Here is a 56492-nt window from a genome sequence, read left to right as displayed (position 1 = left end):
CCAGTACCGCCACCGAGCCCGCGGCACCCATCCGTAACAACTGACGCCGAGACAAGCTCATACGTAACGGTAGGAATGCTCACCGGGCAGAGCCGTGAACACCGGCCCCGCCGAAAGGGAACATTCGGTGACATGTCGGATCGTAATCGGCTGGTGGCCGGGTGTTCACCTGGTGGTCGCCGGGAAACGGGCGGCGAATGCCTGCCGGTTTGCCGACACCGCCGAACGATCCCACACCGCGAACACCGCCCGCTCGAAGGCCGCCCCGTAATGCGCCAGCGCGTGGTCGAACGCCTCGGCCACCTCCGTGGGGTCGTTGCGGAACACGCCGCAGCCCCACGCGCCCAGCACCAGCTCGCGCACGCCGTGCCGGGCCGCGATGGCGAGCACGCGATCGGCGCGTTCGGCGAGCACCTCGCGCACCGAGACCGGTTCGCTCGACCGGAGCGCCAGCTGTCCGGCATTGGGTGCGGGCGAGGTCAGGAACGACACCGGGAACGGCTCGGCGAGCAACTCGTAGCGTTCGTTCCGGATGACCGGGACATCGGGGGAGAAGATCACCCGGTGGCTGTACCGCAGATCGCTCGACTCCCGGTGCGCCGCATAGTAATCCGGTGCCCGCAGCAGGCACCGGTAGAGCAGCGCGCTGCGGCACAGATCCTCCTCCTGCGCCCGCGCACCGCGCAGATACCCGCCGCCGGGATTGCGCGCGGACGCGAAATTCAGGACGGCGACGGCCTTTCCACCGTCGTCGTGCAGCCGCCGGGCCGCCGCGATACTGCCTTCGCCGGTCACCTCGGCCGCGCGTCGCAGCGGGCCGGTCGGCGCGATCGACACCGCGTCGCCGGGCGCGTAGGACACGGTCCCGCGCACCGCGGCGGCCAGCGCCGCCTCGAGGGCGACGTGGTCGCCGCCGGGTGTCGTATAGCCGCCCGCATCCGCGATCCGCTCGTTCTCCGCGGCGATAGTCTTTCCGCTACTTGTCATTTCAGCGACCCTACGGCGCGGCGCGTTCCCGGTCACCCTATTTTAGTCTCATCTACTAAATCGAGTATCGGTCCTGTCGCGTCCGGTGATCGCCGCCGTGCGAATAGCATTGCGCCATGGCCGGCAGTCAGCGTGTGCGCATCGTCCCCTCGCAGTTCGTGGTGGAGCATCTGCCGAATTCCACCTTCCCGGAGGACGACGAGTGGGTCGCCCTGGTGCGCGCGCCCGAAGGGCTCACCGTCGTGCGCGAGGCCCCGCCCTGGGGTGACGGCGAGCGGTGGAAGGGTTTCTACGGCGACGGATCGCACGGCCTGGACACGCCCGGCATGCTGGCCGCCCTCGTCGGGCCGCTGGCCGAGGCCGCCATCCCGGTCTTCGTCGCCTCCACCTATCACGCGGATCTGGTGCTGGTGCCCGATCATCGGGTGGAGGAGGCGTCCGGCGTGCTGCGCGAGGCCGGGCACCGCGTCGCGGAGTAGGGTCGTACGGCCCGGTGGCGAGATCGTTCGCCCCGGTTGCGGTCCCGGCCGCAGGGGCGCACTATTACTGCCTACGTACGTAGAGCGTACGATATGAGACGTCCGTGAGTTTTGAGGGAGACGACATGGGTGCGCGTGGCTTCGGCGACCTCGAAGCGGTCGTCATCGAGCGAATCTGGGACCGTGACGAGAAGACCACGGTCCGCGAGGTGTACGACGAACTCGCCGGTGAACGCGAGATCGCCTACACCACAGTCATGTCCACCATGGACAATCTGCACCGCAAGGGCTGGCTCGAGCGTGAGCGCGTCGGCAAGGCGTACCGCTACTGGCCCACCCTGACCCGTGAGGAGTACAGCGCGCGGCTCATGCGCGAGGCACTGGGCAGCGGAGGCCGCTCGGATCTGGTGCTCGCGCATTTCGTCGAGCAGATGAGCGCGGAGGAGTCCGAGGGCCTGCGCGCGGCGCTGCGCAAATTCACTCGCGGAAAGCGGGATTGAGACGCCGTCGCTGATTTCCTCGCCTGTCGGCCGTGACATCTACGTAGTTCGACAGTAGATTATTCGGCGTGAAGCTGATGGAGCGGCTGTGGCGCGTCGGTCCGGCGCCTGCCTTGCTCGCGCTTCTGGTGCTGCTCGCCCCGCTGGCAGGATGCGTGCACGATGCCTCCGAGCACGCGCCGAATCCGGTGCGCGCGTGGGTCGATGCGAGCGGTGTCCTGGTGGACGCGCCCGTCGACGCGCTCGGCACCTCCACCGGCGGTGCGGACGAGCACTGCATGCGGTTCTGTGCCCCGGATACGCCCGATCGCCTGCACTCGGCCACCCCGCACCTGGCTACCACCCCGCCGCCCCCGCAGCCGATGCTGCTGGTGGCGATTCTGGTCCTGCTCCTGGTCGCCGCACCGCGCGCACCGGCACGCCGGCGCCGCGGTCCGCCACCGCTCTCCGTCGTCAGCGGCCGAATGCTGTTGACGCGCCTCTGTATCGCCCGACGCTGATCGGTCAGCGCCAGGCCGGCGTGCTGTGCCCGCCGGCCGGTGACCGCTGCCCGCACACGTCTCACCACCCCGTCGCGTGGGTGGTTTCGATGCAGAAAGCGAACTGCCATGGACAAATTCGTGCTGGACCACCTCGCCGCCGGAGAACTGCTGGTGGCCGCGCCCGGGGCGGCCCGCGAACCGCGCGCCCTGGTCGGCAATACACCGGTGCTGTGGGTCGGTGAGCCGCTCGCCCCGGCCGGTCGCGGATTCTGGGCCAAACTCGAGGGATTCAATCCCGGCGGGATGAAGGACCGGCCCGCCCTGCACATGGTGCGCCGCGCCGAACAACGCGGTGACCTCGCACCCGGTGCCAGAATCATCGAATCAACCAGCGGCACACTGGGATTGGGTCTGGCCCTGGCCGGGCTGGTCTACCGCCATCCGGTGACGGTGGTGACCGATCCCGGACTAGAGCCCCTCGTGGCCCGCATGCTCACCGCCTACGGCGCACGCGTCGATCTGGTCGCACAACCGCATCCGGTGGGCGGCTGGCAGCAGGCCCGTCGCGATCGCGTCGCCGAACTGCTTGCCGCGGAACCGGATTCGTGGTGCCCGGACCAGTACACCAATCCCGACAATGTGGATGGCTACGAATCACTGGCGCTCGAACTCGTCGATCAGCTCGGCGGCGTGGACATCCTGGTGTGCGCGGTCGGCACCGGCGGCCACTCCGCCGGAGTGGCCCGCGTGCTGCGCCGCGTCAATCCGGATCTGCGGCTCATCGGCGTGGATACGGTGGCCTCCACCATCTTCGGGCAGGCCGCCGGGCCACGCCTCATGCGCGGCCTCGGCTCGAGCATCCACCCACGCAATGTCGACTACCCGGCGTTCGCCGAAATCCACTGGGTCGCACCGGCCGAAGCGGTCTGGGCCTGCCGCACCCTGGCCGCCACCCATCACGCCAGCGGCGGCTGGAGCGTCGGAGCGGTGGCCCTGGTGGCGGGCTGGGCCGCGCGCACGCACGCACCCGGCACCCGCATCGCGGCTGTCTTCCCCGACGGCCCGCACCGCTACTTCGATACCGTCTACAACGACTCCTACTGCGAGGAACACGGTGTGCTCGGCACCGCGCCGCCCATCGATCCCGAGACGATCACCCACCCGGCGGAGCGCCAGGTGCGCACCTGGACCCGCTGCGCCACCGTCGTGGACCCCACCATCGGAAGGGCGGGTGACCCGGCATGACGGTCCTCGCGAAGTTCCGCGGCTTCGACCGCGCCGCCCAACTGCTCATGATCAACCAGTTCGGCATCAACCTCGGCTTCTACATGCTGATGCCCTATCTGGCCGGATACCTCGCGGGCCCACTGGGATTGGCCGCCTGGGCGGTCGGCCTGGTCCTGGGCGTGCGCAACTTCTCCCAGCAGGGCATGTTCCTGGTGGGCGGCACCCTCGCCGACCGGCTCGGCTACAAACCCCTCATCGTCGCCGGATGTCTTTTGCGCACCGGCGGTTTCGCACTGCTGGTCTTCGCATCGTCGCTGCCCGGCCTGCTGATCGCCTCGGCCGCAACGGGATTCGCCGGAGCCCTGTTCAATCCCGCGGTTCGCGCCTACCTCGCCGCCGAGGCGGGTGAACGCCGCGTGGAGGCCTTCGCGGTCTTCAACATCTTCTATCAGGCCGGAATCCTCGCCGGCCCGCTCGTCGGACTCGCCCTGATGGCCTTGGACTTCCGCGTCACCGCGGGCGCGGCGGCGGTGGTCTTCGCCGTGCTCACCATCGCCCAGCTGTTCGCCCTGCCCACCCGCCGTGCGGCCGAACGCGCGGAACCCGCCTCGGTACTCGAGGATTGGCGCACCATCGTCACCAATCGGCGCTTCGTGGCGTTCGCGGTCGCCATGATCGGCTCCTACGTCCTGTCCTTCCAGGTCTACCTCGCGCTGCCCCTGCAGGCGGAATACGTTGCGGGCGAACACTCCCGCACGGTCACCTCGGCGATCTTCGTGGTGTCGGGCGTGGTCGCGGTACTCGGTCAGCTCCGCATCACCCGCTGGTTCCGGGCGCGTTGGGGCACCGGCCGCAGCCTCGTGGTGGGTATGGCGGTGCTCGCGGCGTCCTTCCTGCCGATCGCGCTGATTCCCACGCCCGCACTGTTCGGATCGGGTGCGGCGGTCGGCGCACTGCTGCTCGCGGCCGGGCTGCTGGCGGTGGGCACGGCAGCGGTGTTCCCCTTCGAAATGGATACCGTCGTGGCCCTGTCGGGCAACCGTCTCGTCGCCACCCACTACGGTTTCTACAACACGGTGGTCGGAATCGGCATCCTCGCCGGCAACCTGGCTACCGGCGCGGTCCTGGGTGCGGCCCATGCCGTGAATCTGGATTGGCTGGTGTGGCTGGGCCTCGTGCTGATCGGCGTGGCCGCCGCCGTGGCCCTGTCCCGTGTGGACACCGGCGACCGGCCGACCACCCCGTCCGAGCCGCGCGACGCCGATACCGATCGCATTCCTGTTGTCCCGCCGCCGGATCCGGGAGACCTCGTGACCGACCGCCTGCCCGTGTCCTGTGCGCCCGCGCGCGACCACGATCGGCGCGAGCACGGAATCCGCTCGCGCTGACCGGCTTCGGCCGCAGCGGACGGTCGCTACGTCCTCACGCGGAAACAGAAGCGCACAGGGCGATTCCCGCCGCCGCGGCGGCCACCGAGGACAGGGGGACCAGGGTGGCCGCCGCGGCGAGGGCGGCTTGGACGCGGGTGCGGGCCGCGGTGGTGGCGGGTGCGGTCAGGCGTTCGATGCGGGCGGTCAGACCGACCTGGGCCGCGCCGAGGGTGCCGACCGGGCCGGTGGTGGGGTCGGTGGTGATGCCGCCGAGGGCAAGCAGGGCCGCGACGACGGTGTCGCGGCCGTGAATTCGGGCGGCGGAGTCGTCGGCGACCATTTCGAGCAGGAGGGCCACTTCGCGTGCGCCGAGGGTGAAGAGGGTGACGCGGGGAAGGGCGGTGGCCAGGGCGCGGGTCACCGCGAGGATGAGGTGGTGGCGGCCGGACAGGTGGGCGCGCTCGTGCGCGAGCACCGCCGCGAGATGCCGCTCGTCCAGCGCGTCCAGGACGCTGCGGCTCACCACGACCGTATCCGGTTTGCCCGCAACGCAATACGCGGCCGGTTCATCGACGTCCAGGACCACCGCGTCGAGTCCGCGATGGTGGCGGCCCGCGAGGCGGGCCATGCGCGCGTGCTCGAAGGTGGTGCGGCGGGCCTGCAGCAGGGAGCTGCCGATCCGGGTGATCAGCACGACCGCCGCGGCGGTGGTGAGACCGGACAGCAGCAGCAGGCCGATCTGCGCCGGTGCGCCGTAGCGGCCGACGGCGGCATCGTGGAAATGGGTGACGCAGGTGTCCAGGAACCGCTGCGGAGTGTCGGACCAGCGATGGGTGATCAGGTCGACCAGCAGCAGCACCACCGCGACGAGCCAGCCCGCCACCGTCGAGGCGATCGCGGTCATCCAGCTGACCAGCGCCAATCGCGGAGCCGCCCCCTGATATCCGATGCGCACCAGCATGCGGGGCGCCAGCACCGCGACCGCGAACCCGTACAGCAGCAGACAGACCGCGACGCTCACCGCACCACCCGCCCCGGTGCGAATCGTGCCGCGTGCAATTCTCGCCCGTCGCCGTCCCGCATGAAAACCGCTGGTGCGTGCGGTCGCATCAGTGTTCCTCCCGTTGGTCGGGCTCGAGTGTAGGGGCGGAACCTGAGCGCGAGATTAGCCGCGCGCTACCGGCGGCACGCAGCCGCTGCGCGAGTTCGCGGCTGCGCGCCCGGAACTGGGCGGGCTCGTCGATGACGAAGTCGACATCGAGGAAGGCGAGGGTGAGCACCAGCCATTCGAACGAATCCACCCAGACGGTCACCCGGCATCGTGCGGGGCCGAGCGATTCGATATCGCAGTCCTGGAACTTCAGCCGGTCGGCGACCTCGGAGGCGGGGGCGGCGACCGTCACCACCGCGCGATACCGGCCCGCTGTGATGCCCGCCCGCAGGTAGTCGGCGGCCGATCGCGCGGGCAGCGGACGCGGGGTGAACGGAACCGCGGTCGTGGTGAGGTCGCGGACCCGGTCGAGCCGGAAGGTGCGCCAGTCCGCGCGCTCGGTGTCCCAGGCCAGCAGATACCACCGCAGGTGCAGGTGAACCTGCCGATACGGCTCGACCCGGCGATGCGAATCACGACCCCCGCGACCGGTGTAATCGAAGGTGACCAGCTCGTGCCGGGAGGCCGCCAGCCCCAGCGTGGTCAGCGCCTCGGGGTCGACGGCCGGGGCCGTCTGCGGCGCGGCCTCCACCGTCGCCCGCAGCGCGGTTGCCCTGGGCCGCAGGCGTTTCGGCAGGAACTGATCGATCTTGCCGAAGGCGCGTGCGGCGGCCGCACCGATTCCGGCCCGCTCGTCGGGGTCCGGCGACGAGGTCGACCCGAGCAGGGCCAGTCCGACCAGCGTCGCGATGGCTTCGTCGTCGTCGAGTACCAGCGGCGGCAGCGTGCGCCCGGCCGCCAGCTGATAGAACCCGCTCGGCCCGGGCTGTGTGCTCACCGGGTAGCCGTAGTCGCGCAGCCGCTCCACATCCCGGCGCAGTGTGCGGGGGCTGACGGCGAGCCGCCCCGCCAGCTCCTGACCGGTGAAGCGGCGGCCGGTCTGCAATTGCGTGAGCAGTAAGAGCATCCGGCGCGTCACATCGGGCATGCCATCCATGATGGCCCGAATCGCGGTCAGGATCCGGCCGCATCTGTACCTACCGTCGAGATATGACCACAGCCCGGGAGAAGACAACAGCCCGCGAGACGACCACCGCACCTCCCGCGAACGGACACCGGCAGCGTGCGATCACGATCCGCGCGGCCCGCACCAACAATCTGCGCGGAATCGATATCGACGTACCGCGCAACAGCCTGGTGGTGTTCGCCGGGGTATCGGGTTCGGGCAAATCCTCACTCGTGTTCGACACCATCGCCGCCGAGGCGGGCTACCAGGTGAACGAGACCTACCCGCCGTTCGTGCGCAACCGGCTGCCGCGCTGGAGCCGCCCGGAGGTGGACGCCATCGACGGCCTGTCCCCGGTCGTGGTGATCGATCAGAAACGCCTCGGCGGCAATGCCCGCTCCACGGTCGGCACCATCACCGACACCTACAGCTATCTGCGGCTGCTCTTCTCCCGCGTCTCGGAACCGTATGTCGGTGAGTCCAACCACTTCTCGTTCAACGACCCGGCCGGAATGTGCCAGACCTGCTCGGGTCTGGGGGAGCGGGTGACCACCGACGTGAATACCTTCCTGGACCTGGACAAGTCGCTGGAGCAGGGCGCGATCCTGTTGCCCGGCTTCGGAAACGGCCAGTACTGGTATCGGCAGTACGCCGATATCGGCGCCTTCGACGCGCAGACGCCACTGCGCGAGTGGACGCCCGCGCAGCGGGACGCCCTGCTGTACGGCGGCGAGGCCGCCGCGCGGCTGGGTCGCAAGCTGCCCAGGGACTACCAGGGTGTGGTGCAGCGGTTCGAACGTATCTACCTGCTCACCTCCGACAACCCCTCCGAACGCAAACAGGAGGTGCTGCAGCGGTTCACGCATGCGCAGACCTGCCCGGACTGCGGCGGGGAACGATTGAAGGAGCAGGCGCGCACGGCTCGCGTACTGGGCCGCACGATCGTCGAGATGAGCCGGATGGAGATCGAGGATCTCGTCGAACTCGTTGCGGGCGTGCGGGAACCGAAGGTCGCGCCGGTGGTGGCCGCATTGCGGGAGCGGCTCACCGCCCTCACCGACATCGGGCTCGGTTATCTGTCGCTGGCGCGTCCGACCACCACCGTGTCGGGCGGAGAATCCCAGCGCATCAAGACGATCCGGCATCTGGGCAGCAGCCTGACCGAGATGCTGTACGTATTCGACGAACCGACCGTGGGCCTGCACCCCCATGATGTGCGATCCATGACCGCCCTGCTGAAACGCCTGCGGGACAAGGGGAATACGGTGCTGGTCGTCGAACACGACCCCGATGTCCTGTGCATCGCCGACGAGATCGTCGAAATCGGCCCGGGTGCGGGCGCATCCGGTGGCCGGGTGGTGTTCCAGGGTGGCTTCGCCGAGCTGCGCAAGGCCGACACCCCGACCGGGCATGCCCTGCGCCGCCGTCGGCGCTCGCATACTCCCCGGCGGGCCACCGGAAAGCTGCGGATCGAGAACGCCTCCCGCAACAACCTCGACGGTGTCGGCGTCGATATCCCGGCCGGTGTGCTGACCGTGCTCACCGGTGTCGCGGGCGCGGGTAAATCCAGCCTGGTCGCCGAACTGGCCGACCAGCATCCGGCCACCATCGTCGACCAGCGGCCCGTCGCGGCCAATCGCCGCTCCACCCCGATCACCTACACCGGTATCGCGACCGCCGTGCGCAAGCTCTTCGCCGCCGAGAACGGCGTCAGCCCAGCGCTTTTCAGCGCCAACTCGGCGGGGGCCTGCCCCACGTGCAAGGGGATCGGCGCCGTGTACACCGATCTCGCGTTCATGGACGGCCAGGAGGTGCTGTGCGAGACCTGTGGCGGCCGTCGGTTCACCCCGGAGGTGCTGGGCTACACGGTCGGCGGTCTGTCCATCGCCGACATCGACGACCTCACCATCGACGAAGCCGCCCAGCGACTTCGGATTCCGGGTGTGACCCGCCCGCTGCGTCACGTCGCGGAGGTCGGGCTGGGTTATCTGCGCCTCGGGCAGCCGCTGAGCACGCTGTCGGGCGGTGAATGTCAGCGTCTGCGCATCGCCCGGGAACTGGCCGGGCACGGCGGGCATACGCTCTACATTCTCGACGAGCCCACCACGGGACTGCACCTCTCCGATATCGACACCCTGCTCGAGGTGCTCGGCACGCTGGTCGAGACCGGCAATACGGTGGTGGTCATCGAGCACAATGTCGATGTCATCCGGCGTGCGGACTGGGTGATCGATCTCGGCCCGGGGCCGGGCCGCCACGGCGGCCACATCCTCTTCGAGGGAACGCCCGCGGATCTCGCCGTGCGCACCGATTCGAAAACCGCTCTGGCGCTGCGTGGTTGATTCGGGCTTGCGCGGGAGCGCGCCCATCCGGTAATACTATCTACGTACGTAATACGTAGATAGCTTGTGCCGCCCCCTCATCGGCACGAGGACGCCGACCGGACCGGCGTCGATGACGAGCAGGAATGGGTGAGGCCCCTCACCGCGCCCATTCCTGCTCCATATCAATGGTTTTCGATTCCTCAGGGCGCCGCAAGCAATTTTCCGGCCGCCGCCTCGATGCGGTCCTCGTCCAGCAGCACGGTCGCCGCGGCCGGACCCAGCGGAACGAAACTGTCCTCGCTGGTCACGCGAGCGATGCGGCCCTCGAACCCGGCATCCAGCAGCGCCGCGCACACCGCCTCGGACACCCCGCCGCTGCGCCGCGTCTCGTCGGCGATGAGCACCCGCCCGGTGGCGCGGGCGTTGTCGAGCAGATCCTCCACCGGCAGCGGCGACAGCCAGCGCAGGTCGAGCACCCGCGCATGCACGCCGCGCGCGGCGAGCCTCCTGGCCACCCGCAGACTCATCGGCACGCCGTTGGCGAAGCTCACGATGGTGAGATGCGTGCCCGTGCCGTGCACCCGCGCGCGGCCGATATCCGCATGGCGCACATCGGAAATCGGGGCGAGCCAGCCGCCGTCGCCGGGGCGGTGCAGATCCCGGGTGTGATACAGCGCGATGGGCTCCAGAAAGACGCACACCCGGCCGTCCATGCGCGCGGCCGAGACACAGGTGCGCAGCAGCGCGGCCGCGTCATCGGCCCGCGCGGGCACGGCGATCACCACGCCGGGGATATCCCGCAGCGCCGCAATGGAATTGTCGTTGTGGAAATGCCCGCCGAACCCCTTCTGATAGGCCAGCCCCGCGATCCGCACGACCAGGGGATTGCGGTACTGGGCATCGGAGAAGAACGACAGCGTGGACGCTTCGCCGCGGAGCTGATCCTCGGCATTGTGCACATAGGCCAGGTACTGGATCTCCGGAATCGGGACGAAACCGGCCAGCGCCGCACCGAGTGCGGTACCCAGGACACTCTGCTCGTCCAGCAGCGTGTCGAAGACCCGGCGCACCCCGAAGCTCTGCTGCAGCCCCTTGGTGACGCCGTACACGCCGCCCTTGCGTCCCACGTCCTCACCGAAGACCAGCACATCCGGATCGCGGGTGAGCAGCTGTGCCAGCGTGCGATTCACGGCCTGCGCCAACGTCATTCGCTCACCGTCTTCGGCCGTCAGCGCCGGGGGAGTGGTCCCCGCGCGGTCGGTGGTGCGCAGGGCATCGGTGCGCACCACGGTGGGCCGGTTGGCCGCCAGTGACCGCATGACGGCGGGCGCGGACGTCAATTTCGCTTCGTCCCTGACGGATTCGGCGGTCGCGGTGACCCGTGCGCCCAGATCGTCGTAGCGGCGCAGGAGTTCGCCGGGTGTCGCGATACCCGAGGAGATGAGCAGTCGCGCGGTGCGGCTGACCGGATCGCGGCGCAGATCGGCGGCGATCTCGGCGGGGCGGCGGTACGCGGACTCCACATCGGAGCCCGCATGCCCGAGCAGTCGCACCGTTCGCAGCCGCAGGAATGCCGGTTTGCGTTGTGCCCGAACCCATTCCGCCGCCTGCTCGGCGGCGGAGTACGCCTCGAGCAGATCCGCGCCGTCGGCGTCGAAGTAGCGCAGGCTGGGTCGGGAACCGTAGGCGTGCTCGATCCAGGTGCGCGGGGTGGGCACGCTGATCCCGAGACCGTTGTCCTCGCAGACGAACAGCACCGGCATGGGCACACCCAGGTGGGTGGTGTGCACGGCGGTGTTGATCGCCCCCGCCGCCGTCGAATGATTGGCCGAGGCGTCCCCGAAACTGCACACCACCACCGCGTCGGCGGGCCACTCGCACGGCACGCCCAGCTGGGCGGCGCGCTCGAGGGCGAAGGCCAGCCCGACCGCCCGGGGCAGATGTGAGGCGATGGTGGACGTCTGCGGAATCACATGCGCCGCTTTACTTCCGAACACCTTGTGCCGGCCGCCGGAGATGGGATCGGCCGCCGCCGCGACCACGCCGAGCAGTACGTCCCGGATCGGATCCAGTCCGGGCACCCGGCGGGCTCGCTGGACGAAGAATCCGGCGGAGCGGTAGTGCAGCAGCGCGGGATCGTTCACGCGCAGCGCGCCCGCCACGGCCGCATTGCCCTCATGACCGGAGGAGCCGATGCTGTAGTAGCCGTGCCCCTCCCGGCCGAGGCGGCGGGCGGCGAAGTCCAGGTGGCGGGCGATGGCCTGGGCGTCGAAGAGGTCCAGGCACTGGGCGCCGGTCAGTGGGTGGCCGGGGGTGAGTGGTTCGTGTTGTGCGCGTGCGGCCCCGGGTGTCGTCGCGGCCACCTCCGCGCGAAACCACTGGTCGAGCTCGGCTTCCCGGTCGTTGATGACGTCCTCCCATATGTCCCATATGTCGCGTACGCCGGGCTATCAGAGTAGAGGTGGGCGCGCCGTCTCCGGCGCAACTTCACATCTCTCGGCTAGTCGCCTGGCCAGGCACTCCGCTTCATCATGTCGGCCACGAGCGCCGCGATGTTCCAGGCGTCGTCGCCGCCACGATGATGGGTGCCCTCCAACGGCAATCCTGTCATCGCCAGGGCCCCCGCCATGCCGAATCTGCGATGGGTGCCGCGCGCGTTCGAGAACGCGACCTTGGCATTGGTGTGCCGGGAACCGAACGGATACCGCACCCCGGTCGCCGCGCACTGCCGTTCGAACTGTTTGCGGTCGTAATCGCCCCAGCTCGCCCACGGTCGCGAATCAGCGTGGAACTCGGTGCGCAGCAGGGCGCACGCCTCCGCGAAGGAGATCCCGGTCGCCACCTGCCCGGCGGTGAGAGTGGTCAGCCGGGTGCAGAATTCACTGACCGTGGAGCGGTCGGGCCGCACCAGGATGCTGTGCTTCTCCACCCGCTCCAGCGTGCGGGTGTTCAGCACGCACAGCCCGATCTCGATGATCTCGCTGGGCATTCCGGGCGGTGCGGCCTTCTCCCAGCAGGTGGCCTCCACATCCACCACATTCAGCAACTGCTCGTTCATGCCGCCGCACGCTACCGGCCCGAACACCCCCGGCGACAACGAATTTCGGCGCTCGCGCGACCGGATGTCAGCGCTGCCGCGCCTGTGCCACCCGCTCTGCGAACTCTGCCGTCCCCATGGATGCCAGCTGGCGTTCGATCTCCACCTCCACCGCGGCGGCATGCTGATCCAGCCGCTCGGTGATGCGCAGGGTGTCCTTGGTCGTCATGGCCAGCGACCGCGGCGCGAGGTCCGCCCCGGCCGCGAAACCCACCGCCTGCTCGATCAGCGCGTCGTGATCGCCCGGCACGACGCGGTGCGCCAGCCCCGCCGCGAGCGCGGCATCGGCGTCGAGTACCTCACTGAACAGCGTCATCGCCGCCGCACGCTGGGCCCCGACGGCCCGCTGCAGCATCCACGTCATACCGCCGCCCGGATGCGTTCCCAGGCGCAGGAATCGGGCGTCGAAGCGCGCCTGCGGTCCGGCGATGCGCACATCCGCGGCCAGTGCGAGATTCAACCCCGCGCCCACGGCCGCACCGCCCACGGCCGCGACCGTCGGCAGCGCGCAGCGGACCACCGCCAGAAAACCCGAGTAGATCGCGCGCAGGTCGTCCTCGCGAACCTCTTGCAGCGCCCGCAGATCGGCGCCCGCGCAGAAGGCGGGCGGTGTTCCGGTCACCACGAGGGCATGGACGCCGGAATCTCGCTCGAGCTCACCGACCGCGGTCGCGAGCTCCGCCGACAATTCCGGGGTGAGCGCGTTGCGCCGCTCCGGATTGTGCACGGTGACCACCGCGACCCTGTCGATTCGCTGAACCAGAATCTCAGCCATACACCCATCCTCATATCAGGTCGGTCTGGAATCGTCGTGCGCCGCAACGATAGTGTGCGGGGGCGCGGGGTGCGTCGACTGGCGTCAGGCTTTCGACAGCTATTCCGCACGCAGCTCCAGGCCGGTGCCGGTGGTCTCGTTGCGGATGGTGAGCTGACTGGAATCGATTGTGGTGATGGTCTTTCCGTTGAGCACCGCCAGCACCTGACTCTCGACCTCCATGACGTCGGGGGCGCAGGCCATCTTGGTGGTGCCGATCTGGAAGGTCACGTAGCTGCCCGCGATCTCCGCCTTGCCGATCATGGAGTTGCACCCGGCATTGCCGGAGACATTGCCGTCGGGAGCGATGGTGAGCGTCGGGCGGACCTCGTCCAGGGTCTGCGAGCGCACATGCGCGTCCTTGGTGAGCAGCGCCGAGACGATCCAGGCGGTGCCGGTCAGCGGCTTGTCCGGGGCCGCCACCTTGCGGTCGAGCAGGGTGACGGTGATGCCGTCGCCATTGCCGGTGAGGGTCAGCGTCGGGCCGTCGAGTTTCCAGGTGGGGGAGGACTTCAGCAGACTGTCCACCCAGCCGTCCGCGCCCGCGGTCTCGCCCGGACAGCCCATCATGGTGGTGGCCATCTCGCCGATGGTGAGGGTACCGCCGTCGAGGGTGACCGGGCCGGTGGCGGTATTGCAGCCGGCGTTCGCGGTGAGCCGGTCGTCGGCGAAGGTCAGGGTCAGCGGGCCGCCGCCCGGGATCGGCGTCCCCGTGACCTCGGTGGAGATGTACGCCTTGCCCATCGGAGTTTCGGCCGGCTGCTTGGGCTCGTCGTCGCCGGACGAGCAACCGGCCAGCGCACCGGCCGTCAGGGCGAGCAGCGCACACCACCGTCGAGTTGCTGACATGTCGCCGATCGTACGGAGATCAGACCGGCATGCCCAGCGCCGACGCGAGTGTCAGACCGATCGCGTTCACGAAGGCCTGCAGCGCACCCGGGTCGAGGATGGTGCTGAGCACATCCCGATTGCGGCAGCCCTCCGGCGCGGGGATGCCGTTGAGCCGGTCGTTGAGCCACATGACCGAGCTGCCCGCGCCCGACACCGCGGCGATGCCGTGTTCACTCAGCAGATCCCGGGTGTAGAAGACGCGCGCGCTCGGATCCGAGCAGTACGTGTCGTACAGATTGTTCACCGCGTTGATCGGCATGGCCTCGTCGAACGGCGACTCGTAGATGAACATCGGCGAGGAGGGCGTGCCGCGCTTGCCCATGGTCAGTTCGTCGAGCATGGGCTGCAGTTCCGGGGCCAGCATCGGATCGCCGCCCGGGTAGTCGAACAGACCCTTCAGGTTGACGAATGGGAATCCGGCGAATTGCAGTGCCACGCACTGGTTCTCGTGGAGCACCCGCAGGCCCTTGCCGAGCGGGTTCATGTACCGGTCGATGAACTGGTTCAGCTCCGGGTACTCGCGGGCCACACCGAACAGCCCGCCCAGCACCGCGCCCGCGAAGCTGGAGGTGCTGTTGTTGTAGTCCAGCGCCATGCGCAGATCGGCCATGAGCCCGCCCACGGCCGTGCCGACGAGGTTGATCTCCGGGGCGTAGGTCGGCTGGAGTTCGGCGGCGTGCCCGGTCGGGATCGCGCCGCCGGAGTAGCCCCACAGCGTGACCCGGGTATCGGCGCCCGGCAGCGCGGCGGGTGCGAAGTTCTGCGCGGCGCGGATGCCGTCGAGGGTGATGCGGCCGCCCAGCGGGCCGGTGGCATAGGCGGCGTTCGGGCCCTGGTGATCGGGGATGACCACGGCGTGGCCGAGCTGCAGCATGGCCTGCGCTTCGATGAATTCCGCGGGGATGACCGGGTTCAGCGGATTCGGCAGGGTGCCCATCTGCAGGGCGTAGGACGGCGCGCAGTTGATCGACAGCGAATCCTCGGCCATCTGGAAGGAGACCAGACCGCGCTGCCCGGTCGGGGCCGCGCGATGCGGCACGATGACCGTCGCCACCGACGCGATCGCCTCGCCGCGGGTGTTGGTACTGCGATACGACAGCTGCCAGGCGTTCACATTCAAGGGAATCAGCCAGAGGTTGGCCAGATTCACCTGCCGCGCCGCCAGGATCTCGCCGGGTGCGGCCGCGGCGACGCGGGCCGGATCCGGTTGGTAGAAGGCCGTATCCAGATACGGCGGGGCGGGCGGCACCGGGAAGGGGAGTGCCGGTTGCACCGGAACCTCCTGGGCGGCGGCGGTATTCGCCACCATGGGGCAGGCGGCCACCACCACGCCCGCCGCAACGGCCAGGGCGGCCTGCGTGATCGCCCTGCGGGTCCCCGCTGTCATATCGAACTCCTCCGTGCCGCGTCGGCGGCCCACACCCGCTCGCTAAGATAGAGAGCGCTTGGTTTCTAAATGGCGTCCCAGACAATAAGGCGGCTTTGTGCACTGTGTCAACGGTCACCCCGGACCACGCTGCGACCCGGCTCGCACGACCCGGCAGGATGATGCGTCGTGACCGACGAATCCCGCCCCCGGCGCACCCAGGAACAGCGCCGGGCAGCCACCGTGGGCAAACTTGTCGACGCCACCATCGCGGCCATCAGCGAGGTCGGCTACCAGCGCACCACCGTGCAGGAGATCTGCGGCCGCGCCGGCCTGTCCGCCGGGGCCATGTTCCGCCAGTTCGGCACCCGCCTCGACCTGATCGTGCGCACCGCCTCCGACATCATGGAACGCCAGCTCGACGGCTACCGCCTCACCATGGAACACCTCGGCGCCCAGGACAACCCGCTCGACACCGCCCTGCGCTTCCTGCGGCAGGCCCAGCAGTCCACCCTCACCCACGCCCTGCGCGAGATCTACCTCGCCGCCCGCTCCGACGCCGACCTGCGCGCCCGCATCGCCCCCATCGCCGAGACCTACTACGCCGACATCGTCGCCGCCCTCGACGACACCCGCGTCCTCAACGCCTTCCCGCCCGAGAAGCGCGAACCCCTCTTCTTCATGCTGCTCTACCTCTTCTCCGGGGAAGCCGTGGTCCGCGGCGTCTACCCCCGCCCCGACTTCGACGCCACCCTCCTCACCCTCCTCGAGGACATCCTCGCCGTCTACGCGGCGCACACCGAGGTTCAGACCCGGCCATAGCGTCACCGGCCCGAGCCGTTGCCAGGCTGCGGAGCCGCCGGAACCCGCTGTGACGCCGCCCGGCCTGTGGTCGGCTGCGCTGCCACGGTCGAGCCGGGGTGCTACTCGGCTGCGGAGCCGCACGGCCGCAACGGAATTCGACTGCGCGGCGACCGGACGGGCGGCGTGGTGGGTTGCGATCGGGCCGGGGTGTCCGGGCGGGGCGGCGTGGGGCGCATAAGCTCTCAGCGGTGACTGCTGTACGTTCCGAGCCTGTCGATACCTCGGCCTGGGCGCCCTTCGCCTCCAAGGTCTACCGGGCGCTGTGGATCGCGCAGCTGGTCTCCAACCTCGGCACCTGGATGCAGACCGTGGGCGCGCAGTGGCTGCTGGTCGACGAACCCAATGCCGCGCTGCTGGTGTCGCTGGTGCAGGTGGCGACCACCCTGCCGGTGATGCTGCTGGTGATTCCGGCGGGCGTGCTGGCCGATCTGGTGGATCGGCGCAGGCTGCTGCTGGTCGCGCAGTCGGCCATGGCGCTGACCGCCACGGCGCTGGCGGTGACCACCGCGCTCGGCCACACCTCCCCGGGCGTGCTGCTGGGGCTGCTGTTCGTACTGGGCTGCGGTTCCGCCCTGACCATGCCGAACTGGCAGGCCATCCAGCCGGAACTGGTTGCGCGCGAGCAGATTCCGGCGGCGTCGGCCTTGAACGGCTTGTCGGTCAACGGCGCTCGCGCGGTCGGCCCCGCCATCGCCGGTGTACTCGTTTCACTGGCCGGTCCGACATTCGTATTCGCTTTGAACGCCGTCTCTTTCATCGGTGTGGTCGCGGTGCTGCTGTGGTGGCGGCGGCCGGTGCGCGAGCAATCACTGCCGCACGAGCGACCTTTCGCCGCGCTGGCCGCCGGATTCCGGTTCGTCCGCTCCGGACCCGCCATCCGGCGGATCCTGTTGCGGGCCATCCTGTTCATCGTCCCGGCGAGCGCGTTGTGGGCGCTGCTGCCGGTGGTGGCGCGCGACCGTCTGGGTCTGTCGTCCTCCGGCTACGGCCTCATGCTCGGCGCGCTCGGTCTCGGCGCGGTCGCGGGCGGACTGTCCTTCGCGGCCCTGCGCACCCGCCTCACCGCGACCCGCATGCTGCTGCTGTCGGCCGTCCTGTTCGGCGGAGCCACCCTGGTCTCGACCCTCGTGGATCAGCTACCGCTCGTCCTGCTCGCACTCCTGGTCGCCGGTGTCGGCTGGCCGCTGGCGATGTCCACCTTGAATTCGACCATGCTGCTCATGCTTCCGGCCTGGGTGCGCGCACGCGGCATGTCGGTGTACACCCTGGTCTTCATGGGCGGCCAAGCGATCGGTGCCCTGCTGTGGGGCGCAGTAGCCAACGCGCTCGGCGTAGTGGACGCCCTCACCATCGCCGCCGCCCTACTGGCACTGTGCGCGGTCAGCATCCTGTGGTGGCCCGTCCGCCAGGACGCGTCCGGCTTCGACCTCACCCCCGCTGCCTTCTGGCCCGAACCCGTCCTGGTCACCGAACCCGACCCCGCCGACGGCCCCGTCCTGGTCCTGCGCCGCTACCGCGTCCCCGAGGAAGTCCTCGACGATTTCCTGGCAGCCATGTCCCGGGTAGGCCGCTCCCGCCAGCGCACCGGCGCCATGGAATGGCGCCTCTACCGCGACGTCGGAGCCGCCGACCAATATGTCGAGGCCTTCGTGGTCCGCTCCTGGGACGAACACATGCGCCAGCATCTGGTCCGCCTCACCACCCAGGACGAACGCAACGAACAGGCCGCCCTCCAATACACCATCGGCGAAGACGAGATCACCCACCTCATCGCCGTCGAGGGCCCCGGCCGCTAGCCACTCGCTCTCGCGCGGCTCATCCCGCTTCAGCGCGCGGCGGGCCGCCGCGAGAGCCGGCAGCAGCATTCACCTCGAGACGAGGGAGGTGCGATTCGCTCGCTTTGCGTACGACCGCATACACTGTCCAGCTATGCGGATGTTCCTGGATATCCTCCTGATCATCACCAGCGTGTTGCTGGTGCTGCTGGTGCTGTTGCACCGCGCCAAGGGCGGAGGTTTGTCCAGCCTGTTCGGTGGCGGTGTGCAGTCGAGCCTGTCGGGCTCCACCGTCGTGGAGAAGAACCTCGATCGGCTCACGATCTTCGTCGGCGCCATCTGGTTCATCTCGATCCTCGGGATCGGGCTCGAGATCAAGTTCGCCTGATCTGACATAGCGTTTTCTCGCCCGGGCGTCGGAGTCGACGCCCGGGCGACTTGTGCTGGGTGCGAGAAGCGATTACCACGGGCGTGCCGGGGTGATTCTGTGCATCATTGTTTCCATGGCTGTTGTGGAGATGGTGGGGCCCAGCCTGACGGGGGTCTTGGAGCGCAACGGGTTCTGGATGGTCTGGAACACCGTGCTGGCGTGGATTCCGGTCGGGTTGGCGCTGTTGGTTTTTCGGACCGGGCAGGCGGGGGAGCGGCGGTTGCCGGGGTCTCCCCTGTGGTGGGGCGGGGCGGTATTGCTGCTGCTGTTCCTGCCGAACGCGCCGTATGTGGTGACCGATCTGGTGCATCTGCGCGATGACATCGAGGCCAATGGCAATGGGCCGGTGGTGAGTACCGTGCTGCCCGTGTACGCGGCATTCATCGCCTCCGGGTTCCTGGCGTACTACCTGGTGCTGGCCGAGTTCGGGCGGTTCCTGGAACGGGTCGGGTTCGGGGCGTGGCGGCCGGTGGCCACCATCGCCGTCCACTTCCTCTGTGCCATAGGCGTTTTCCTGGGGCGATGGGTGCGGCTCAACAGCTGGGAGCCGGTGGTGCAGCCGCGCGGCACACTCGAGCGAATGGTGCTGGCGCTGACCTGGGAATGGGCGCCGCTGCTCATCGCGGCGGTGTTCACGGCAACGGCGGTGGGGCACTTCGTGACTCGCGCCGTCGTGGAGACGGGCGTGCAGAGCCTGCGCCGGGGCGCCCGGCTGGTGCGAAACCTACGCGTCGCACCGCCGAGCGCCGATCAGGCATGAGCGGTACCCGGCCGGGTACCGCGGCCGATCACAGGCCGAGGCGTTCCTGGGCGATCACGCGCAGGGCCTTCTTGTCGGGTTTGCCGAGGCCGGTGAGCGGGAGTTCGTCGATCAGCAGCACATGCTTGGGCACCTGCACCGAACCCTTGCGCTGCTTGACGGCGGCCTGAATCTCGGCGGTCACGGTCTCGACGGCGGCCGGATCGGCCGCGGTCTCCTTGTCGAGGACCAGCACGGCGGTGACGGCCTCACCCCAGTGCGCGTCGGGCACGCCGACCACCGCGACATTGAGCACCTTGGGATGTTCGGAGACAACGTCTTCCACCTCGCGGGGGAAGACGTTGAACCCACCGGTGACCACCATGTCCTTGGACCGGCCGACAATGTAGAGGAAGCCGTCCTCGTCCTGGCGGGCCAGATCGCCGGTGCGCAGCCACCCGTTCTTGAAGGTTTCCGCGGTCACCTCCGGCAGGTTCAGGTACCCCGCCGCGAGCAGCGTTCCGGAGACACAGATTTCGCCGACCTCACCGGGTGCGACGACATTGTCCTCGGCATCGAGCAGCGCCACCCGCACGCCGGTGGAGGGCCGTCCGCAGGAGGTGAGCCGCTCCTTGTCGTGCTCCTCCTTGGCCAGGTAGCTGATCGCCATGGGCGCTTCGGACTGCCCGAAGTACTGCGCGAAGATCGGCCCGAACCGATCGATGGCCTCCTGCAACCGATTCGGGTCGATGGCCGACGCCCCGTAGTACACGGTCTCCAGCGACGACAGGTCGCGCGTCTTCGAATCCGGGTGGTCCAGCAGCGCGTACAGCATGGACGGCACCAGCATGGTGGCCGAGATCTTGTGTTCCTCGATGGCGCGCAACACTTCTCCGGCGTCGAAGCGCGGCACCACCACGCACTGCCCGCCCAGCACCACCACGGGCAGGAAGAACGCCGCACCCGCGTGCGAGAGCGGCGTGCAGATCAGGAATTTCGGCCGCTTCGGCCACTCCCACTCCGAGAGCTGGATCTGCGTCATGGCCGACATGGTCTGCGCGGTGCCGATGACGCCCTTGGGCTTGCCGGTGGTGCCGCCGGTGTAGCTGATCGAGATGACGTCGTCGGGCCGCAGATCGGTGGCCTCGATGGGCCGGGGCTCGAACGAGTCGGCGGCCGCGATCAGATCGACGCCCACATCGGCCAGCGCGTCCGGCACCGGTCCCAGCGTGAGCACCTTGGTCAGTGTCGGCACCCGATCCACCAGGTCGCGTGCCCGCTGTACGAAGGCCGGCACGGGATCCAGGATGAGCGTGGTGATTCCGGCGTCGGTGAGCACGTAGGCGTGATCATCCAGCCCGCCGATGGGATGCAGCGCGGTACGCCGCTGTCCGCGAATCTGCCCGGCCGCGATGGTGAACAGCACCTCCGGCCGGTTCAGCGCCAGAATGCCGACCGGCGACCCGGTGACCAGACCGTGCGCCTCGAACGCCGCGTCATAGCGGCTGATGGCGTCGAGCACGTCCGCGCCGGTGAGGATGCTGTCACCGAGGGTGAGCACTGGGGCCTTCCTGTGCCGCCGCAGTCCGGCGAGCAGCGCGTGCCCATTGTGCACGGGCAGCCGCAGGCGGGTATCGGGATCGATTGTGGTCATTGCACTTTCCACTCTCTGCGGTCGATATCGGTTGTCGGATGTCTCACAGCGTGTTCGCCGCGTACAGGCTCACGACGACCGCGCCGCCGAGGCCCAGATTGTGCGCCAGCGCGGTCCGCGCGCCCGGCACCTGCCGCTCGCCCGCGAGTCCGCGCAGCTGCCAGGACAATTCGGTGGCCTGCGCCAGGCCGGTCGCCCCCAGCGGATGCCCCTTGGAGATCAACCCGCCCGACGGATTCACCACCCAGGTGCCGCCGTAGGTGGTCGCGCCCGACTCCACCAGCGCACCGGACTCACCCTCGCCGCACAGGCCCAGCGCCTCGTAGGTGATGAGCTCGTTGATGCTGAAGCAGTCGTGCAGCTCGATCACGTCCACATCGGCGACACCGATTCCGGCCGTGGCGAACACCTTCGAGGCCGCCGCGCGGGTCATGGGCGCACCCACCACATCGATCATGGACCCGGTGGAGAAGGAGGTCCCGTCGTCGGTGGCCAGTTCCTGCGCCAGGATCTCGATGGCCTGCGCCTCGAGCCCGTGCGCCCGCACGAACTCCTCGCTCACCACGACCGCGGCCGCCGCGCCATCGGACATGGGCGAGCACTGCGAGCGGGTGAGCGGCCCGTGCACCGCCTTGTCGGTGAGCACCTGCTCCAGGGTGTACGCATCCTGGAACTGCGCCAACGGATTCCGCGTCGAATGCTCGTGGTTCTTCACCGCGACCGCCGCCAGCTGCTCCGGCGTGGTGCCGTACCGCTTCATGTGCTCGATGGCCGCATTGCCGAAGAACTGCGTGGTGATGGGCGCGTTGCTGAAGTCGTACTGCCCGCGCATGACACCCAGGTGCGCGTCCACGGTGGTGGCCTTGGGCTTGGTCGCCGGGCCCGCCATGGCCTCCTTGGTCATCTGCTCGAAGCCGACGGCGAGCGCCACCTCGACCAGCCCGGCGGCCACCCATTCCCGGGCCAGCATGAGCGCGGTGGATCCGGTTGCACAGTTGTTGTTGACGTTCACCACCGGAATCCCGGTCAGCCCCACGTCGTAGAGTGCGCGCTGCCCCGCGGCGGACGGCTGGAACACGTAGCCGGCCGCGGCGCGCTGCACCTGGCTGTACTCGATTCCGGCATCGCCCAGCGCACCGCGGACGGCCTCGCCGACCATCTCCGGATAGGTCCACTCGCGGGAACCGATCTTGACGAACGGTGTCATGTTGACGCCCACGATGAAAGCGCGGCGCATAGGTTGTACTCCTTTGTCTGTCGGGACTATTCGGTCAGTCGGCGCGCGGAATGCGGCCGTCGAGGTCGGTGAATCCGTAGGCTTCGGCGAGATCGGCGACCTTCCAAGGCTTTCCGGTGCGTGAGCGGCGATCCGGGTCGGCGGCCAGCGCCACGACGGCGCGGCCGGGGAATCGCGGCGATTCGGCGTCGGCGAGGTCGTAGCTGCCCTCACCGGGCAGCGTGACAATGCGCCTACCCTGGTCGTCGGCCGGAACCAGTTGCAGCAGTTCGGTATCCACGATGCCGGGCCACAGCGATACCGCCGTCACGCCGGTATCGGCGAGATCGTGCGCGAAGTCGGCGGTGAGTCGATCGACGGCCGTCTTGCCCACGCCGTAGACGGCGTTGTGCATATACCGTTCGGCCCCGGGCGAGGACACGTTGACGATCAGCCCGTCACCTTCGATCATCAGCGGCGCGGCGAAAACCGTTGCCACATAATGCGATCGCACGCCGATGTCGAAGGTCTCGTCCCATGCCTTCGGGGGTACGTCCCAGAACTTGCGTCCGAGCCAGCGGGCCGCGGCGGGGGAGTTGTAGACATTGTTGACCAGCACGTCGAGTCGCCCGTGCTGCTCGCGCACCTGCGCGAACAGCTTCTCCACCGCGGCGTCGTCGTGGTGATCGCACACCACCGGCACGCCGGTCCCGCCGAGTGCGTCGATCTCGGCGGCGGTGGCCGCGACGGTGCCCGGCAGGTGCCCGGCCGTGGTGGTGCGCCCGGTGACGTACACGGTCGCCCCGGCCGCGCCCAGTTCCAGGGCGATGCCCTTGCCGATACCGCGGCTCGCGCCGGTCACCACCGCGACCCGTCCGGCCAGAATCTTGGGTATTTCGCTCACGACCTCTGGACATTACCGTGAAATAAGAACGTGTTCTAGAAATTGGAGGCGGTAGTGGAATCGACCCAGCGGATGGTGGCAGTCAACGGCATCCGGATGCATGTCACCGAACAGGGTGACGGGTATCCGGTCGTGTTCTGTCACGGGTTCCCGCACACCGGGTTCATGTGGCATCGCCAGGTCGCGGCCCTGGCCGCCGCGGGCTACCACGCCATCGCCCCCGACCTGCGCGGATACGGTCGCACAGAGTCGCCCGCCGACCTCGAATCCTTCACCAACGAGGCCGTCGTGGGCGATCTGCTGGCCCTGCTCGACGACATCGGCGCGCAGCGCGCGGTCTTCGTCGGACTCGACTTCGGCGCACAGCTGGTGTGGGAACTGTCCCTGCGCGCACCCGACCGCGTGGCCGCCATCGCCGTCCTGAACAACCCGTTCTCCCCGCGCCCGCCCAAAGCGCCCTCCCACTTCTGGACGCGCGCGGCCGAACGCCACTTCCTGCACCTGTCCTACTTCCAGCAGCCCGGCGTCGCCGACGCCGAACTTGCGGCCCGCCCGCGCGAATTCCTGGCCCGCGTCTACTACTCGCTCAGCGCCGACTACCACTACCTGGACACCTGGAAGAATCCGCCCGGCCTCGGCTACCTCGACGTGCTCCCCGACGCCCCCGCCTTCCCCTGGCCGTGGCTGAGCGAAGCCGAATTCGACACCCTCGCAACCGAATTCGAACGCACCGGCTTCACCGGCGGTCTCAACTGGTATCGCAGCCTGGACCGCAACTGGGAACTCACCGCCGACTACGCCGACGCCGAGATCACCGTCCCCACCTTCTTCCTCTACGGCGAGAAGGACCCCGACATGGAGGGTTTCAGCGGCCGCGACCCCCTCGCCACCCTGCGCGCCAATGTCACCGATCTGCGTGCCGTGGTGGAGGTTCCGGCGGCGGGCCACCTGGTCCAGCTCGAGGCCACGGACGCGGTGAACGACTTCCTGCTCACCAGCCTGAAATCCCTGGAACTCTAGACCGGCGTCGATACGGTGGCAGGCATGCCGATGAAACATGCAGGTAGCTTGCGGTTTCCGGGCGGGCTTTCGCCACTGATCCTGCTGACCGCCGCGACAGGCGCAATGGATGCGCTGATATTCGCCTGTCACGGCCAGGTATTCGCGAGTGTCCTCACCGGCAATTTCGTCCTGCTCGGCGTGGCCACCGTCTTTTCGGCGACGACGGTGTCGGGCCCGCTCACGGTCATCGGCGGATATCTGCTGGCCGTGCTCGGTGCGGCCCGCTGGTGCCGGGGCGATGACGCCCATCGGATTCGCCGGATCTCGCAGTGTCTGATGGTCGAGGCGCTGCTTGTCGGGGCTCTCGCCGTGGCGGTCGCGCTGTCCGGCAATCAGCTGGCCCGGACCCTGGTGCTGATCCTGGCGTCGCTGGCCATGGGCGTGCAGTCCGCGACGGTCATGGCGGCGGACTCGTCGTCGCCGACCACCTATCTGACGAGCACGTTCACCCGATTCTTCAGTGATATGGCCGCGGACCGAACAGTGGATCCGTGGGCGGCCGCTCGGATCGGGGCGTTGGTGATCGGGGCGGGGTTCGGTCTGGCGGTGGCGCTTTCCTTCCCGGACTGGGGCTTCGTCCTGCCTGCCCTGCTGATCACCGCCGCCGCGGTGCTGGTTGCGGGTCAGGCGGGGTCGGTCGCTAGTGGGGATGGTTAGCGGCGTAGACCGCTCGTTCGAGGGCGTGCTCCCGCATCCGGGCCGGGCTCTCCAGATCCGCGGGCAGCCCGTGCTGTACCAGCCGGTGCGCCCGGTTCAAGTCGCGGTAGGCCGAGCAGTAGAACAGGGCGAGGATCAGCGCGAGCAGGGTCATCGCGCACCGCAGCCACAGTGCGCCGGGGAAGCTCATGAATGCCACGAACAGGGGAGTGAACGGTGCCATCCCGCGGATGAGATGCCGTGCGTAGTTGTGTTTTCCGGTGAGGTCGTTGCGTACCCAGTCCTGCATCGAATCCGGCAGGCGCCGCCCGCAGGCGTAGCCGAGCCACTGGAGGGGAGTGGGCCGCCGACGTGTCGTCGATGTCATATCGCCACCATCGCGCGCGGGCGAACGCACCGGTAGCGGGCACGTACCTACCCATGCATAGGTCCGATCTATGGTCTGCTCGGGAATCAGGGGTGACTCGGGGTGAATCCCGATGCCGCACGCGGATTTCGGCGAAACCATGGAGGTAGCAGCCTTCTTCCGGAAAGGATTCACCCGATGTCCGATCGCAGCGCCGACGAGGTCAGCATCCGCGAGCTCATCGACCGCACCACCGACGCCTGGACCCGCAACGACGCCGACGCCTACGCCGCCGAATTCGCCGTGGACGCCGACTATGTGGTCTTCGACGGCACCCGCCTGCACGGCCGCGACGCCATCCGTGACCTGCACGCCCAACTCTTCCGCACCCTGCTCTACGGCACCCGCCTGGAGGGCGGCATCGAATCCGTCCGCTTCCTCACCGACGACATCGCCCTCGTGCACGCCACCGGCGCAGTACTTTTCGCCTGGCAGCAGGGCACCCCGAAGCGCCGTCTCTCCCGCAACACCTGGGTCCTGCGCCGGACCCCGGTCGGCTGGGAGGTGCAGGCTTTCCACAACACCCGCGTCCGCCCGGTCCCCTCCGACGGCCGCTCCCTCGAACTGTTCGGCCGCTTCGTCCAATGGCGCACCCGCCGCGCCGCCGTCCACCGTCCGCAGCCCTCGCGCCCGGTCCTGGTCCGCCCGTAGACCGAATGTCCTTCGGCGCGCCTGCCGCAGGGGAGCCGGGCCGCCGCAGACGGCCCGGCGGTGGGTCAGGCGAGGTTCTTCAGGAATGACACGGCGTTGGCGCTGCCCGCCACCGCGATATCCACCTTGCCGTCGCGGTCGAAGTCGGCGATGACCGGGGTCTGCGGCTGCGAGGTGACGCTGAACTCGCCCACCTTGCTGATCTTGCCGTCACCCGCGCCACTGAATACGACCATGGTCGAGCTCAGTACCGCTGACATGGCCGCGTCGACGGTGCCGTTGCGGTCGAAGTCGCCCACGGCGATGGAGGTGGGGCCGAGGCCGGAGAGGTTGACGCGGTTGGTGGCCTTGAATCCGCCCTGGCCGTTGGAGATCAGGACCGTGGTGCTGAAGGAGAACGAGTCGGCGGTCACCACGTCGTCGATGCCGTCGCCGTTGAAATCGGCGGCGCGCACATCCTCGGTGATGAATCCGCTGGTGCTCGAGCCCTTGCGGCTGAAGCCGCCGTCGCCGTTGCCGGTGAATATCTCCACCTGCTGCAGCACATCATTGTTGATGGCGAGGTCGATGTTGTTGTCGGAGTTGAATTTTCCGACGGTGAAGGCGGCCGAGGTCCCCGCGATCAGGGCGGTGTCACCGGCTTTCAGAGTGCCGTCGCCCTTGCCGAGCCAGGATTTCACGCCGAGCGGCACCAGGCTCAGCACATCGGGTTTCCCGTCGCCGTTCACATCGGCGACGATCACCTGCTGTTGTGCGCCTTCGAGAGTCGTGTATTTCTCGCCCACCTTGAAGGTGCCGTTGCCATTGTTGAGGAAGATGACGATGGTGGTCCAGGCTTGAGCCACCACATCGGTTTTGCCGTCGCCATTGAGATCCCCGGCGCCGACCGCGCCGAAGCCGAGACCGACGGAACCGACCCGGGTGCCGGTGGCGAAGGTGCCATCGCCCTTGCCCGCCATGAGAATCGGGCCGTCACCGCCGAAATCGGCGGCCACCACATCGGTGATGCCATCGCCGGTGAAATCCGCGCCGATCATGCCGATCGGTGACGGACCCGGCCCCCAGGAGGGGAAGGACCCGCCGGAGGGCGAATCGACTTTCGGTGCGAAATCGATGGTTCCCGCGGCTGCGGCGGTCGCGGGTAGTGCGAGGACGAGCGCCGAGAAGGCAGCCGCGAGGGTGAACAGGCGGCGGGAGAACTGAACGCGCATAAGGGTATTCCTGTGTCGGGGTGTACCACCATCCGGTGGTGGACACGGACTCTAAGACACCCCTGAACAGCAGGATTCGCGCTTGACGGCAATTCGGCCGATTGCCGGACACCGTACGCGCCCGCTCGTGCACACTGCCGGAAGTGAATCCCGTGCGGCCAACATTGGTGCCGTGCGCGATGATTCGCGGTCGGCAACTCCGCCGCACGACGGTGTTCTCCTCGAACAGCTTGGCGCGCATCTCGATCGCACTGCTGTACGCGACACTCCAGTCGACTGCCGTCCAGCCTTCCTCGATGGTCAGGATGACGGCGCTGATATCTGCCTCGTGCGTCATGAACACCGGATCGTGCCACCGGAAGAACCCGACTCGGCCGGGCCTGGCGATGCGGGGAGCCGGGGCCGTCAGTAGTTCGCGTTCAGGTATTCGGCGGCGTGTGTCGTCCACACTGTGCTGGTGCCCGGCATGGTGTGCGCGGAATAGCGCACGTGCTCCCCGTCGGGCCACGGCGTCAGATATCCGAGCACTCCGCGCACGGCCGTCGAGTAACGCTCGAAATTGGCCACCGGGTCGTGCTGCAGGAATTGCAGCAGCTCGTTGAAGATGAGCGGGGTGACGTTGCCGATCCGCGCGCCTTCGATGAACGAGAACGGTTCGATGCCGACGTCGATGATCCGCAGCGGTGAATTGGCGGGGGAGGCGCAGATGATGTCGTTCGGATTCGCGTACTCGAGGACATCGATGCCGATCGGCCACTGTCCGCGCTGGCCGTGCAGACCGAACAGATTCGGCGGGCACAGATTCCCCACCGATTCTCCGGCCCGTCGCATGGGGTTGGCGACGTTGACGGTGAAGGCGATCTCGAGCGGGGTGCCGTTGGCGTTCTTGTACAGCCCCGAGCGCGCCCCTTCGAGGATCTTGTTGCCGACGATCCCGCCCAGCGAGTAGGTCAGCAATCCGCACACATTCGGCGAATCCTGGATGGCCTTCACCCCGGCCGCGACACCGATCCGCACCGAGGTGGCCATGGACGGCCCCCACAGATCCGGTGTCGGTCCGATGGCGGCGGGCCAGACCGGCTCGAAACAGGAGAACTTGTCCGTATCGAGCAGTTTGGCGATGTCGTGCAGCATTCCCGCAGGTGTGCCGTCGTAATTGCGCTGTTCCCCGGTGCCGCGCAACGTGATGATGTCGATCATGATCGTGCCCCTCGCGCGCCGAACCGTTCGGCGCTGAGATCACCGTAGAAACGGCAGCGCCGCCGAACGCGAGTAGCGGACTACGCGAGTTCGGCGGCGCTGCGACCGTGCGTGCGAGGGTGTCTAGTGCGGCAGATCCGCGGCGGCGGCCTCATCCAGCAACCAGGTGGTCGACTCGAGGCCGATCGCGCCCGCGGCGGGGATGTCCAGGGGCGAGGCCCCATTGAGTGCGGCGGCCACCGCGGCGGCCTTCGCCTCACCGGACACGATCAGCACGACGTGGCGGGACTTGCGCACGGCGGGCAGCGTCAGCGTGATGCGCACCGCCGGCGGCTTGGGCGAATTCGTCTCCGCGACAACGAGTTCGTGCTCCTCGCGGGTCGCGGCGGTATGCGGGAACAGCGAATTCACGTGTCCCTCACCGCCCATCCCGAGCAGATGCAGATCGAACGCGCCGTGCTCGGCCAGATGCGAGTGCACGGTGGCCGAGTACTCGCCCGCGGCCTCCAGCGGATCCGGGTAGTCGCCGCTGGAGGTTTCGGTGGGATGCACGCGCGCGGGATCCACCGGGACATGGTCCAGCAGCGCTGCACGGGCCTGGAGTTCGTTGCGGTCCGGATCCCCGGTGGGCACGAAACGCTCGTCGCCCCAGAAGATGTCGAGCTTTGACCAGTCGATGTCACCGGGGGCCTGCCGCACCAGCTCCAGCAGTTTGATGCCGGTGCCGCCGCCGGTCAATACGACCGAGGCCGAGCCGCGCAGGCGCTGCGCCTCGACGACCTCGGCGACGAACCGCGCCGCCGCCGCTTCGACCAGAGCGTCTGTGCCGGTGAAGGTTTCGACGGCGGGCTTACTCATAGGTGACCCTTTCGATTCCGGTGAGCGCCTCGGCGTAGATATCGTCGGCGTCGAGGTGGCGCAGCTCTTCGGCCAGGCAGTCGCGAGTTTCGCGGCGGGCCAGGGCGAAGCGCTGATCGGGCTCGCCGGTGCGGGTCAGCGTGGCCGTGCGGCCCAGCTGCGGTCGCGCGATGGAGATGGACACCGTCGGGCGTACCAGCTCCACCTTGAGTTCACCGGTGCGCCGCACCACGGGGCAGTCCAGCCGCGCGGCCAGCCAGCCTGCCAGCATGTCGAGCGCGGGTTCATCGTGCAGACCCGAAATCGACACGGACTCAACCGATTCGAACGGAGCCTCGTCCAGCGCCGCCGCCAGCAGTGCCCGCCAGTAGGTGATCCGGCTCCACGCCAGATCGGTGTCACCGGGGGAATAGGAGTTGCGCCGCTTCTTGATGGTGGCCTGCGGATCGTGCGCGAAGGTCGCGTCGGTGATGCGGCGCGTGGCCAGCTTGCCGACCGAATCCTTGGCCGGGAACTCCGGCGCGCCGCGCGGCCACCACGCCACCACGGGGGTGTCGGGCAGCAGGAACGGGATGACCACGCTCGCCTCGTGGGCGACCAGATCGCCCTGCAGCCGGAGCACTATCACCTCGGCCGCCCCGGCATCGCCGCCCACCCGGATCTGGGCGTCCAGGCGGGTGTCTGCCGTGCGGTCCCCGCGCGCGAGAACTATGACACGGCAGGGGTGTTCGCGGCTGGCGTCATTGGCCGCGTCGATGGCGTCCTCGGCCTCGGAGCTGTCCAGCGTGCACACCACCAGGGTGAGCACGCGCCCCATGGTGACGACGCCATTGGCCTCGCGCAGCTGGACGAGCCGCTTGGATACCTCGCGGGTATCCGTATCCGGCATATCGATGATCACGGTCGCCGCCATTCCCGCCCGCTGCGCGCGAGCATCTCGTCGGCGGAATCCGGACCCCAGGTGCCCGCCTCGTACGGGTCGGGCTTGCCGTGCGCGGCCCAGTGCTCGAGTGCGGGATCGAGGATGCGCCAGGACAATTCGACCTCCTCGTTGACCGGGAACAGCGACGGCACACCCAGCAGCACATCCAGGATGAGCCGCTCGTACGCCTCGGGGGAGTCCTCGGTGAAGGCTTCGCCGTAGCTGAAGTCCATGTTCACATCGCGCACCTCCATGGACGAGCCGGGCACCTTGGACCCGAATCGCATGGTGATGCCCTCATCCGGTTGCACCCGGATGACCAGCGCGTTCTGCCCGAGCTCCTCGGTCATGGTCTGGTCGAACGGCAGATGCGGGGCCCGCTTGAACACGACCGCGATCTCGGTGACGCGGCGGCCCAGGCGTTTTCCGGTGCGCAGATAGAACGGCACCCCCGCCCAGCGCCGCGTCTCCACGGCGAGGGTGATGGCGGCATAGGTCTCGGTCTTCGAGTTCGGGTCGAAGCCCTCCTCCTGCAGCAGGCCCACCACGGGCTCACTGCCCTGCCAGCCGGAGGTGTACTGCCCGCGCGCTGTCGTCTCGTCCAGTGGTGCAAGCAGTTTCGTCGCCGACAGCACCTTGATCTTCTCGATCTGGAGCTGTTTGGGCTGGAAGCTCACCGGCTCCTCCATCGCCGTCAGCGCCAGCAGCTGCAGCAGATGGTTCTGGATGACGTCGCGGGCCGCGCCGATACCGTCGTAATAGCCTGCGCGCCCGCCCAATCCGATGTCCTCGGCCATGGTGATCTGCACATGGTCGACATAGTTGGCGTTCCAGATGGGATCCCAGAGCTGGTTGGCGAACCGCAGCGCCAGGATGTTCTGCACCGTCTCCTTGCCGAGATAGTGATCGATGCGGAACACCGTGCGCTCCGGGAACACCCGGTTCACAAGGGCGTTCAGATCCTGCGCGCTCTTCAGGTCGTGCCCGAAGGGCTTCTCGATCACCACCCGCCGCCACGGCGCGGGCTGCCCCGCCTCCGGAGTCGGTTGTGCCAGACCGTTGTTGGAGAGCTGATCCAGCACCACCGGGAACTCGGTCGGCGGGATCGCCAGGTAGAAGGCGATATTCCCGCCGGTGCCGCGATCGCGGTCCAGATCCTTGAGGGTGGTGGCCAGCCGGTGGAACCCGTCCTCGTCCTCGAAAGTGCCCTGGACGAAACGCAATCCCTCCTTGAGCTGCTGCCACACCTCCTCCCGGAACGGGGTGCGTGCGGAGGAGCTGATCGACTCGTGCACGAGCTGAGCGAAGTCGTCATCGCTCATATCGCGCCGGGCGAACCCGACCAGGGCGAAGCCCGGGGGCAGCAGCCCCCGGTTCGCCAGGTCATAGATGGCCGGCAGCAACTTGCGCCGCGACAGGTCACCGGTCACCCCGAAAATCACCATGCTGCACGGGCCAGCGATGCGGGGAACTCGGCTGTCGCGTCCATCGCGAAGCGGATTGTTCCCCGTCGTGACCGTCGTCGCCGCGCCGGTTGCCACCGTCAGTTGCCTCCCGCCGCCTGCAGCTGCTCGGTGGTGGCAGTGAGCAGCTCTTCCCAGGACTGGACGAACTTCTGAACGCCCTCTTCCTCGAGGACCTGGAAAACATTGTCGAGGTCGATGCCGACGGCGGTGAGCGCGTCGAAGACCTGCTGCGCGTCGGCCACATTCGGGGTGATGGTGTCCCCGGTGATCTCGGCGTGGTCGGCGACGGCCTCGAGGGTCTTCTCCGGCAGCGTGTTCACCGTATTGGGCGCGACCAGCTCGGTCACGTACATGGTGTCCGGGTACTCCGGGTTCTTCACGCCGGTCGACGCCCACAGCGGCCGCTGCTTGTTCGCGTCCGAGGAGGACAGCCGCGCGTACAGCGAGGTGTGCTCGCCGCCGTCGAACACGTCCAGGTACGCGCCATAGGCCAAGCGCGCGTTGGCGATTCCGGCCTTGCCGCGCAGCGCGAGCGCCTCGGGTGTGCCGATGGCTTCCAGCCGCTTGTCGATCTCGGAGTCCACGCGGGACACGAAGAACGAAGCGACGGAATGGATCTTGGCGACATCGTGCCCGGCGGTCTTGGCATTGAGCAGACCGTCGAGGTACGCGCCCATGACCGCGATGTGCCGCTGCACCGAGAAGATCAGCGTCACGTTCACGCTGATGCCCTCGGCGATCACGCGGGTGATGGCGGGCAGGCCCGCCTCGGTGGCCGGAATCTTGATGAACAGATTCGGGCGGTCCACGATCTTCCACAGCTCGATGGCCTGGGCCACCGTGCCGTCCTCGTCGAATGCCAGGCGCGGATCCACCTCGATGGACACGCGACCGTCGACGCCGCCGGACTCCTTGAAGACCTCGGCGAACACATCGCAGGCCGCCCGCACGTCATCGGTGGTGATGGTGCGAATGGCCGAATCCACGTCCGCGCCGCGGGCCGCGAGCTCGCGCACCTGCGCGTCGTAGTCGTGGCCCTTGGACAGCGCGCCCTGGAAAATGGTCGGGTTGGTGGTGACACCGACGACATTGCGGGAATCGATCAGGCCCTTGAGGTTTCCGGACTTGATGCGCTCGCGCGAGAGGTCGTCGAGCCACACCGAGACACCGGCGGCGCTCAGCGCGGCGGTGTTGGTGTTCTGAGTCATGAGGCTTATCCCTTCACCTTGTCGAGGGAACGGGTGGCAGCGGCGACGACGGCGTCGGCGGTGATGCCGAATTCCCGGAACAGCGTCTTGAAGTCGGCCGAGGCGCCGAAGTGCTCGATGGACACGATTTCACCGGCGTCGCCGACGAAGCGGTACCACGGCACCGCGATACCGGCCTCCACCGAGACCCGCGCCTTCACCGAAGGCGGCAGCACCTCGTCGCGGTAGGACTGATCCTGCGCGTCGAACCACTCCACACACGGCATGGACACCACGCGGGTGCCGATGCCCTGTGCCTCCAGCGTAGTGCGGGCGTTCACCGCGAGCTGCAATTCCGAACCGGTGGCGATGATGATCACCTGCGGTGTGCCGGTGGAGGATTCGGCCAGGATGTAACCGCCCTTGCGGACGCCCTCGTAGCTGGTGCCCTCCTGGATCGGCAGATCCTGGCGGGTCAGGGCCAGCGCGGACGGGCCGTCCTGATGCGGCGGCTCGGAGACCAGGAAGTGCGATTCGCGCTCGGCGGAGTCGCGCTCGAGGATGGTGCGCCAGGCGTAGGAGGTCTCGTTGGCGTCACCCGGGCGCACGACGTTCAGACCCGGGATCGCGCGCAGCGCGGCCAGGTGCTCGATCGGCTGATGGGTCGGGCCGTCCTCGCCGAGGCCGATGGAATCGTGCGTCCACACGTAGGTGACCGGGGTGCGCATGAGCGCGCCCAGACGCACCGCGGGCCGCATGTAATCGGAGAACACCAGGAAGGTGCCACCGTACGGACGGGTCGGGCCGTGCAGCGCGATGCCGTTCAGGATCGAGCCCATGGCGTGCTCACGCACACCGAAGTGCAGGGTGCGGCCGTACGGGTTGGCCTTCCAGTGCGCGGTGGAGATCTCCTCCGGGCCGAAGGACGGCACGTTCGGCATGGTGGTGTTGTTGGATTCGGCGAGGTCGGCCGAGCCGCCCCACAGTTCCGGCAGCACCGGCGCGAGCGCGGCGAGCACCGCGCCCGACGCCTTGCGGGTGGCCATGCCCTTCGGGTCGGCATCCCAGGTCGGCAGCGACTCGGCCCAGCCCTGCGGCAGGCGGCGCTCCTGCAGGCGATCGAACAGCGCCTTGTTCTCCGGGTTGGCCGAGGCCCACGCGTCGTACTGCTGCTGCCACGCCTTGCGGGCGTCGCGGCCGCGGTCGGCGGCCTGACGGCGGGTGTGCGCGATGACCTCGTCGCCGACCTCGAAGTTCTTCTCCGGGTCGAAGCCCAGGATCTTCTTGGTCGCGGCGACCTCGTCGGCACCCAGCGCGGCGCCGTGCGACGCGCCGGTGTTCATCTTGTTGGGGGCCGGGTAGCCGATGATGGTCCGCACGATCACGATCGACGGCTTGTCGGTGACGGCCTGCGCCTCGGCGACGGCGGCCTCGAGCGCGGTCACGTTCTCGCCGCCCTCGACGGTGACGACGTGCCAGTCGTAGGCGCGGTAGCGGGCGGCCACATCCTCGGTGAAGGCGATGCGGGTGTCGTCCTCGATGGAGATGCGGTTGTCGTCGTAGAAGACGATCAGGTTGCCCAGCTGCTGGGTACCCGCCAGCGAGGACGCCTCGGAGGTGACACCCTCTTCCAGGTCGCCGTCGGAGGCGATCACATAGACGAAGTGGTCGAACGGCGACTCGCCCTGTGCCGCAGCCGGATCGAACAGGCCCCGCTCGCGCCGCGCCGCCATCGCCATGCCGACCGCCGAGGCCAGACCCTGACCCAGCGGGCCCGTGGTGATCTCGACGCCGTCGGTGTGGCGGTACTCCGGGTGACCCGGGGTCAGCGAACCCCACTTGCGCAGGTTGACCAGATCGTCGAGTTCCAGGCCGATACCCGCCAGGTACAGCTGGATGTACTGGGTGAGGCTCGAGTGTCCACAGGACAGCACGAAGCGGTCGCGGCCCACCCAGTGCGGATCGCTCGGATCGAACCGCATGACGCGCTGGTAGAGGGTGTAGGCCAAGGGCGCCAAGCTCATTGCGGTGCCGGGATGTCCGTTGCCGGCGTTCTGCACGGCGTCGGCGGCCAGGACACGAACCGTGTCGACGGCCCTGGTGTCCAATTCGGTCCAGTCGGCGGGGTGGTTCGGCTGAGTGAGCGCGCGGATGTCGTCTGTGACTGACACGACCGAGGTTCTCCTGACCTTGTCGACAATGCGGTTGTGGGCGGCGGGTAGTTCGCTGCGGTGGATCACCGGTGCGACAGGCGCACCGATACACCGACCACCCTAAAGGTCGCTCGATCGCGGCCGGAACGGAACCCGCGTTCACCGGCCGACGTGTCGCCGCTCGTGACCGCGCGCGGACCTGTTCGTGACAGTTCGGATGCCCTCGGCTCGAGCATGTAACAGCCCCCGCCGATGTGACCGGCGCGACGCGACCGGCGTATCCAACCCGGACCTGGACGAGACCACGGTCGAGCGGGGTCTACCATTCTGTGTAGTAGTGGCCGCGCCGCACTGGGCCCTGACTCCGTAACGAGCAGGGCTGAAAGCTCTTCGACGAGCGGAAAGAGCGCGCTGCTAGTTCCTAGGACCGGATCGACTGCACGGCGTGCGAGGAGAAACAGTGCGGATTGGGCAACAACCCGGCGGGGCTCACGGCTCCACCGGAACGGTGCTGGCCGACCGCGTGACGGGCAACGGCGTGCTGTCGACAGTGACGCGCCGGGTACTCGCCTACATCGCGCTCACCAAACCCCGCGTCATCGAGCTGCTGCTCGTCGCGACCATCCCCACCATGCTGCTGGCCGACCGCGGCCACGTCGACATCCGCCTCATCCTGGCCACGCTGTTCGGCGGCTGGATGGGCGCGGCGTCCGCGAACACGCTCAACTGTGTCGCGGATGCCGATATCGACAAGGTGATGAAGCGAACCTCCAAGCGGCCCTTGGCCCGTGAGGCGGTGCCGACGCGCAACGCGTTCGTCTTCGGCGTGGTGCTGGGCCTGGCGTCCTTCGCCTGGCTGTGGTGGCAGGCGAATCTGCTCAGTGGCGCGCTGGTCGTGGCGACCATCCTCTTCTACGTGTTCGTCTACACCCTCGGGTTGAAGCGGCGCACCTCGCAGAACGTGGTCTGGGGCGGCGCGGCCGGGTGCATGCCCGCGCTCGTGGGCTGGTCCGCGGTGACGGGCAATATCGGCTGGCCGGCGATCGTGCTGTTCCTGGTCATCTTCTTCTGGACGCCGCCGCACACCTGGGCGCTGGCCATGCGCTACAAGGAGGACTACCGCGCGGCGGGCGTCCCCATGCTGCCCGTGGTGGCCACCGAGCAGACGGTCACCAAGCAGATCGTCATCTACACCTGGCTCACGGTGCTGGCCACCTTCGCCCTGGTTCCCGCCTCCGGAGTCATCTACGCCGCAACGGCATTGGTGGCGGGCGCGTGGTTCCTGCTCATGGCCCACCAGCTCTACTCCGGCGTCCGCAAGGGCGAATCGGTGAAGCCGCTGCGGTTGTTCCTGCAGTCCAACAACTACCTGGCCGTGGTGTTCTGCGGCCTGGCGGTGGACTCGGTGCTGGGCTGGGACACCATCGGCCACACCCTCTTCGGCTGGAGCTGACCTACCAGGTCCAGTGGGGCACCTCGCGCAGCGGATGCAGTTCGGCGTCGGTCTCGGCGTGCGAATTCTGCTGCGCGACCTGGGAACCGAATTCGATGTGCTCCCGAATGGCGGTGCGGAACTTCTCGTCGTTCGGCAGGCCCGCCTCGTCGAGCGCGGCGAGGTAGACGTCGACGAACCGCTGCCGCTGCTCATCGGTGATCTTCAGCCCGCGATGCACCTCGATGATGTACGCGAACCCCAGCTCCTCGGTGAAACGGGCCGGGCCGCCGAAGGATTCAGCGGTGAACCAGGTCAGGTGATCCACATAGGTGGGAACCCGCTCCGGAAACAGCTCGCGCAGTACGGGATCCGCGAGGGCCTTGTCGTAGAAGATTTCCTCGAGGTGATGCAGGGCGTCATCGCCCCCGGCGAACTCGAACAGACTCACCATGGCTCGACTCGTTCCTGAGGCGCGGTGACCGGGCTCGTCCCAGAGTAGCCACCGTGGCATGATGGCGCGGTGAATTTCGGAGGGGGAGCGCGCGGAGTCCCGGCGCGCACGGATTACCTTGGCGCCGACGGGGATCCACGATTCCCGTCACCACGCAGGCTACGCAGCGTCCTGGCGGGCGTCACCGACGTGGTATCGATCCTCGCCGCCACCTTCGGCGTGCTCTGGCTGCTGATCGCGGAACTCGACAGCGGACCGGCCGAGACGCTGATCGGCTACCCGATCCTGCTGTTTCTGGTCTTCGCACAGTTCTTCCTGCTGCCGAGTATCGCCGGAGCCAGTATCGGCCAACTCCTCTGCGGTCTGACCGTCGTCCGCTGCGCCGACGCGACCCGCCCCCGCATTCGCGACATCGCACGCGCCATGATCCGACACCCCAAGCACCCCTTCCGAATTCGCGGCATCCACACCCTCGCACCCCACCTCGTGGTCGTCCGCACCCGAGACCTCGCCGCCTACCGAACCGACCCCACCACCCACCACGACCCCACCACACCCCCCGAATACCACGGCGCCGAAGGCGACCCCCGCTACCCGTCCCCCCGCGACCTACGCAAGGCGACCGCCACCGCCCTGGACGTCGTCCTCATCATGTTCCTCACCCCCGCCCTAGGTCTGGCCGCCGCCGTACTCCTCGATGGCACATCCCACGAGGCGGCCATGGCAACAGCCTTCTGGACCCTCATGCCCCTCCAACTGGTGATCCTCCCAGCCCTGCTCGGCTCCACCCTCGGCCAACTCCTCTGCGGCCTCACCCAAATCCGCCCCAGCGACGGCCAACCCCCGACCCTCCGCGACGTGGTGGGCATCGGCAACACCCTCCCCGCCGAAATCCGCTCCCGAGGCGACCTCTACATCACCTTCGCCGGCCTGGCGGTAGTCCGCCGCCGCGACCGCACCACAGTCAAAGATCGAATCGCCCTGACCGAAGTGCAGCACTGAACCGACCCCACTCGGCCGCCCCGAAAACCAGTGCGGCGCCTGAGTGATCCTTCGAATCTCGCACCCCCACATGCCCGGCGCAACTGAGCCAGGCAATCTCGACGCAGGCGTCCTGAGACGGGCTCTTCGACGATTTGAACCAGCATCGAACGTGAAGCCGCCGAACCATTTCGAATGCTGATCGAGGTAGTGCGCTCAGGCCGGGATGGTTCGTCTGGGGCGTAGGGGTATGCGGGCGCGGAACGCCTCGATGGCAGCGGCTACCTCGAAGGGCGTTGTGGCGTCGGCTAACTCGGGGCTGTAGCGGACTCGGGTGGCTACAGCGTCGAGGTCGAAGGTCCACGCCAAGGTCCGTGCCGCCGCCGACGAGGACCAGGGCATCCAGGCGGAGTTCGCGAGCGAGCCATGAGTACGCGGCGGCCACATCCGCGGGGCCGCCTTTGCGGATCAGGAACACCTCCTCTCGGGGAAGTAGGCGGGCGAGCCGGTGGTGGCGGCGTCGACGGCGAATACCCCCGGTGCGACCTGCGGTGCGTCGGTGCGGGTGACAGGCGTGAAGGTGAGGTTCGCGAGAAAGACCGTCTTCTGTCTCTCATGCAGTGCGAAGGCCAGTGGCAAGCCGCTGAGCAGGTCGAAGCCGCCGCGTGCCCCGGCGATCAGGACCCGCTCGCTGTCGCGGAGTCGGTGTAGGGCCGGGGTGTCGAACAGGCTGGGGGCGGACATCTGTCGAAGTATTCTGCATCGGAGTGTGTTGTGCCGCGCCAGCGATCAATCGAGGAACTGTAGGAGCTCCGCGGTGACGAATTGTGGGTTCTCTTCGACGAGCCAGTGTCCGGCATTCGGTACGTCGACCGCGCGCACGATGGTGGTGACGCGGGGCGCGAGAGTGGCTCGGACCGGGTCGAGTTGGCCCTGGGCGGTCATGAGCAGGGTGGGAACGGTGGTCGTGGCGGCGGCGGTGGTGTCGCGGACGTCCTGGTCCAGGGCGCGGTAGAGCTCGAAGCCGGCGGACAGGGCTTCGGGGCGGCTGTATGTTCGTGCGAATTCATCGATTTCGGCGTCGGTGAACGGGGAGCGGGTCGAGGTTCCGCCGAAAGCTGTGCCGCCGTAGGAGACTTGCGGATAGAACAGGGCCAGGTATTCGCGGACGTCGTCGCCGACCACTGCCTCCGGTACTCGGCGCTGTGTGTGGAAGGCGATGTGCCAGCTCATATTCCGGTAGGTGGCGGCGTCGATCGCCGGGCCGGGCAGCGGCAGGTCGAGGTAGCCGAGGCGGGCGGTGTCGGCCGGGAATTCGCTGGCGTACTGGAACGCCACCGCCGCTCCGAAATCATGGCCCACCACGCGGGCGTCCTGGATGCCGAGCCGGTCGGCGATCAGGGAGTGCACGTAGCGGGCCAGCGTCGCCTTGTCGTAGCCGGTGGGGGAGCCGACGCTGTCGCCGAGACCGGGGAGGTCGACGGCGTACACCGTGTGGTGTTCGGCCAGCGCGGGCATGATCGGCCACCAGCCGTACCAGGTCTGCGGCCAGCCGTGGATCAGCACCACGGGTGAACCGCTGCCACCGGTCACGTAATGCATTCGAACGCCGTCGATTTCGGCGAACTCGTGCCGAAAGGTGTTCTCGAACCGCGGATCTCCCTGGGTGGCGGCGGCGTAGGCGGGAGCGGCGGGCGTGGCCGAATCCGGGGAGCAGCCCAGAGCTGTCAGCAGTGCAAGTGCGAGGGTGACGACCGCACGGGCAGCGCGCGGGAGGCGGCTCGGTCGTGCTGCCTGCCGGTTCGCCGGGGGCACCGGTGAATCGCGGTGTGTGCGGGCAGGGGCGTTGGTCATGGGCGCTACCTCCGGGTCGGGATGTGCCCCAGTGTTTCCCCCGCCCGCGTGCGGTGGCACGCGTTCTTGCGGTTTTGGCAAGCTGGTCGCATGGACCGAGAAACCGATGAGGTGCTCGACGCGGTCGGCCCCCGGCTGCGCGCCCTGCGCCGCGCTCGCGGCATCACGCTCGCCGATCTCGCCGTGCGCACCGGCGTATCGGAGAGCACGCTGTCACGGCTGGAGAGCGGTCAACGCCGCGCGACGCTGGAATTGCTGCTCCCGCTCGCCCGCGCCTACGACACTCCGCTGGATGAGCTCGTCGGCGCGCCCCGCACCGGCGATCCCCGCATCCACCTGAAGCCCATCCGACGCGCGGGCATGGTTTTCGTGCCGCTGTCCCGCCGACCGGGCGGGGTGCACGCCTTCAAGATGATCATCCCCGCCGAGCCGCAACCGCTCGAACCCGCGCTGAAAACCCATGACGGTTTCGAATGGCTGTACGTCCTCAACGGCCGCCTGCGGCTGGTGGTCGGCGAACGCGACCTCGTCCTTCCCGCCGGTGAAGCCGCCGAGTTCGACACCTCGCTCCCGCACTGGCTGGGCAGTGCCGACGGCGGCGCCGTCGAACTCCTGATCCTGTTCGGCCAGCACGGAATTCGTGCGCACGTCCGCGCGGACCACCCGGAATCCCACTGATCCACAACGACGACAGGGATTACCGGTCGACAGCGGCCGAGCCCTGCGGATCCGTCCGATCCTGGCGGCCCCGCCTGCCGCGTAGCCATCGCGCCGCGCGGAATGCCAACCAGCCCATCACGATCAGCAGGATCACCACCGCGATGAAGGCGACCACGGGCACCGCCAGCGCGAGCACGGTGAGGGCGAGCGAGGTGCCGTCCTCGGCGGTCGACACCACCGGATTCCCCACGCCCCCGGTCGTTCCCGTCACGAACGGCCGCGCCACCGAACGTCCCGCGTGCACACTGCCCGCGGTGACCGCGCCGAGAACGGCGGCGACGGCGGGCGGCAGCTGTGACGACAGGCTGGTCTCGGCCGCGAACAGGATCGCACCCGAGGCCGGAGCCACCAGCGTGCCGAAACCGTGCAGCACCGAGTCGATCGCGGGGATCTTGTCGCCGACGAGATCGAACAGGAAGACCACGGCGAGCACGATCAGCGCGGGAGTCGACGACAGCCAGCTGTAGGCATCGCCCAGCTCGATCCAGCCGAACCGATCCGCGGCGCCGACCGCCAGCAGGGGCAGCCAGGCGTTGAGCCCGGCCGCCCCGGAGAGGCCGAAAGCGCCGAGGACCGCCGCGACGGCCGACGTGATCTCCATGCCACCAGTGTGCCGCCCCGGTTCGAGCCGTGCCGACATTGAACCGCCGAGTCCACGCCCGGCCGCCCTCGACCGGCGGCCCGGACCGGGTCAGCGGGCGCTGGTGCGGAACGGCTCGGTGGGCGCGCCCAGGTTCGGCCTGCCCAGCAGCGGTTCCGACGACAGGGCGTAGATGCCGTCGTTGGTCAGCAGCCAGACGATCTTGCGGTCGTACTCCACATAGACGCCGTGCGTCGGATTGCTGCGGGCCCAATCCTCGGTCTCGGGCCCGAAGGTGGGCGGCGCGAAGTACCCGGCGATCGTCGGCTTCTTCGGGTCCGTGACGTCGAAGAACTGTGCGCCCGCGTTGTAGAAGTCGTAGATCAGCAGTCCGTCCTTCGGGTCACCGGGCGAGGTGTAGTACCCGCTGCGTTTCGGGCCGAAGCTGCCGCCGCGCTGGCAGAAGTCGGTGACCGCAGCCTCTTTCGGCGGGGTGGGCCGGGGCAGCCGGTCGACGATGCGCGGGTTGGCCGGGTCGGTGGCATCGATCTGGAAGATGTCCTTGTACGGCTCATAGCAGTCCTCCGACAGCGGGTATCCGCTCAGGTACACCATGCCGGTCCGCTCGAACTGCGAGACGTCCACATTGTCGGCTTCGGTGCCCGATACCGACAGGGGGATGTCCAGATGGCTCACCTCGCGCAGGTTCGAGGGATCGGAGATGTCGATGATGGACATGCCGAATCCGCCCATGGCCGCGAACCCGTACTTCCCGCCTTCCTCGATGGGCGTCGGAATGTAGAGCGGATTGCGCGAACCCATCCACGAGGTGCGGTTGCCGCAGCGCGGGTTGGCGCGGTAGGCGGCCTCCTCGCCGCGCACCATGCCCTCGCGATGCCAGGTGTCGAGCAGCTGCGGCGCGGCGGGGTCGGCCATATCCCACACCTGAAAACCGTTGGCGTACAGGTAGGTCGGGTACTCCTGCAGCGACCAGTCGTCACTCGGTGCGGTCGAGACGAACAGGTAGCGGCCGCCGTCCCAGTGCGGCACATCGAGGGATCCCGAGCCCTGCTGCGGCTTGCTGAAATCCGGGGCGAGCGGATTCTGCTGGTGTTCATCGGTACTCACCGTCGCGAGCAACTGCCAGTCCTGCTTGCGCGGCCCGTTGAGCTTGTAGACCTTGAAGCCCTTGAGCTGCGTGTCGGCTCGCGCGGCGGCCACGCCCGCGGGGGAGGCGTACTTGCTGTGGTCCGGTGTGTCGCCGAGCCAGAACGGGATCTGCCGCCGCATCTCGAAGCTCTGCACCATGATGTAGCCGCCGTACTTCTCGCTCCACTGAATGGTGGACGCGCCCCAGAAATCGTGTGCGGCCCAATCTTTTCCGGCCACGGCCTCATCGTTGCCATCGACGTCCGCCACGTCCGCGCGCGATAGTGATTCGACGACCCGCACGTTCTTCACATCGGTGATGTCGTAGACGCGCGCCTCACTGCGGTCGTACTGGAACATATAGCGGCGGCCGTCGAAATCGACGATGTTCTGCCAGGAATGGAAGGGATCGGGCGTGAACCGCTGACCCCCGTAATGCGCCTCGACGGTCACATTGTCCGATTTGTAGGTGTTCGGGTCGTAGCCGCCGGTCGCGGGGAACAGGTCCTCACCGCCGCCCGGAAACGGATGCTGTTCTTCCTCGTTCACATACGTCAACGCGGGATGCAGGAAGGTCCCGTCATTCTGCATGCCGTAGCTGCCCGGGTCGACCCGCGACGGCCGTCGGTCGTCGCACACCATCGCAATATCGGGGTCGGGGGAGTCCGCGCCGCGGTCGTTCACGACCCGCGTGACGACCACGCCGCCGGTCACAGCCACCACCGCCAGTCCGGCAATCCACTTCGTTCGCAACTTCACGGCTACGAGTCTGGTGGCTGGTGACGCCCGACAACCCCGCCGCGAAGCCGCTCCCGCACCCCGGAATCCGAGCCCCAGGGATCTTGTATCGCTGCTCGAGGAATGCTAAAGGCCCGAGACAGGTTGCGATGTAGGTGCCCACGGGCCGCTCCGTGAACACGTCCGTGATGATTCCGTGGAGCGTTCCGTATTCAGCACGGATGTCGCAGGCCGGGGCCGAATTTAACGTTATCGGCATGACAAACAGCACCGCCTCCGCCACCGAAATCACCGTCAGCCTCGAGGTCGCCGACCCGGCCGCCACCGCCGCCGCCTACGAAGCCGCCTTCGGCCTCGGCGACAAACTCACCTTCCGTCCCGCCCGCGCCGCCTCCGAGGGTTTCCGCGGCTTCGTGCTCTCCCTGGTGGTCGACCAGCCTGGCACCGCCGACAATCTGATCGGCTCCGCGCTGCAGAACGGATTCACCGTCCTGCAACCGGCCAAGAAGAGCTTCTGGGGCTACGGCGGCGTCATCCAGGGCCCCGACGGCACCATCTGGAAGATCACCACCTCGCAGAAGAAGAACACCGGCCCCTCCTCCCGCACCGTCGACCGGTTCGTGCTGCTGCTGGGCGTCGACGATATGAAGGCCAGCAAGCAGTACTACATCGAGCACGGCCTGAAGGTGTCGAAGAGCTTCGGCAGCAAGTATGTCGAGTTCGCCCTGCCCGACTCGCCGGTCCAACTGGCCATGTACACCCGCAAGTTCGCTGCCAAGGATGTCGGCGTCTCCCCGGAGGGCTCGGGTTCGCACGGCATCGTCGTCGGCGGCAACACCGGCACCTTCACCGACCTCGACGGCTTCGAATGGGACGCGAACGCCTGACGAATGCCGATTACCGCACCGCCCACGACCATCGGACCGGCCACAGCAGTGGCCGGTCCGAATCGTCGTGTGCGCCTACGAACGCCGCGTGCCGACGCCCCCGGTCTCGGCGAGGACCGCGCGCAGCGTGCCGTCGAGATATGTTTCACCACAGCGGGTTCCGTATGCTGTCCGAGAAGCCCTTCGCGATTCCGGCCGCCAGCGTCAAAAACCTGTTCCATGCTGGGAGCGTGCCCGCTACACCCCGAGAGCCGCCGCGAACAGCGGCCAGGAGTCGTGCAGGTCGTCCTGCCAGTACGGCCAGGCGTGAGTTCCGCTGCGGTAGACGATGGTTGCGGGGATACCGAGTGCGGCGAGCCGATCGGTGAACGGCTGGGTGCAGTCGCGAACCACGCTCTCCATGACGCCGCCGATGGCCAGCCGGTCGGTCAGGCGGGGGAGGTCACCGCTGATCGACGGGTCGGCGAGGGTGTCGTGAATGCCGGGCAGGCCGTTGCCCGCCGAGACATAGAGGGCGACGCCGCGCAGCCGTTCGGCATTGACCACCGGATCGTTGGCTATCCAGGCCGGATCGCCGGGAGTCCACATATTGTCGGGATTCGCGCCGAACAGTTGCAGCTGCGAACGCACCACCGCCCGCGCCAGCGGATCATTGGTGCGCGGGCATCCGCTGAACGCGCCCACCGCCTGATACCGGCCCGGCGCCTGCAATGCCAGCGCCAGTGCCGAGGACGCCGACATCGATGTTCCCGCAACAGCATTGCGCCCGGTGAGCGCGAACCGCTCGGCCAGCGCCGCCGGGAGTTCATCGATGAGGAAGGTCGACCACTTGTTGCGGCCGAGCGCCGGATCCTCGGCCGCCCAGTCGGTGTAGAGCGAGGCCCGGCCGCCGATCGGCTGGATCACCGTCACCGGTTTGTCGGCGAAGAAGTGCGCGGCATCGGTCCGGTTGGTCCATGGTCCGCCCGCCTCGCCGCCGTCGATCGCATTGAGCAGATACAGCGCGGGCGCGGGACCGTCCGGAGCGGAAACCCACACGGGGATGGTCCGATTCATCGCCGCCGAATACACGCTCACCTCGAACTGCCGTCCGCCGAGCGGCCGCACGTCCACGATCCCCGACCCGGGCGCGGCAGTCGCCACCCCCGGCGTCAGCCCACCCACGATCGCGGACAGGACAAGCAGACAGAGCGTGAACCGGCGCATGCCACGATTATTGCCCGCCGATAGCCGGACTTCCCGCAGCAGCGCGCGGGCGATCGTGAATCAGGCCGGGAGAAATCGCCGCGAGAACCCCGGCGCGAGCCACGGCTTACGACCCCACGCCACGACACGTCCGGTGAGGGCAGGCCACCAGGGCGAGATCCGGCCGTAGTTGAGGAGCAGCGCGGTGACCGGCTCGACACTGATCCGCGTATCGATCGGACCGGGATCAGCGGGATCCACCGTGAGCCGCCCGTCTCGGAAGCAGAAGAGATACCGGTGGCCCAGCCCCCGCAGCCGGTACTCGTAGGTGGCCGTGTGCCCACTCGCCGCGGACGCGTTGACCCACCCCGGAATCACCTGCGTGAGACCATCCATGATGATCGGCACATGACCGGGGTCGATGAACCATGGTTTGCCAACGGTTCGCGCGATGTCGTAACCGTGGACAACGAACTCCCCCAGCAGGGTGCCCCGAGCCCGGTCGGCGCGGATCCGCTGATCGCCGTCGAACATCATCATGCGCGGCTCACCCCCGAACCCCGCGATGACCTCGTTCAGCGAATCCGTATCCGCGATCACCTGCGCCGCAAGCTTTTCCGGATCACGGGTGGCCAGATCGCGGATCTGCGCGGCATTGAAGGCCGGCAGATCCGCCGCGCGAGCCGGCCACTGCCCGCCGCCCAGCGCCAGTTCCCGATACCGGGCGGGTTCGGAGGCGACATGCCCGAGCACATCGGTGACCGACCAACCGGGCGTGGCGGACACCGGTGCATCCGGCGGTGCGGTCGAAGCCAGCTCCGCGAAACGAAAGGCCATGACTCGCAACGCCTCCGCGACGTGATCACTCATCGGTGCACCCCCGGTCGATTCCCGCGATCGCCGACCAACCTACCCGCATCAGCGCGCGGCGGCGCGGCGTAACGGCGGCACCCAGTACCATGCCAGCGGATCCCGCACACCGAGCCGCGAAAGGCAGCGCCGATGTCGATCGATCACCTGATCACGAAGTTCCGCTCCGTGGACACCACCGCGATCTGCGACGCCGACAAGTCGATTCGTGTGCTGGACAGCGGGATTCGCGCCCGCTCCGCCGAAACCCGGATGCTCGGACCGGCATTCACCGTCCACTGCCGCGGCGACTTCTTCGGAGTGCTGCGTGCCATCGAAGCGGCATCCCCCGGCGAGGTGGTCGTGGTCGATGGCGGGGGAGCGGAACTCGCTTACGCCGGTGAGCTTTTCGCGCGCGGCGCAGTGGTGCGTGGGCTCGCGGGGATCATCGTGGACGGCGGCTACCGCGATATCGGCTATGTCCGCGACTGCCCGCTGCCGATCTACAGCCGGTTCGTGACACCGATGGCCGGCACCACCGGCCACCTCGGTGCACTCCAGATCCCGGTGACCTGCGGTGGAGTCCGCGTCGCGCCCGGCGACCTGGTCCTCGCCGACGACGAGGGCGTCATCGTGCTCGACCCCGAGCGCGCCGAGGAACTGCTCGACGCGGCGGCAGCGATCAAGAACGCCGAGGCGGGGGTGATCGCGCGTCTGGACAAGGGGGACACCCTGAGCGATAGCGTGAATGTCGATGCTCACGCGGAGGCTCTCGGCGCGGGCGAGCCCTCGGTCCTGCGCTTCCTGGATTGATCATCCACCGTCCGCGCGTCGAATTCGCGCGGGCCGAGGTGTGCGGGCCACCCGCCGGACCTCAGGGCAGGGCCTTCATCTGGCCCACGGTGGCCTCCTCGGGCGGCGTGGGTCGCAGGGCACGCTGTGCGAATGCCCCGATCGCGCCGATGGCGTAGCGCGCTTCGGGGAGAGCGTCCGCGCCTGCCTGGAATACGTGGACGGCGCGATCCCAGATCTGCACCGTGCACGCGATATGCGCCTCGTCGCAGCGCCGGGCCAGCTGCTCCACGTCTGCCAGCAGGACCTCGGTCGATCCCGCCTGGATCAAAACCGGTGGTAGCCCGTCGAAGTCGTGGTTGACCGGGGACCAGCGCGGGTCGATCGCACCGTCCGGAGCGAACCCCCAGCGCACCGGTACCGCGAGCGCCTGTGCCGACAGGGCTGGGTCCCGGTGGTTGTTGACGTGGTTCAGGCGTGCGCCGGAATCGTAGTCGGCCCAGGGGGACAGGGCGATCAATCCGCCGCCCGGTATCGGCAGTCCGAGGTCGCGGGCGGTGAGCGCCACCGCGAATGCGAGCCCCGCGCCGGTCGAATCCCCGCCCAGGAGAACGCGTTCCGCCGCGAACCCGGTATTCAGCAGATGCCGATAGGCGGTGAGCCCGTCCTCGACCGCGTCGATGAGATGCGCCGTCGGCAATTGGCGGTAGGCGACGTTCAGGACCGGTGTCTCCGTGCTGCGCGCGATCCGCGAGACCAGGCGGCGATGGGAATTTGAGTCCGCACGAGACGAATCCGCCGCCGTGGAAGTAGAGGATGACCGCATCGCGATCCTCGGGCGCGCAACAGGTGTCGTGCCAGATCCATTCGGCGCGGAAACGCTCGAATTCCACCGCCCGGCGATGTGTTCCCAGCGGTGGGAAGACGATCCGCGTGGCCCACTCCAGCCGGGTACCGATGGCCAGCATCGGTTTCGGCGCGCGCAGCAGATTCGCCAGCGCCACCAGGATGTTCAAACTCGGACGCAGCATGACCGCGCACAGGGCGTGCGTGAAACGCATGGTGAGGCTCGCGGGCCCGAACCAGCGCACCGTGACGGTGGATGTTTCGCCGCGGGTCTCGGTTTCCAGGGCGAACAGTCGCGCCACACCCCTGTGCCGGGTCACCGGAAGCACGGGTAATCCCAAGTCCTGGAAAGATTTCGAGAAGGCGGTAGGCGTGCGCTGGGCGGCGACGATGGCGACCCCGGTGACCGCCGACAGGAAGAACGCGAACAGGAACGAGCCGAGAACGAACCAGAACGGTGCGAACTGGATCGCCCACACGCCGAGCAGCTCTTCGAGCTGCTGCGCCCATCCGGGTTCGAATGATCGCAGGGGAGAGGCGAATTCGGTGGCATTGCGGAACACGAGCAGGGGCGCGGCGCGGCCCCCGGTGGCGAACGAGCCGAGCAGCAGATCGCCGTTCTCGGTGAAGGTGACTGCCTCCCCGTTGATTTCATCGGGGATCGGGATCGGTATCGGAGGCGCTGTGGTGACCGCATCGGTGATGTCGGCGCCGGAGATCGGGAACAGGTACAGGTATTCGGCGGTGCGCAGTGCCGCCACGGTGCCCTCCGCGTTCACCGTGCCCCCGAGCACGATCTCGGTGAACGGACTCTCCCCGCGACTCGACAAATCGACCTCGCCGAGCGGCTGAAAAGTCATGTCGGCGACGAGCGCGTCCACCGATCGCGTCCTGGGTGGCCCGAAAAGACCTGTGCGCCCGCCATATTCGGTGGTGACGACCACGGGCCGCCCGGTCGGCTCGACCAGCACCGCGCTCACATGCCGCGCGGTGCCCCCGTCGCCCAGCGTCACCCGATACGCGTCACCGGCTCCGGTGCGCGTATCGAGTCGCGTCAGCGTGACCGTCGAATCGCGCCGGTTCACACCCCCGTCCGCAAGCCACAGCTGCGGACTGCCGCCCGGCATCCGCCCCGCGACGGCCTCGGTATCGGCGGTCGCGTCCGGTAGTACGAGCCACCGCCGCGCTGCGCATCCCGTGAGATCGAGCTCCGCGACCCGGGTTCCGCCCGCGCCCGTCACCGTGGCGAACACCGTATCCCCGACGGTCGCCAGTCCGGTGATCCCTACCAGATCATCCGGCGTGCACAGTGTTTCGAAGGCCCGCACCTGCACGGCGGGCTCGGTCCGCGCCGGACCTGGCGTCGTGACCACACCGAAGACGGCAAGCAGCACGACCACGATCCGCGCCCGCCTACCGGCCACCCGAGCCCCCGAATCCGCCGAGCTACACCTGACGATCAAACTGTCTCGGACAGCCCGATGTGAAATGCAGTCTACGCACGGACCGGTGGTTTGTACGCCTTTCGTGCCGCTGCTCCGACCTGGGTCGTCAGCACGGCTGCAGCGGGAAGCACGGGGGAGCGATGGTGGTCTTCGGGATGGTCGGATCCGTGGTGGTGGTCGGATCGCCCTGTCGAACCGAGGTGGTGCCCCGGCGGTCGACGGGGGTCGGATCATCGTCCGTGCTGGTGCCGCCGAATCCGCAGGTGACCGCGAGCGCGAGCACCAGGGCCAGCAGGATCAGGCCCATGAGGATCATGAGGTCCGGTCGCCGCCTGCGACGCGGCACCCGCTCGCCCGGCCGGCGGTCGGGCCATACCGGGAATCCCGGTGGCGCGGACTGGGGCTGTCCGCCGGGACCGGCGTACGGGCCTGCCTGCGGAGCGGCGGGCGCGCCCGGCCGCCCGCCCGCGAGTCCGGCCCCGAACCCGGCTCCCGCGGCCGCTCCCGGAGAGCTGAAAATTCCACTGCGCCCGCCTGATCGGGAGTCCGTGGGTCGCCGGCCGAAGAGACCGCCGCGACCACTGCCCGAGCCGCCGAACAGGCCGCCCCGGCGGCCGGGGCTGGTGGTCGGACCGGACGATCCCCCCACCTGGCCAGGACCTCGGCTGGCTTCCGCGGAGTCGGAGCGTCCGCCGAACAGGCCAGAACCTCGGCCGGCTTCCGCGGAGTCGGAGCGTCCGCCGAACAGGCCACGACCTCGACTGGCCCCTGCGGGGTCGGGGCGTCCGCCGAACAGTTTCCAGCGGCGGCCGGATTGCGGGGCGGGACCGGATGATTGAGCGCCGGGTGTGCCGGTGGCGGGGGTGACCGGGGGCGGGCCTGCCTGGCGTCCGCCGAGCAGGCCGGAGAGGCCGCCGGACTGCGCTGGTGGGGGAGTGTGCGGAGGCGCGGGCGTCGTCTGCTGCGGTTCCGAGGTACCCGCGACGGCGCGATAGGCAGCGGCAGCTGCCGCCTCGGCGGACGCTCCGGCCACGGCGGCCCCGGCAGTGGAGGATCGTCCGGAGGCGGGCGGTGGCGGGACCTGCTGTCCGGCAGGGCTTGCGGCTGGGCGGCCGCCTGGGGTTTCCGGCGGTGTGTCAGCGGTCTGCCCGCCGGGATGGCCACCGCCGCCCGCGGACGCCGGTCGTGCGGCGGGTGCGCCGCTGCCCGACTCGCCGCGCGCAGGCGCATCGGTCTTCGGCTGCGCCGCATCCTCCGGACCGGTCGGCCCGTACGGCTGCACCGGCACCGACGGCACCCGCACGGTCGGCGCGACCGACATCGGCGGGGGCGCGTTGCGCGCGGATTCCGGCGGCGAGAAGCCCTCGGCGATCAGGTCGGAATAGCTTGCCGCCGCCGCGAATCCGAGCGCGCCGAGCGCCTGCCCGACCTGTGCGGCATCCCAGGACGGGTCCGCGCCCTCGGACAGCGTCTTGAAGTAGGCGCGCAGCGAGGACGGCCCGTCCCCGATGAGCACATCGATTCCAGCTGGTAGCGCGCCCTTTTCGAGTTTCACTCGGCTGCCCAGCTGCGGCACCAGCAGCACCAGTCCGCTCACCGGCACCTGTTCGCGTCCGGGGGCGGAGCGCAGTTGGTGCGCGAGGTCGACGGTTTGCTGCCGCACCCGTTCCAGCGGATTGGCGTCACCGTCGAGCGGCGCGGGTTTGCCGTCCACCATCCACGGCTGGTCCTGGGCGCAGGTGAGGGTGCCGGTGACTCGTTCGGTGAAACCGTGCACGCCCACCACCACGCAGGTCTGCGGCGTCCACACCACCACGTCGGCGTCCTGGCACTGCACTACGGCGATGCCGGGCACGGCGTGCGGCCCGCTCCAGGATTTGAGCCAGTTCACGACGGTGCGCTCGGTGCTCGACAGCCGCGACGGGTCGTCGTTGCGGACCTTCACCAACATCCCGAACCACCCTCTGACCGATGCCTCTACCCTCCGGCCGCCTGAACGGTCGCCGCGACCACCTTACGGCGTTGTCGTGAACGGTCGCGGCGAATCGTCTTGCGCGGCAGCAAGATCATTGTCCATGGTCTGCGGGTTGTCGCATCCGGGGCGGGATTACTCGCCGGTTACCGGCGCAGAAATCCGACATACCCGTCAGGACGGATGAGGATGCGGGTGCCGTCGGCCGCTCCGTAGGCGCGACGCGCGTGGCCGTCGGCGTCGATGAATTCACCCGGGGCGGCGGCCTTTTCCGGGCGGACGATGGAGACGATTCGGGCAGGGCGTTCGCCGGGTACCGCTGTCTCGGCCAGTTCCGCACCGCCGGTACCGGTTCCGTCCTCCGAGCCGAAGACGAGCAGCGTCGCCTGCGGTCCGCGCATCAGCTCGAACAGTCGCACCGGGGTGCCACCGGCATCGGTCAGCGGAGCATCGGGTGCGCGATCCCCGGCTCGCACTCCCTCGCCCGCGTCGTCCGGATCCTGCGGCAGCAGATTCCGATAGCTGATATCCAGCTGATGGGTCCCCTCCCGATCCATCGCCTCCGGGTCGCCGTCGACGGTGCGATCCAGCAGTGCACTGCTCAATCCGAGCACCTTCGCCGCCACCGCGCGCCGCTCGCTCTCGTAGGTATCCAGCAGCCCCTGCGCTTCCGCGCCCGGATTTCGCAGCGCGGCTTCGAGTTTCCAGCCCAGGTTGTACGCGTCCTGCACCCCGGTGTTGAGCCCCTGTCCGCCGGTCGGCGGATGCGCGTGCGCGGCGTCTCCGGCGAGGAACACCCGACCGTCCCGAAACCGTTCCGCCAGACGGATATTCGGCCGCCACACCGTCGCCCACGACAGCTCGCTCAAGACGATGTCGGTGCGCCGCGACAGCCGGTTCACATGCTGCTGCAATACCTCGAGGCTCGCGTCGGAATCCCCGGCCAGCGGTGCGGCGAACTGGAACTTCCGGCCACCCGGCAGCGGGGACATGGCGAAACCGTCCATGGGCGAATCGGGTTCGGCGAACCAGTACCCGTAGTCGTGATCGAGCGCGTCCGCCCGCACATCCCCGAGGAGCATCCGAATCGACTCGTCGGTGGTGCCGGCGAAGGCGATGCCGAGCTTCCTGCGCACCGTGCTGCGCCCGCCATCCGCGCCGACCAGGTATGCCACCCGCACGGTTTCGGCGGCCCCGCCGTGCTCGAGCGACACGGTGACCCCGTGTTCGTCCGCGCTGAAATCGGTGACCGCCGTGCCGGATTCGACCTTCACCCCGAATTCGGCGAGCCGATTCCGCAGTACCCGTTCGGTATCGGACTGGCCGAGCACCCACGGATTCGGATACGGCACCTCCGGGGTGGCCGCGCGGGTCTCGGTCATCCGCCGCTCCATCAGGAACTCGCCGCCCAGGTGCACCCGCAGGGTCGCTTGCCCGCACCCCTGGGCGAAGACCGCGTCGAGCACTCCCAGGTCCTCGAACACCTCCAGCGTGCGCGGCTGCAAGCCGTCACCCCGGGATCCTTCGAAGAACGTCTCCGCCCGATCGACCACCCGCACCGCGATGCCGCGGCGCGCCAGGTCGATGCCCAGCGTGAGCCCTGTGGGCCCGGCCCCGGCAATGAGTACCTGTGCAGACATGCCAACTCCTGTAACTGAATATGAATTCACTGAATACGGATTCAGTATTCTGGATGGTAGTTTCCGCTGTCAAGGAGGTGGTACGAGGTGGCCGGACGCCGCAGCGAGAAGTCAGCCGAAACCGAGCAGGCCCTCAAGGCCGCCGCGCGACGGCTCTTCGCCGAGCGCGGCTACCTGAACACCAAGATCACCGACATCACCGCCGAGGCCGGCCGCGCCGCGGGCTCCTTCTACAACCACTTCGCGAGCAAAGAGGAACTGCTCCAATCCCTCCTGAAGGACCTGGCCGACGAAGGCGACACACGCGCCGAATCCGAGGACCACAACCCGGATTTCACCGACCCCGACGCCGTCCGCCACCACATCAACGGCTACTGGACCGCCGCCCGCGAGAACTGGCCCGTCTTCCGCGCCATGTCCCAGGCGGCCCTGGTGAACCCCGACTTCGCCGCCCTGATGACGCGCTTCGCCACCGAACAGCGCGCCGATGTGGCCGACCACCTCGACAACTTCGCCGCCGCGGGCCTGACGCTGCCCACCACCCCCGACGCCAGCCTCGCCCTCATGTTCCTGGTGACCACCGCCCTGCTCCAGGCCGTGGACGAAGGCAGCGTCGACCTCACCGACGCCGAGGCGGTGGACGCGCTCACCCGCTTCGTCTACCGCGGCCTCACTGCCCGCGACATCGACTGAACCGCATCAGTCAGGGCAGCAAGACGATGGAACCGGTGGTCCGGCGGGATTCGAGATCCGTGTGCGCCTGGGTTGCCTCGGACAGGGGATAGGCCGCGCCGACGCGGATGGTGAGGGTGCCTTCGGCAATGGCGGTGAGGATATCGGTTGCGCGCCACAGGAGTTCGGCGCGGTCCCGGGTGTAGTGGACCAGGGTGGGCCGGGTGACGAACAGGGAGCCCGAGGTGCTCAGCCGCTGCAGATCGAAGGGCGGAACGGGGCCGCTCGCGCCACCGAAGAGCGCGAGCATGCCGCGCACGCGCAGGGAGGCGAGGCTGGCTTCGAAGGTGGACGCTCCGACGCCGTCGTAGACCGCGGCCGCACCTTCGCCGTTGGTGAGTTCCTTGACGCGGGCGGGGATTTCGTCGTCGTAACGCAGTACCTCGGACGCACCCGCTTCGCGCGAGAGCTTCTCCTTGTCGTCGGTGGAGACCGTGGTGACGACCCGGACATCCCGCGCCGCGAGGAGCTGGGTGAGGATCAGGCCCACACCGCCCGCGCCCGCGTGGACGAGCACCGTCTCACCGGGCTCGGGCTGGTAGATGGAGTTGATCAGATAGTGGGCTGTCATGCCCTGCAACAGAATCGACGCCGCGACCGGGGCATCGACGCCCGCGGGCACCGGGATCGCGACCGCGGCCGGGACCACAACCTTCTCGGCGTAGCTGCCGGGCGCAGCGGCCCAGGCCACGCGGTCACCGACGGCGAAATCGCTCACGCCGGAACCGATTTCGGTGATGACGCCGGTGCCCTCGGACCCGGGGATGTAGGGCACCGACTGCGGGTAGCGTCCGGTGCGGATGTAGGTGTCGATGAAGTTGACGCCGATGGCCTCGGTTTCGACGAGGAGCTGCCCGGGGCCGATCTGCGGGTCGGGGACCTCGGTGTAGGTGAGGACTTCGGGACCGCCGTGTTCGGAAACCTGGATGGCGCGCATGAAGACTTTTGTACACCTGTCCCGGTGTGAGGTGTGCGGCGGATCATGGACTCTGACTTACCCGTGGGTAAACTCCAGGGCATGAGCGCTACCACCGCCCCGGCACCCGTGCAGCTGTCGCCGTCCGTCGTCGATTCCGTGAAGGGATTCGTCGCCGAGCACGGTGGCTCGGCCACCGCGGTGCTGCAGCCCATCGGCCGTGTCGGCGTCCGCGTCACCCTGGTCGGCGAGGACGGCGTGCTCGGCGATCGCGTGGTCGACAGCCTGGAGGCCGCCAAGGCGCTCGTGGAGACCGTCGACGGCCTGACCGAGGCCGACGAGTGGGATCGCGAGCTGATCTCCAAGGTCACCCCGGCCAAGGGCCACTGGGCGAAGATGGCCGGCTGGGTCGCCAAGCAGAAGCGATTCCCCAAGGCGCGCAACGAGAAGTAGTCGCGACACGGTCCCCCGAGGCCGTGTGCCCCGGCGCTTTGGCAATACTGGACAGCGTGAACGACATCCAGAGGGCGCCGTGCAGGGGCGAGTGACCAAGCAGGCGCAGCTGCGTTCCGCGCTGACCACCCTGTGTGCGCAGTTGCGCCCGGGGGAGATGCTGCCCAGTGAACGCCAGCTGTGCGACGACTACCGCGTCAGCCGCATGACGGTGCGAGAAGTGCTGGGGCAGTTGGAATCCGAGGGCGTCATCACCCGCATTCCGGGCAAGGGCACCTTCGTCGCCGAGCGCGTGGCGCGCTCCCGGCTGCACATGGCCTCGTTCAGCGAGGATATGCGCCGCCTCGGCCGTACCCCCTCCACCGTGGTGCTGCACACCGATCACGCGGTGCCGCCGCCCGCGTCGAGTGCGGCGCTGGGCCTGCACGCCAATCAGAAGGCGTATCACCTGGTTCGGCTGCGCCTGGCCGACGGTCTGCCGATCTCCATCGACGACGGCTGGTATCGGGAGGATCTGCTGCCCGGCCTGCTCGACGAGGATCTGACGAAATCGCTGTACTCGCTGATGGCCGCGAAGTTCGACTGTCATATCGACCGGGCGGACCAGACGGTGCGCGCGGTGGCCGCCGATGAGCGGCACGCGGGCTGGCTCGGCACCGATTCCGGTTCTCCGCTACTGGCTTTCGACCGCATGTCCTATTCGAAGGACAAGTGCGTCGAGCACTGCCAGTCCTGGTACCGCGCCGACCGATACCAGGTCTATATGACGGTATCGGCCGGCGACAGCCAGAACGACTAGATCGAGAAGAGCGGCGCTCCCGCCTCGACCGCCCCGGTGGCCGGCTGCTGTGCCGACCCGGGGGCGGTGTCCATCACCACCACCGGCACCGCGGCCGACAGGCCCAGGCGGCGAACGGCATTGGGGGAGAAGACGATCAGCGGGTCACCGGCGGCCACCTGATCGCCCTCGGCGGCCTTGACCTCGAACAGGTCCGGCTTGCCGACGGTGTCGATGCCCAGATGCAGCAGCACGCCCACGCCCGCCTCGGAGACGATGACGGCGGCATGCGGGTGCAACTTCACGATGGTGCCCGAAACGGGCGCGATGACTGTTGTTTGCTCATCGGTGTCCAGTGGCTCGATCGCGACGCCGGACCCCACCATTTCGGCGGAGAAGACCGGATCGGGAACCTCGGACAGCGGCATGGCGCGGCCGGGCAGCGGCGCCAGGATCTGGGTGCTCACGCCGGGGCTCAGAGCAGATCGTTGATGTCTTCGGCCAGGGCGTCGGCGGTCGGCCCGACCACGACCTGAACGGCGTTACCCGCCTTGACAACTCCGTGCGCGCCGGCCGCCTTGAGGGCCTTCTCATCCACCGGTCCGGCGTCCTTCACCTCGACACGCAGGCGCGTTATACAGCCCTCGACCTCGATGATGTTGTCCACGCCACCCAGACCGGCGACGATTTGATCTACCTTTGACATGATTCCTCCGTAGGCTCCGAGTGGACAAAACTGGTTATAACCAGTATATCTCTGGTTATAACCAGTCACCTTACCTGCCGGTGACACTATTCACAGACTGAGGACCATCGCTATGGCCGATGCCGCCCAGAGCGTGCGCAAGAAGATCGACCTGTCCGGACTGCAGAAGCTCGGCCGCAGCCTCATGCTGCCGATTGCCACGCTACCTGCTGCTGGCTTGTTGCTGCGCCTAGGACAAGACGACATGCTCGGCCGCTGGTCGGCCACCAAGACCGTGGCGGACATTCTGGCCGGCGCCGGCGGCGCCCTGCTGGACGCGCTGCCCCTGCTGTTCG

56 protein-coding genes (2 of these 56 cut by a window edge) are annotated in these 56492 nt (G+C 68.5%); 22 read left to right on the top strand and 34 right to left on the bottom strand.

Translation table 11 applies throughout. From position 1 onward, the window contains the following. Both JK358_RS19495 and JK358_RS19490 read right to left on the bottom strand, forming a co-directional pair. Window positions 1-61, bottom strand: the 5' portion of a protein-coding gene (locus JK358_RS19495) for an alkaline phosphatase D family protein (protein ID WP_201949162.1). It extends 1601 nt beyond the left edge of the window; only the first 61 of its 1662 coding nucleotides appear in the window; it begins with the start codon at window positions 59-61; its stop codon lies beyond the left edge, outside the window. Window positions 62-165: 104 nt separating this feature from the next. After that, window positions 166-987, bottom strand: coding sequence for a TIGR02452 family protein (locus JK358_RS19490; RefSeq protein ID WP_232851545.1), 822 nt, complete (start codon window positions 985-987; stop codon window positions 166-168). Between the two features lie 116 nt (window positions 988-1103). Here JK358_RS19490 and JK358_RS19485 point away from each other — a divergent pair, with 116 nt between their 5' ends. The 5 genes from JK358_RS19485 to JK358_RS19465 all read left to right on the top strand — a co-directional run bounded on the left by JK358_RS19485 (window position 1104) and on the right by JK358_RS19465 (window position 5063). After that, window positions 1104-1466, top strand: a complete 363-nt coding sequence (locus tag JK358_RS19485) for an ACT domain-containing protein (protein ID WP_201949161.1) — start codon at window positions 1104-1106, stop codon at window positions 1464-1466. A gap of 125 nt (window positions 1467-1591) precedes the next feature. Beyond that, complete coding sequence (locus JK358_RS19480; RefSeq protein ID WP_201949401.1) at window positions 1592-1966, top strand: BlaI/MecI/CopY family transcriptional regulator; 375 nt, start codon at window positions 1592-1594, stop codon at window positions 1964-1966. Between the two features lie 77 nt (window positions 1967-2043). Next, window positions 2044-2466, top strand: coding sequence for a putative copper homeostasis (lipo)protein LpqS (gene lpqS, locus JK358_RS19475; protein ID WP_504739720.1), 423 nt, complete (start codon window positions 2044-2046; stop codon window positions 2464-2466). A 108-nt stretch (window positions 2467-2574) separates the two neighbouring features. After that, window positions 2575-3693, top strand: a complete 1119-nt coding sequence (locus tag JK358_RS19470; protein WP_201949159.1) for a PLP-dependent cysteine synthase family protein — start codon at window positions 2575-2577, stop codon at window positions 3691-3693. Continuing rightward, window positions 3690-5063: an MFS transporter gene (locus tag JK358_RS19465; RefSeq protein WP_201949158.1), complete on the top strand. Its 1374-nt coding sequence runs from the start codon at window positions 3690-3692 to the stop codon at window positions 5061-5063. Before JK358_RS19470 ends, JK358_RS19465 begins: the two co-directional genes overlap by 4 nt. A gap of 34 nt (window positions 5064-5097) precedes the next feature. Here JK358_RS19465 and JK358_RS40375 read toward each other — a convergent pair whose 3' ends face one another. Both JK358_RS40375 and JK358_RS19455 read right to left on the bottom strand, forming a co-directional pair. Continuing rightward, complete coding sequence (locus tag JK358_RS40375) at window positions 5098-6066, bottom strand: M56 family metallopeptidase (RefSeq protein WP_201949157.1); 969 nt, start codon at window positions 6064-6066, stop codon at window positions 5098-5100. Window positions 6067-6154: 88 nt separating this feature from the next. Continuing rightward, window positions 6155-7183 carry a helix-turn-helix transcriptional regulator gene (locus tag JK358_RS19455; RefSeq protein ID WP_232851544.1) on the bottom strand — a complete coding sequence of 343 codons (1029 nt, stop codon included), beginning with the start codon at window positions 7181-7183 and terminating at the stop codon, window positions 6155-6157. A 62-nt stretch (window positions 7184-7245) separates the two neighbouring features. Between JK358_RS19455 and JK358_RS19450 the strand changes: the two genes are divergently transcribed. Next, on the top strand, window positions 7246-9543 hold the full coding sequence (locus JK358_RS19450; RefSeq protein WP_201949156.1) for an ATP-binding cassette domain-containing protein: 2298 nt from the start codon (window positions 7246-7248) through the stop codon (window positions 9541-9543). 182 nt (window positions 9544-9725) lie between these two features. On the opposite strand, the gene JK358_RS19445 is transcribed toward JK358_RS19450, so the two are convergent. The 5 genes from JK358_RS19445 to JK358_RS19425 all read right to left on the bottom strand — a co-directional run bounded on the left by JK358_RS19445 (window position 9726) and on the right by JK358_RS19425 (window position 15714). Further along, on the bottom strand, window positions 9726-11888 hold the full coding sequence (locus JK358_RS19445; protein WP_201949155.1) for a thiamine pyrophosphate-dependent enzyme: 2163 nt from the start codon (window positions 11886-11888) through the stop codon (window positions 9726-9728). A 137-nt stretch (window positions 11889-12025) separates the two neighbouring features. Further along, on the bottom strand, window positions 12026-12583 hold the full coding sequence (locus JK358_RS19440) for a 3'-5' exonuclease (protein WP_201949154.1): 558 nt from the start codon (window positions 12581-12583) through the stop codon (window positions 12026-12028). 67 nt (window positions 12584-12650) lie between these two features. Further along, on the bottom strand, window positions 12651-13397 hold the full coding sequence (locus tag JK358_RS19435) for an enoyl-CoA hydratase (protein ID WP_201949153.1): 747 nt from the start codon (window positions 13395-13397) through the stop codon (window positions 12651-12653). Between the two features lie 99 nt (window positions 13398-13496). Next, complete coding sequence (locus tag JK358_RS19430; protein ID WP_201949152.1) at window positions 13497-14285, bottom strand: META domain-containing protein; 789 nt, start codon at window positions 14283-14285, stop codon at window positions 13497-13499. A 19-nt stretch (window positions 14286-14304) separates the two neighbouring features. Further along, complete coding sequence (locus tag JK358_RS19425; protein ID WP_201949151.1) at window positions 14305-15714, bottom strand: lipase family protein; 1410 nt, start codon at window positions 15712-15714, stop codon at window positions 14305-14307. Window positions 15715-15882: 168 nt separating this feature from the next. Here JK358_RS19425 and JK358_RS19420 point away from each other — a divergent pair, with 168 nt between their 5' ends. The 4 genes from JK358_RS19420 to JK358_RS19405 all read left to right on the top strand — a co-directional run bounded on the left by JK358_RS19420 (window position 15883) and on the right by JK358_RS19405 (window position 19522). Then, complete coding sequence (locus tag JK358_RS19420; RefSeq protein WP_201949150.1) at window positions 15883-16515, top strand: TetR/AcrR family transcriptional regulator; 633 nt, start codon at window positions 15883-15885, stop codon at window positions 16513-16515. Window positions 16516-16745: 230 nt separating this feature from the next. Beyond that, window positions 16746-18353, top strand: a complete 1608-nt coding sequence (locus JK358_RS19415) for an MFS transporter (RefSeq protein WP_201949149.1) — start codon at window positions 16746-16748, stop codon at window positions 18351-18353. A 133-nt stretch (window positions 18354-18486) separates the two neighbouring features. Further along, complete coding sequence (secG, locus tag JK358_RS19410) at window positions 18487-18720, top strand: preprotein translocase subunit SecG (RefSeq protein WP_201949148.1); 234 nt, start codon at window positions 18487-18489, stop codon at window positions 18718-18720. Between the two features lie 115 nt (window positions 18721-18835). Then, entirely contained in the window at window positions 18836-19522 is a 687-nt protein-coding gene (locus JK358_RS19405; protein ID WP_201949147.1) for a DUF1361 domain-containing protein, read from the top strand. 28 nt (window positions 19523-19550) lie between these two features. Here the strand turns inward: JK358_RS19405 and fadD8 are convergent, their stop codons facing one another. From fadD8 to JK358_RS19390, 3 genes are read right to left on the bottom strand one after another with little or no spacing between them, the layout of a single operon-like run. Next, window positions 19551-21155: a fatty-acid--CoA ligase FadD8 gene (fadD8, locus tag JK358_RS19400; RefSeq protein ID WP_201949146.1), complete on the bottom strand. Its 1605-nt coding sequence runs from the start codon at window positions 21153-21155 to the stop codon at window positions 19551-19553. Window positions 21156-21198: 43 nt separating this feature from the next. Then, a complete protein-coding gene (locus tag JK358_RS19395) occupies window positions 21199-22392 on the bottom strand; it encodes a thiolase C-terminal domain-containing protein (protein WP_201949145.1) in 1194 nt (397 codons plus the stop codon). Window positions 22393-22426: 34 nt separating this feature from the next. Then, window positions 22427-23275, bottom strand: a complete 849-nt coding sequence (locus JK358_RS19390) for an SDR family NAD(P)-dependent oxidoreductase (RefSeq protein WP_201949144.1) — start codon at window positions 23273-23275, stop codon at window positions 22427-22429. A 72-nt stretch (window positions 23276-23347) separates the two neighbouring features. Between JK358_RS19390 and JK358_RS19385 the strand changes: the two genes are divergently transcribed. Both JK358_RS19385 and JK358_RS19380 read left to right on the top strand, forming a co-directional pair. Continuing rightward, window positions 23348-24295 carry an alpha/beta fold hydrolase gene (locus JK358_RS19385; RefSeq protein WP_201949399.1) on the top strand — a complete coding sequence of 316 codons (948 nt, stop codon included), beginning with the start codon at window positions 23348-23350 and terminating at the stop codon, window positions 24293-24295. 24 nt (window positions 24296-24319) lie between these two features. Continuing rightward, complete coding sequence (locus tag JK358_RS19380; RefSeq protein ID WP_201949143.1) at window positions 24320-24994, top strand: YoaK family protein; 675 nt, start codon at window positions 24320-24322, stop codon at window positions 24992-24994. On the opposite strand, the gene JK358_RS19375 is transcribed toward JK358_RS19380, so the two are convergent. Beyond that, window positions 24978-25361 (bottom strand): DUF5313 family protein, encoded by a 384-nt coding sequence (locus JK358_RS19375; RefSeq protein ID WP_201949142.1) that lies wholly within the window; start codon window positions 25359-25361, stop codon window positions 24978-24980. The genes JK358_RS19380 and JK358_RS19375 overlap by 17 nt on opposite strands. A gap of 177 nt (window positions 25362-25538) precedes the next feature. Here JK358_RS19375 and JK358_RS19370 point away from each other — a divergent pair, with 177 nt between their 5' ends. Beyond that, on the top strand, window positions 25539-26051 hold the full coding sequence (locus JK358_RS19370; RefSeq protein ID WP_201949141.1) for an SgcJ/EcaC family oxidoreductase: 513 nt from the start codon (window positions 25539-25541) through the stop codon (window positions 26049-26051). A 65-nt stretch (window positions 26052-26116) separates the two neighbouring features. On the opposite strand, the gene JK358_RS19365 is transcribed toward JK358_RS19370, so the two are convergent. The 7 genes from JK358_RS19365 to tkt all read right to left on the bottom strand — a co-directional run bounded on the left by JK358_RS19365 (window position 26117) and on the right by tkt (window position 35066). After that, window positions 26117-27262, bottom strand: coding sequence for an FG-GAP repeat domain-containing protein (locus tag JK358_RS19365; RefSeq protein WP_201949140.1), 1146 nt, complete (start codon window positions 27260-27262; stop codon window positions 26117-26119). Between the two features lie 405 nt (window positions 27263-27667). Then, entirely contained in the window at window positions 27668-28462 is a 795-nt protein-coding gene (locus tag JK358_RS19360; RefSeq protein ID WP_201949139.1) for a hypothetical protein, read from the bottom strand. Window positions 28463-28585: 123 nt separating this feature from the next. Further along, window positions 28586-29320, bottom strand: a complete 735-nt coding sequence (gene pgl, locus JK358_RS19355) for a 6-phosphogluconolactonase (RefSeq protein WP_201949138.1) — start codon at window positions 29318-29320, stop codon at window positions 28586-28588. After that, on the bottom strand, window positions 29313-30221 hold the full coding sequence (opcA, locus tag JK358_RS19350; protein ID WP_201949398.1) for a glucose-6-phosphate dehydrogenase assembly protein OpcA: 909 nt from the start codon (window positions 30219-30221) through the stop codon (window positions 29313-29315). Before opcA ends, pgl begins: the two co-directional genes overlap by 8 nt. Next, window positions 30218-31783, bottom strand: coding sequence for a glucose-6-phosphate dehydrogenase (gene zwf, locus JK358_RS19345; RefSeq protein ID WP_201949137.1), 1566 nt, complete (start codon window positions 31781-31783; stop codon window positions 30218-30220). The genes opcA and zwf overlap by 4 nt, the downstream gene beginning before the upstream one ends. A 2-nt stretch (window positions 31784-31785) precedes the next feature. Continuing rightward, a complete protein-coding gene (tal, locus tag JK358_RS19340) occupies window positions 31786-32916 on the bottom strand; it encodes a transaldolase (RefSeq protein ID WP_201949136.1) in 1131 nt (376 codons plus the stop codon). Window positions 32917-32921: 5 nt separating this feature from the next. Beyond that, window positions 32922-35066 carry a transketolase gene (gene tkt / locus JK358_RS19335; RefSeq protein ID WP_201949135.1) on the bottom strand — a complete coding sequence of 715 codons (2145 nt, stop codon included), beginning with the start codon at window positions 35064-35066 and terminating at the stop codon, window positions 32922-32924. Window positions 35067-35508: 442 nt separating this feature from the next. Here tkt and JK358_RS19330 point away from each other — a divergent pair, with 442 nt between their 5' ends. Beyond that, window positions 35509-36501 carry a heme o synthase gene (locus JK358_RS19330; RefSeq protein WP_201949134.1) on the top strand — a complete coding sequence of 331 codons (993 nt, stop codon included), beginning with the start codon at window positions 35509-35511 and terminating at the stop codon, window positions 36499-36501. 1 nt (window position 36502) lies between these two features. Here JK358_RS19330 and JK358_RS19325 read toward each other — a convergent pair whose 3' ends face one another. Further along, a complete protein-coding gene (locus tag JK358_RS19325; RefSeq protein ID WP_201949133.1) occupies window positions 36503-36934 on the bottom strand; it encodes a group II truncated hemoglobin in 432 nt (143 codons plus the stop codon). Between the two features lie 69 nt (window positions 36935-37003). Here JK358_RS19325 and JK358_RS19320 point away from each other — a divergent pair, with 69 nt between their 5' ends. Beyond that, window positions 37004-37936 (top strand): RDD family protein, encoded by a 933-nt coding sequence (locus JK358_RS19320; RefSeq protein ID WP_201949132.1) that lies wholly within the window; start codon window positions 37004-37006, stop codon window positions 37934-37936. On the opposite strand, the gene JK358_RS19315 is transcribed toward JK358_RS19320, so the two are convergent. The 3 genes from JK358_RS19315 to JK358_RS19305 form a co-directional block, all read right to left on the bottom strand. After that, window positions 37899-38105 (bottom strand): DUF397 domain-containing protein, encoded by a 207-nt coding sequence (locus JK358_RS19315; RefSeq protein WP_201949131.1) that lies wholly within the window; start codon window positions 38103-38105, stop codon window positions 37899-37901. The two genes, JK358_RS19320 and JK358_RS19315, sit on opposite strands and share 38 nt — an antisense overlap. Window positions 38106-38383: 278 nt before the next feature. Beyond that, entirely contained in the window at window positions 38384-38659 is a 276-nt protein-coding gene (locus tag JK358_RS19310; RefSeq protein WP_201949130.1) for a hypothetical protein, read from the bottom strand. 45 nt (window positions 38660-38704) lie between these two features. After that, window positions 38705-39769 (bottom strand): alpha/beta fold hydrolase, encoded by a 1065-nt coding sequence (locus JK358_RS19305; RefSeq protein ID WP_201949129.1) that lies wholly within the window; start codon window positions 39767-39769, stop codon window positions 38705-38707. A gap of 90 nt (window positions 39770-39859) precedes the next feature. On the opposite strand from JK358_RS19305, the gene JK358_RS19300 reads away from it, so the two are divergent. Continuing rightward, window positions 39860-40447 carry a helix-turn-helix domain-containing protein gene (locus tag JK358_RS19300; protein ID WP_201949128.1) on the top strand — a complete coding sequence of 196 codons (588 nt, stop codon included), beginning with the start codon at window positions 39860-39862 and terminating at the stop codon, window positions 40445-40447. Between the two features lie 19 nt (window positions 40448-40466). On the opposite strand, the gene JK358_RS19295 is transcribed toward JK358_RS19300, so the two are convergent. Both JK358_RS19295 and JK358_RS19290 read right to left on the bottom strand, forming a co-directional pair. Further along, window positions 40467-41090: a DUF4126 domain-containing protein gene (locus tag JK358_RS19295; RefSeq protein ID WP_201949127.1), complete on the bottom strand. Its 624-nt coding sequence runs from the start codon at window positions 41088-41090 to the stop codon at window positions 40467-40469. 90 nt (window positions 41091-41180) lie between these two features. Beyond that, window positions 41181-42977, bottom strand: a complete 1797-nt coding sequence (locus JK358_RS19290) for an LVIVD repeat-containing protein (RefSeq protein WP_201949126.1) — start codon at window positions 42975-42977, stop codon at window positions 41181-41183. Between the two features lie 236 nt (window positions 42978-43213). On the opposite strand from JK358_RS19290, the gene JK358_RS19285 reads away from it, so the two are divergent. After that, window positions 43214-43843 carry a VOC family protein gene (locus JK358_RS19285; protein WP_201949125.1) on the top strand — a complete coding sequence of 210 codons (630 nt, stop codon included), beginning with the start codon at window positions 43214-43216 and terminating at the stop codon, window positions 43841-43843. 237 nt (window positions 43844-44080) lie between these two features. Here JK358_RS19285 and JK358_RS19280 read toward each other — a convergent pair whose 3' ends face one another. Together JK358_RS19280 and JK358_RS19275 are read right to left on the bottom strand one after the other, a co-directional pair. Then, window positions 44081-45049, bottom strand: a complete 969-nt coding sequence (locus JK358_RS19280) for an alpha/beta hydrolase (RefSeq protein ID WP_201949124.1) — start codon at window positions 45047-45049, stop codon at window positions 44081-44083. Window positions 45050-45109: 60 nt separating this feature from the next. Next, window positions 45110-45898 (bottom strand): maleylpyruvate isomerase family mycothiol-dependent enzyme, encoded by a 789-nt coding sequence (locus JK358_RS19275; protein ID WP_201949123.1) that lies wholly within the window; start codon window positions 45896-45898, stop codon window positions 45110-45112. Between the two features lie 132 nt (window positions 45899-46030). Here JK358_RS19275 and JK358_RS19270 point away from each other — a divergent pair, with 132 nt between their 5' ends. Next, window positions 46031-46690: an RraA family protein gene (locus JK358_RS19270; RefSeq protein WP_201949122.1), complete on the top strand. Its 660-nt coding sequence runs from the start codon at window positions 46031-46033 to the stop codon at window positions 46688-46690. Window positions 46691-46751: 61 nt separating this feature from the next. On the opposite strand, the gene JK358_RS19265 is transcribed toward JK358_RS19270, so the two are convergent. From JK358_RS19265 to JK358_RS19255, 3 genes are all read right to left on the bottom strand, one after another. Beyond that, window positions 46752-47495, bottom strand: coding sequence for an alpha/beta hydrolase (locus JK358_RS19265; protein ID WP_201949121.1), 744 nt, complete (start codon window positions 47493-47495; stop codon window positions 46752-46754). Window positions 47496-49066: 1571 nt separating this feature from the next. Further along, window positions 49067-50911, bottom strand: a complete 1845-nt coding sequence (locus JK358_RS19260; protein WP_201949120.1) for a hypothetical protein — start codon at window positions 50909-50911, stop codon at window positions 49067-49069. Window positions 50912-51078: 167 nt separating this feature from the next. Next, window positions 51079-52572, bottom strand: a complete 1494-nt coding sequence (locus JK358_RS19255) for an FAD-dependent monooxygenase (protein ID WP_201949119.1) — start codon at window positions 52570-52572, stop codon at window positions 51079-51081. 87 nt (window positions 52573-52659) lie between these two features. Here JK358_RS19255 and JK358_RS19250 point away from each other — a divergent pair, with 87 nt between their 5' ends. Continuing rightward, window positions 52660-53265 carry a TetR/AcrR family transcriptional regulator gene (locus tag JK358_RS19250; protein WP_201949118.1) on the top strand — a complete coding sequence of 202 codons (606 nt, stop codon included), beginning with the start codon at window positions 52660-52662 and terminating at the stop codon, window positions 53263-53265. 10 nt (window positions 53266-53275) lie between these two features. Here JK358_RS19250 and JK358_RS19245 read toward each other — a convergent pair whose 3' ends face one another. After that, a complete protein-coding gene (locus tag JK358_RS19245) occupies window positions 53276-54241 on the bottom strand; it encodes a quinone oxidoreductase family protein (RefSeq protein WP_201949117.1) in 966 nt (321 codons plus the stop codon). Window positions 54242-54322: 81 nt separating this feature from the next. Here JK358_RS19245 and JK358_RS19240 point away from each other — a divergent pair, with 81 nt between their 5' ends. Both JK358_RS19240 and JK358_RS19235 read left to right on the top strand, forming a co-directional pair. Beyond that, on the top strand, window positions 54323-54673 hold the full coding sequence (locus tag JK358_RS19240) for a hypothetical protein (protein WP_201949116.1): 351 nt from the start codon (window positions 54323-54325) through the stop codon (window positions 54671-54673). Window positions 54674-54764: 91 nt separating this feature from the next. Beyond that, entirely contained in the window at window positions 54765-55472 is a 708-nt protein-coding gene (locus tag JK358_RS19235; protein ID WP_307817620.1) for a GntR family transcriptional regulator, read from the top strand. On the opposite strand, the gene JK358_RS19230 is transcribed toward JK358_RS19235, so the two are convergent. Together JK358_RS19230 and JK358_RS19225 are read right to left on the bottom strand one after the other, a co-directional pair. Beyond that, window positions 55469-55918, bottom strand: a complete 450-nt coding sequence (locus JK358_RS19230) for a PTS sugar transporter subunit IIA (protein ID WP_201949115.1) — start codon at window positions 55916-55918, stop codon at window positions 55469-55471. The two genes, JK358_RS19235 and JK358_RS19230, sit on opposite strands and share 4 nt — an antisense overlap. An 8-nt stretch (window positions 55919-55926) precedes the next feature. Then, the gene (locus JK358_RS19225) at window positions 55927-56157 is read right to left on the bottom strand and encodes a PTS sugar transporter subunit IIB (protein WP_232851542.1); all 231 of its coding nucleotides are present in this window, start codon (window positions 56155-56157) and stop codon (window positions 55927-55929) included. 112 nt (window positions 56158-56269) lie between these two features. Between JK358_RS19225 and JK358_RS19220 the strand changes: the two genes are divergently transcribed. Beyond that, window positions 56270-56492, top strand: partial view of a PTS transporter subunit EIIC gene (locus tag JK358_RS19220; protein WP_232851541.1) — the beginning only. 1001 nt of this gene lie beyond the right edge of the window; the window shows 223 of its 1224 coding nt (coding positions 1-223); the start codon lies at window positions 56270-56272; its stop codon lies beyond the right edge, outside the window.

The sequence above is a fragment of the Nocardia acididurans genome (genome assembly GCF_016741815.1).
GTDB classification, from domain to species: domain Bacteria; phylum Actinomycetota; class Actinomycetes; order Mycobacteriales; family Mycobacteriaceae; genus Nocardia; species Nocardia acididurans.
Note: the sequence above shows the minus strand (reverse complement) of the source record. Positions and strands in the feature narration are given on the sequence as shown.

Coding starts and splice junctions, on each gene's coding strand:
- JK358_RS19490 (WP_232851545.1), bottom strand. CDS start 987: ATGACAAGTAGCGGAAAGACTATCGCCGCGGAGAACGAGCGGATCGCG.
- JK358_RS19485 (WP_201949161.1), top strand. CDS start 1,104: ATGGCCGGCAGTCAGCGTGTGCGCATCGTCCCCTCGCAGTTCGTGGTG.
- JK358_RS19480 (WP_201949401.1), top strand. CDS start 1,592: ATGGGTGCGCGTGGCTTCGGCGACCTCGAAGCGGTCGTCATCGAGCGA.
- lpqS (WP_504739720.1), top strand. CDS start 2,044: ATGGAGCGGCTGTGGCGCGTCGGTCCGGCGCCTGCCTTGCTCGCGCTT.
- JK358_RS19470 (WP_201949159.1), top strand. CDS start 2,575: ATGGACAAATTCGTGCTGGACCACCTCGCCGCCGGAGAACTGCTGGTG.
- JK358_RS19465 (WP_201949158.1), top strand. CDS start 3,690: ATGACGGTCCTCGCGAAGTTCCGCGGCTTCGACCGCGCCGCCCAACTG.
- JK358_RS19455 (WP_232851544.1), bottom strand. CDS start 7,183: ATGCCCGATGTGACGCGCCGGATGCTCTTACTGCTCACGCAATTGCAG.
- JK358_RS19450 (WP_201949156.1), top strand. CDS start 7,246: ATGACCACAGCCCGGGAGAAGACAACAGCCCGCGAGACGACCACCGCA.
- JK358_RS19440 (WP_201949154.1), bottom strand. CDS start 12,583: ATGAACGAGCAGTTGCTGAATGTGGTGGATGTGGAGGCCACCTGCTGG.
- JK358_RS19435 (WP_201949153.1), bottom strand. CDS start 13,397: ATGGCTGAGATTCTGGTTCAGCGAATCGACAGGGTCGCGGTGGTCACC.
- JK358_RS19430 (WP_201949152.1), bottom strand. CDS start 14,285: ATGTCAGCAACTCGACGGTGGTGTGCGCTGCTCGCCCTGACGGCCGGT.
- JK358_RS19425 (WP_201949151.1), bottom strand. CDS start 15,714: ATGACAGCGGGGACCCGCAGGGCGATCACGCAGGCCGCCCTGGCCGTT.
- secG (WP_201949148.1), top strand. CDS start 18,487: ATGCGGATGTTCCTGGATATCCTCCTGATCATCACCAGCGTGTTGCTG.
- JK358_RS19405 (WP_201949147.1), top strand. CDS start 18,836: ATGGCTGTTGTGGAGATGGTGGGGCCCAGCCTGACGGGGGTCTTGGAG.
- fadD8 (WP_201949146.1), bottom strand. CDS start 21,155: ATGACCACAATCGATCCCGATACCCGCCTGCGGCTGCCCGTGCACAAT.
- JK358_RS19395 (WP_201949145.1), bottom strand. CDS start 22,392: ATGCGCCGCGCTTTCATCGTGGGCGTCAACATGACACCGTTCGTCAAG.
- JK358_RS19385 (WP_201949399.1), top strand. CDS start 23,348: ATGGTGGCAGTCAACGGCATCCGGATGCATGTCACCGAACAGGGTGAC.
- JK358_RS19380 (WP_201949143.1), top strand. CDS start 24,320: ATGCCGATGAAACATGCAGGTAGCTTGCGGTTTCCGGGCGGGCTTTCG.
- JK358_RS19375 (WP_201949142.1), bottom strand. CDS start 25,361: ATGACATCGACGACACGTCGGCGGCCCACTCCCCTCCAGTGGCTCGGC.
- JK358_RS19370 (WP_201949141.1), top strand. CDS start 25,539: ATGTCCGATCGCAGCGCCGACGAGGTCAGCATCCGCGAGCTCATCGAC.
- JK358_RS19365 (WP_201949140.1), bottom strand. CDS start 27,262: ATGCGCGTTCAGTTCTCCCGCCGCCTGTTCACCCTCGCGGCTGCCTTC.
- JK358_RS19360 (WP_201949139.1), bottom strand. CDS start 28,462: ATGATCGACATCATCACGTTGCGCGGCACCGGGGAACAGCGCAATTAC.
- pgl (WP_201949138.1), bottom strand. CDS start 29,320: ATGAGTAAGCCCGCCGTCGAAACCTTCACCGGCACAGACGCTCTGGTC.
- tal (WP_201949136.1), bottom strand. CDS start 32,916: ATGACTCAGAACACCAACACCGCCGCGCTGAGCGCCGCCGGTGTCTCG.
- JK358_RS19325 (WP_201949133.1), bottom strand. CDS start 36,934: ATGGTGAGTCTGTTCGAGTTCGCCGGGGGCGATGACGCCCTGCATCAC.
- JK358_RS19315 (WP_201949131.1), bottom strand. CDS start 38,105: ATGGTTCGGCGGCTTCACGTTCGATGCTGGTTCAAATCGTCGAAGAGC.
- JK358_RS19310 (WP_201949130.1), bottom strand. CDS start 38,659: ATGTCCGCCCCCAGCCTGTTCGACACCCCGGCCCTACACCGACTCCGC.
- JK358_RS19305 (WP_201949129.1), bottom strand. CDS start 39,769: ATGACCAACGCCCCTGCCCGCACACACCGCGATTCACCGGTGCCCCCG.
- JK358_RS19300 (WP_201949128.1), top strand. CDS start 39,860: ATGGACCGAGAAACCGATGAGGTGCTCGACGCGGTCGGCCCCCGGCTG.
- JK358_RS19295 (WP_201949127.1), bottom strand. CDS start 41,090: ATGGAGATCACGTCGGCCGTCGCGGCGGTCCTCGGCGCTTTCGGCCTC.
- JK358_RS19285 (WP_201949125.1), top strand. CDS start 43,214: ATGACAAACAGCACCGCCTCCGCCACCGAAATCACCGTCAGCCTCGAG.
- JK358_RS19280 (WP_201949124.1), bottom strand. CDS start 45,049: ATGCGCCGGTTCACGCTCTGTCTGCTTGTCCTGTCCGCGATCGTGGGT.
- JK358_RS19275 (WP_201949123.1), bottom strand. CDS start 45,898: ATGAGTGATCACGTCGCGGAGGCGTTGCGAGTCATGGCCTTTCGTTTC.
- JK358_RS19270 (WP_201949122.1), top strand. CDS start 46,031: ATGTCGATCGATCACCTGATCACGAAGTTCCGCTCCGTGGACACCACC.
- JK358_RS19265 (WP_201949121.1), bottom strand. CDS start 47,495: ATGCGGTCATCCTCTACTTCCACGGCGGCGGATTCGTCTCGTGCGGAC.
- JK358_RS19260 (WP_201949120.1), bottom strand. CDS start 50,911: ATGTTGGTGAAGGTCCGCAACGACGACCCGTCGCGGCTGTCGAGCACC.
- JK358_RS19255 (WP_201949119.1), bottom strand. CDS start 52,572: ATGTCTGCACAGGTACTCATTGCCGGGGCCGGGCCCACAGGGCTCACG.
- JK358_RS19245 (WP_201949117.1), bottom strand. CDS start 54,241: ATGCGCGCCATCCAGGTTTCCGAACACGGCGGTCCCGAAGTCCTCACC.
- JK358_RS19240 (WP_201949116.1), top strand. CDS start 54,323: ATGAGCGCTACCACCGCCCCGGCACCCGTGCAGCTGTCGCCGTCCGTC.
- JK358_RS19225 (WP_232851542.1), bottom strand. CDS start 56,157: ATGTCAAAGGTAGATCAAATCGTCGCCGGTCTGGGTGGCGTGGACAAC.